Genomic DNA, 57538 nt, shown 5'->3' on the forward strand with positions numbered 1-57538 from the left:
TAGAGCGCCCGCGCGCGGGGGGAGCCGTGCTCCCGCTCCAGGCGGTCGAGCACCGGCCCGCCGGTGAAGGACAGGTAGAGGTCGTAGGCCCGGATCAGCGCGGGGGTGAGGTATTCGTGATCGCCCCGGGCGAGCTTGGCCAGGGTCACGGGCGTGTCGATGTCGTAGAAGGCGGCGACCCCGCCCGCCTCGCGCATCGCCGCGACGGCCCAGTGCCCGACCGCGACGCCCTCCGGCACGTAGGAGCCGACGATCGCCGCGTCCGCCCGCATCAGCAGCGGGCGCAGGTCCCTGAGGGCCGCGAGGTCGGGATAGAGGATCAGCTCGCAGTAACCCGGATCGGCGAGGTCGCGATGCGCGGCGTACCAGGGCACGTCGCGCTCGAGGAACGTCACCCGGTGGCCCCGCGCCGCGAAGGCCTTCAGCAGCGCCCGGTAGGTGGTGGCGTGGCCGTTGCCCCAGGACGAGGACAGGCTGAGGCCCAGCACCACGAGGTGGAGGGGGCGGCTCATGCGCGGCGCCCCGCGCGCTTCTCCGCCAGTTCCGCCCGCAGGAGGGCGTCCACCTGCGCGCCGCGCCGGGCATAGGTGTGCTCGGCCAGGATGCGGCGGCGCCCGGCGGCCCCGATGGCGGCGGCCCGCTCCGGCGTGAGCGCGGCCACGTGCGCGGCCACGTCGGCCCCGTCGCGGGCGACCAGCACCTCCTCGTCGGGGGTCAGGAACATGTCGAGGCCGGTCCAGGCGTCGGTGATCAGGCAGGCTCCCGCGCCGGCGGCCTCGAAGACGCGGGTGGCGGGCGACCAGCCGGTCGCGGCCATGGAGTCGCGGGCGATGTTCAGCACTGCCCGCGGCGTGACGTTGAAGGCGTTGTGGTCGCGGGTCGAGACGTGGCCGAGGTGGCGGACGTTGCCCGGCAGCGCCCGCGAATCCCAGCCGTTGCCGCCGATCAGGAAGGCGCGGTCGGCCAAGCGCTCGGCGGGGCGCAGGAAGAATTCCTCCACCCGCGCCTCCCGGTCCGGCAGGCGGTTGCCGAGGAAGGAGAGGTCCGCGGCAAAGCGCGGATCCGGCGGCACCGGGTGATGGGTGTCGGGATCGACGGCGTTGTAGATCGGGATGCAGCGCCGCGCGCCGAAGGCCTCGTAGGCCTCGATCACCGGCGGCCCGCCGCCGTAGGTGAGAACCAGATCGAGGGCGGGCAGGGTGCGGCGCAGCGGATGGTCGGGCGCGCTGCGCAGGTCCGCCAGGGTCGCGGGGGCGTCCACGTCCCAGAACAGCCGCAGGGCATCGGGCCGCGCCGCGGCGGCGAGTCCTTCGAGCAGCAGGTCGTCGAACACGCCGACCCCGGAGGCCTTCACCACCACGTCCGCCCGTGCCGCCTCGGCGATGACGGCCCGCGCGGCCTCCTCGGTCGCCGGATAGACCGTGACGGCGGCCCAGTCGGGCGGGTCGATGTCCCGGTGCTGCTGGCGGTCGAAGGCGTCGGGCTCGTAGAAGGTCGTGTGCCAGCCCCGCCCCGCGAGGTCGCGGATCAGGCCCCGGTAATAGGTGGCCGCGCCGTTCCAGTAGGAGGACAGGAGGCTGGAGCCGTAGAAGGCGATGGTGCTCATCGGATGGGCGACTCCTGGGCAGGCGACCCTTGAGCAGGCGAGCGGGGGTGGGTCATCCGGCCGTCTTCAGCCGCGGCGGTCCGGCGAGGCGCTCGGCCACCGCGATCAGCTCCGCGGCCCGGTGCGCACAGGTGTGCCGGGCGCGGATCGTGGCGAGGCCGTGCGCCGCCAGCTCCGCCCGCAGGCCGGGATCGTCGCGCAGGGCCCGCAGATGGCGGGTCATGGCGGCCTCGTCCTCGGCCATCAGGAAATCCCGGCCGGGCGTGAACAGCCCCTCGCTGTCGCGCCAGGGCGCGCAGACGAGCGGGATGCCGCAGGCCAGGGCCTCGAAGACCCGGATCGTCGGGATGCCGGGCAGCGCCGCGACGTAGAAGCGCCGCGGCACGTGCACCGTGGCGAGGTGCTGGGCGAAGACCTCCGGCGCCCTGGCGTTCGGCAGCCAGCCCCGGTAGCGGGCGCCGGAACGGTCGAGGGCGGCCAGCGCCTCGGCCGGGTAGCGCACGCCCCAGACGTCGAGGGAGAGGTCCGCCGCCCGGGCCGGGCGGAACAGGAAGGCGTCGAGTTCCGCGCTGCGCTCCCCGTCGCCCCAGTTGCCGATCCAGACGAGGCCCTGCCGCTCCGTCTCCCGCGCGGGCGGGCGGAACAGGCGGGTATCGGCGGCCTCGTGCCAGACGAAGACCCGCTCCCCCCAGCCCCAGTCGCGATAGACCGCAGCCAGCGTCTCGCCGAAGGCCAGCACCCCGTCGTAGCCGGAGAGATCGTAGGCCCGCATGGCGGCGGGCTCGCTCACCGCCCGGTGATGAGTGTCGTGGAACAGGAGCGTGAAGCGCCCGCCGGCCTTGCGGAGCGCCCCGAGGCGCGCGACCAGGGCCGGCTCGTTCCACTCGTGCACCAGCACGAGGTCCGCCCCGTCGACGGCTTGCGCCGGGTCGGAGCCCTCGGGGTCGATGCGGGAGGACAGGTCCGGATAGGGGGCGAGGGAGGCGGCGGCCCCCGCCTCGCCGTGATCGGCGACGAGGTTCGCGAGGCTCCAGGCGCCCGCCGGCTCGTGCACCGTCACGTCGTGGCCGAGCGCCCGCAATTCGCGCAGGACGCCGCGCAGGAAATGCGCGTTGCCGTGGTTCCAGCAGGAGCGCAGGGAATGGGTGAAGACGGTGATCCTCACGCGGGCGCTCCGGCGCGCCGGGGCTGGTCGCCGAGCACGGCCTCGTAGGCCGCGACGACGCCCGCTCCCATGGCCTCGACGGTGAGACGGTCCGCCCTCGCCTTGGCCTCGGCGCCGAGCCGGGCGCGGATCGCCGGGTCCGCCGTGACCAGCTCGATCGCGGCGGCGAAGCCCGCATCGTCGTCCGGCTCGATGAAGATGGCGGCCTCGTCCCAGAGTTCGCGGAAGGTCGGGATGTCGGACAGGACGAGGGCGCAGCCGGCGCTCGCGGCCTCCAGCACGCCGAGGCCGAAGGGCTCGTAGCGGGCGGCCGAGACGTAGATCGGGGCGCCGGCGAGCCAGCGCGCCATGTCCTGGTCGGTGAGGCGCCCGAGGCAGCGCAGGTGGCGCGGCGCGACGCAGGCGGCGTTGGGGCCGTCGAGGGGGCCGGCGGCCAGGAAGGGCCGGGGGGCGAGGCGGGCGGCGATCCGGTCGAGGGTCGCGGCGTTCTTGCCCTCGTCCCACAGCCGCCCGGCCGTGAAGGCGAAGGGCGAGGCGGTGGCGCCCAGCGGCGTGCGGTGGCCGCGCTCGGCCGGGCTGCGCCGCCCGTTCGGCACCACCCGGGGCAGGGTGGGCAGGCCGTAGGTGGCCGCGGTGACCTCCGCGAAGGCCCGGGTGGGGCTGAGCACCGCGGCGGCGCGCCGGTAGCCGTCCCCCGCGAGCGCCGCCCGCCACGCGAGATCGGACGGCAGCGGGCCCCCCCGCATCGCCGCCCACCACGTGGCGACGCAGGAATGCGCCACCGCCACGACGGGGGCCGGGAAGGGGGCGATGCCGGCGAGCGCCGGGCTGTTGAGGTGGATGAGGTCGGCCCCCGCCCGCTCGGCCGCCCGGGCGACGCGCCAGGCGGCGGTCTCCACCTCGCCGCGGGTGAGCGCCGTCCAGTCGAGAGGCACGTCCATCACCCGCAGGTCGAGCCCGCGGATGGTGCGGGCGGCCCGCAGCTGGTCGACGCTGGGCTCCGGCCCCAGCACCGCCAGGGTGAGGCCGAAGCCGCGCCGCTCCAGGTCGAGGCAGAGGTCGAGGGCGTATTGCCAGACGCCCCCCACGGCATCCGCCGTCATGAACAGGTTGAGGGCGGGAGCGCGCGAGCGCGCGGCGGTCAGGCCGGGCAGCATGCGGATTCCAGTTCGGTCAACGGAGCCGGCCGCTCGTCCTGGATGTCGCTGAAGCGGTCGAACTCGGCGAGGTAATGGGCGTGAGCCCGCTCCCAGGCGCGGCCGTCCGGCTCGCCCCACAGGCGGCGGTAATCCGGCGAGGAGGGGTAGGGGTAGAGGGGCACCGGGTCGTTGGCCCAGACGCCGGCCGCGCGCAGGCGCTCGCGCCACGCATCGACCAGCGCGGGATCGTCCCCGGCGAGCTTGATCAGGTTCGCCTGCACGAAGGGCACCGAGCGCCGGGCATGGATCAGCCGCTCGGCGAGATCGTCGGTGGAGACGCGGCAGTTCTTGTCGAGGAGGGCGCGGCCCGCCTCGGTCAGGCTCTCGACGCCCGCCTCGATGGAGACGCAGCCCGCTTGTCCGAGGAGATCGAGCATGTCGGGCTTCCACAGGTCGATCCGGGTCTGCACCCCGAAGGACAGGTTCCGGCGGACCAGGGCTTCGAGGAGCGGCTTCTGCGGCAGGAAGATCTCGTCGATGAAGTAGACGTAGGTGACGCCCTGCGCGATCAGCCGGTCGATCTCGTCGAGAACCAGGGCGAGGTCGCGGCGGCGGTACTTGTCGCGAAAATCGATCTTGGCGCAGAACGTGCAGCTGTAGGGGCAGCCCCGGGACGCCTCCACCTCCGCGCCCGGTCCGTCCGGAGCCCGGTCGAAGCGGTGATGGTGGTGATGGTGGCGGGCGATCCAGGCCTCGGGCCAGGCGAGCGCCGGCAGGTCGGTGAAGCGCGTCGCCGCCGGCCCGCCGGTGACGCGGATGCCGTCCCCGTCCCGGTAGGCCAGGGAGGGCACGCCCGCCGGCCGCGCCAGGCCGCCACCCGCCAGGGCGGCGACGATCTCCTCGCACTCGCCCCGGATCACGATGTCGCAGCCGAGCTTGGCGAGCGTCGTCCCGGGCGTCACCGAGCCGTGCGGGCCGACCGCGACGGTCCGGCCCCCGCGTCCCGCCAGCGCGTCGAGGAAGGCCCGCGGCACCCGCAGCTCCGGCTGCGCGCAGCGCCAGAACAGGTAGGTCGGCGCCGTCGTCACCACGGTCATGGCCGGGCGGAACGCCGCCACGCGCTCCGCCAGTTCCTCCAGCGACAGCTCGTCGAGGGCCCCGTCCAGCATCAGCACCTCGTGGCCCCCCGCCTCCGCGAGCACCTTGCAGGCGCCGAGCTCGATCGGCAGATGCGCCTCCCGGCAGCCGAAATAGATGCTCTGCGTGAAGGTCCAGGTCGGATTGACGAGGGCTATTCTCACCGATGGGGGTCCTGACGCCTGTTGAATACTGCGGGGTGAGGATCCGATGGGATCTGGCGGAGGCGGTTTCGGCGACAAGGGCTTGTCGCCCCATCCTGGTTAAGCGGAGGATACCGCGGCGGCGATCCGGCGCCGGGGCTGCTCTGTCGCCGGCGCAAGGCCGCGTGCCTCCCCGAGCCACCGTGCGAGGTCGCCGAGCCCGGTCCGCCAGGGGATCGGGGGGGCCAAGCCGAGATCGGCTGCGGCGGCGCGGGTGTCCGACACGTAGTAGCGCTGGTCCCCCGCCCGCCAGTCGTGGAAGCTGAGGTCGAGGGGATGCGCGACGAGGTCGCGGATGGCGTCGAGCACCTGCCGCAGGCTGACCGCGTTGGCCGGCCCGCCGCCGAGATTGTAGGCCCGGCCGCTCACCCGATCGATGCGGGCGAGCGCCGCCCGGTAGGCCGCGACCGCGTCGGCGACGTGCAGGATGTCGCGGACCTGATAGCCGTCGCCGTAGATGGCGATGGGCTCGCCGGCCAGCGCGCGGATCAGGAAATGCGCCACCCAGCCCTGGTCCTCGGTGCCCATCTGGCGCGGGCCGTAGATGCAGCTCATGCGCAGCACGCAGGTCGGCACCCCGAAGCTGCGGGCGTAGTCGAGCACGTACTGGTCGGCGCCGCCCTTCGAGCAGCCATAGGGCGTGTGGAAGTCGAGGCGGCGGTCCTCGCCGATCCCGTGGCGGTGGAGCCGCTCGTCCACGGGCCGGTAGGCCTCGCCCTCGCGCCGGAATTCGAGATCGGCGAGGTCGCCATAGACCTTGTTGGTGGAGGCGAAGACGAGCGGGGCGGGATCGGGCCGGCGGCGCAGGGCCTCCAGCAGGTGCAGCGTCGCCCCGAGATTGACCTCGAAATCCGTGGTCGGCTCGACGAGGCTCGTGGTCACGGCGACCTGGGCGGCGAAGTGGAACACCGCCGCCGCCTCGCCCGCCGCGGCGGCGAGCGAGGCGGTGTCGCGCACATCCGCCACCACCGCCGAGACCCGGGCCGGATGGCGGCGCCGCAGCCAGTCGAGATTCGCCTCGACCCCCGGCCGCAGCAGGGCGTCGTAGACGAGGACGTCCCGCCCCTCCGCGGCGAGCGCGTCCGCGAGGTTCGTGCCGATGAAGCCGGCCCCGCCGGTGATCAGGATGGGCCGCTGGGAGCGTGCGCGCATCATGCGACGAGCCCGTGCTTCTCGAGTTCGCGGCGCGCCTCGGCGACGCGGTCCTGCGCGTCGACCTGGGCCGCGACCCAGTCGGCGAGTTCGGACAGGCCGTCCACGAAGTCGCGCCGGGGCGCGTAGCCGAGTTCCGCCCGCGCCTTGCCGATATCCGGGATGCAGTGGCGGATGTCGCCCGCCCGCATCTGGGCCGAGATCTCCGGGACGATCCCGGTCCGGCCCATGGCGCGGGCGAGCAGGGTCGCGACCTCGCGCACCGAGCGGACCTCGCCCGAGCCGATGTTGTAGACCTGACCCGCCGCCTCGCGCCGGTCGAGGGCGAGCAGGAAGGCCTGCGCCACGTCGTCCACCTGCACGAAGTCGCGCAGCTGGTGCCCGTCCTCGAAGATCACCGGCGCCGCCCCGTTGTGGAGCCGCGAGGCGAAGATCGCCAGCACCCCCGTATAGGGGTTCGAGAGCGCCTGCCCGGGCCCGTAGACGTTCCACAGCCGCAGCGCCACGCCCTCCATGCCGTAGGCGGGGGCGAGCATCAGGGTCAGCCGCTCCTGGGCGTATTTCGACAGGGCGTAGACCGAGGCGAGGGCCGGGCGCTTCCATTCCGGCGTCGGGACGGGGGTGAGCGGGCGCCCCCGCGCGTCCAGCGGATCCCAGGGGGCATCCGGGCCGGAGCGGGGCTGGCGCACCACCTCCTCGGCGAGCGCGCCCTCCGCGTCGCGGTAGAGCCCCTCGCCGTAGATGCTCATGGAGGAGGCGACCACCACCCGCTGCACGGGCCGCTCGATCAGCGCCTGGAACAGGACCGCCGTGCCGAGATCGTTGACCGAGACGTAGCGCTCCACCGCGTACATGCTCTGGCCGACGCCAACCTCGGCGGCGAGATGGATGACCTTGTCGATGCCGATGAGCGACTGCGCCATGGCGGCCGGGTCGCGCACGTCACCGCGGCGCAGGTCCACCGCGTCCGGCAGGTCGTCGGGCCGCCCGAGGCCCCCGTGAACCTGATCGATCAGGCTGTCGAGGACACGAACCCGGTCGCCCCGTGCGACCAGCGCCCGGGCGATGGCCCGGCCGATGAAACCGGCTCCGCCGGTGATCAGGATGGTCTGCGGCACACACACGCCCTTCGGCTGCCGATCCCCCCACGGGGATCGAGAGACATACATCCCGGAGGTATGTAAGTTCCTTTGGCAGGCCGAACAGTCCCTCCGTGACGGCCTTTATGGCCTCCATGCCGGGGGTTGCGCTCCGGCGGGATGCCGCCAGGGCCGGGTCATGACCCATTCCCCTTCAGTCGATCGTTCCTGATGCCGACCGCCGATCCGCGTTGATCCGAACCAATTGCCAGCAGGACTAACCCATTCGTCTGGAGCCTCGCTACGGCCCTGGCGGAGCGGTCGCCGCCATGGCCGCGCTCTCCGCCGGCATCGCCACGCCCATCTCTCCGGTGCGGCTCCGCTCGCAGCGATGCGCCGGCACAACAGGCCGGGCGCATCACTCGCCTCAGGGGTTTGGACAACGATCCGTACAGGGTCCGGCTGTAGCCTTGGCCGCCGGAGCGGCTAAGTAATGGCGGCGAAAGGGCGGTTTGCTCGGTTGCTGCCCCCTGGAGGGAGTATTCGATGACCAAGCGTGGATACGGCAGGCCCTGGGTCGCGGCCGGTCTCGCGGCCGTCGTGGTCACGGGCGGTGCGGCGCAGGCCGCGCAATGCGGCAACGGCCCGGCCGGATACGAGGCCTGGAAGCGGGAATTCGCCGAGGAGGCGCGGGGGCGGGCGAGTGCGGCGAGCCTCGCGGCGCTCATGGGCACGTCCTATTCCTCCGCGACCATCGCGGCGGACCGGGGCCAGAAGAGCTTTCGCCTCTCGCTCGAGCAGTTCCTCGCCAAGCGCGGCGGGCCGACCATCGTCTCGCGCGGGCGGGCGCTCAAGCAGTCCAACGCGGCGCTCTTCGCCTCGATCGAGCAGCGCTACGGGGTGCCGCCGGGACCGCTCCTGGCGATCTGGGGAATGGAGACGGGCTTCGGCGCGGTGCGCGGCAACGTCAACACCCTGTCGGCCGTGGCGACCCTGGCCTATGATTGCCGCCGCTCGGCCTATTTCACCGACCAGCTCTACGCGGCCCTGACCCTGGTCGACCGGGGCGTGCTGACGGCGAGCACCCGCGGCGCGGCCCATGGCGAGGTCGGCCATACGCAGTTCCTGCCGAAGAGCATCCTGAACTACGGCACTGGCGGCAGCCTCGACAGCCTGCCGAACGCCCTCAACTCCACCGCGAACTTCCTGCGCGCCCATGGCTGGCAGCGCGGAGCCGGCTACCAGCCGGGAGAGCCGAACTTCGCGGCGATCCAGGGCTGGAACGCGGCCTCGGTCTATCAGCGGGCGATCGCATTGCTCGGCAAGCGCATCGACGGCGAGTGATACGCAATCCGCTTGATCGAAGCGGATTGCGTATCAGCAAGCCCGCGCGGCGCTTGAGCGAAGCCGATTTCCGCATTGCGAAGCAATCAACCGGAAATCGTATGAGGCTGCGGGATCCCGGAGAGGCGCTCTCCGGGATCCCGCTCATGCCGACGGTCAGTGACACTGACCATTGATATCAGGCTGATATCAGGCCCCGTTGCCGCCCGCGGAGCGGTCGGACAGGCCGATGCGGCGGTCGCCGGGCGGCCCGTCCTGGCCGCGTCCGGCCACGACGACGAGGCGCTGGACCTCGCCGCGCAGGAAGGCCTGGAGGAACCGCTCGTAATCCTTGAAGGACACGCAGCCGTTCGAGGCACCGCTCGGGCCGAGCATGTAGGTGTGGGCCAGGAGCCCGACCCGGCCGTGCACGGCGCCGCTGCCGCCGACCGGGTTGAGGCGGATCGCCCGCACGCCGTGGAACAGGGCCTCGCGCTCGCTGAGATCGTAGGTGCCGGGCGGCGTCGCGCCGCGCATGCGCACATGCACGAAGCGCGGATCGTCCATGTGCGGGCCGAGACCGGAATGGGCCTCCAGCCGCTCGCCGTTCGGCAGCGTCACCGTGCGGGCGCTGATGTCGTAGATGGCGGTCAGCCGCGCCGCGTCGGGCGAGGGAGTGGGGATGAGCCGCCGGATCGGGGGCGGAGCGACGGGGTTCGGGTCGAGCGCCGCGTAGGCGAGACCGGGGCTCGGTGCCGAGGCCGGCAAGCCGAACAGCTTCTCGACGAAGCTGCGGTTATCCTCGGCCGGGGCGGGCGGAGCGGCGACGGCGGCGCGGCGCGCCGCGCTCCGGCTCCGCAGCGGCTCCGCGACTCGCGGGCCCCGCAGTTCCGGCGGGCGCGGCACCGGCAGCGGCACCGGTCGGGCGAGGGGCGCGGGCGGCTGGACCGGGTCCGCCGCATCCGCGTCCACGGGCGCCTCGGCGGGATCCGAGGGCGCCACCGGGACGGCGTCCAGCAGGGAATCGAGGAGCGCGCTCTGCCACGGCACCGGGGTGGGAGCCGACCAATCCGGGGCCGGAGGGGGCGCGGCGGCCAGGATCTCCGCTGGCGGCTCGGCGGGAGCGGCGGCCCCGGCGGGAGGCTCCCGGGTCTCGGCCGTGATCGCCGGCGCTGCCGCCGGAACGGTCTCGCTCCAGCGTCGCTCCGGGTGCCAGTCGCCGCCGACGACGAGGCTCAGCAGGGCGGCGAGCGAGACGGCAAGGGGTCCGGAGCCGGAGCGGCGGGGGCCGGGCGCCGCTGCGGCGTCGGGCGAAGGGGCATCGAGGACCATCTGCAAGCCGACCACCGCGCGCGTCTCCCCAGGCAGGTTCCGCGTCACGAACCTGCGGCACATCAAAAGCCTGAGCGGACGCAGCGCCGGCACGCCGGCGCCGATCCGCCGAGAGCGTCTCCGTGACGCCCGGGGTCGGCCCGCGCCGCGCGCCCGAAGGTCCGACGCCGCGGCGGAGCCCATCCGCCGCGCGGAAGAAAGCTCAGCTCGATCGGCTTTTTCGCGGCGGGACTATGGTTAATCGAAGATCGATCGCGCGCACGAGAGATGGTGCGCCTTACGGATGGCGAATTCGCAAGCTGAGTGACCGATTTGGATGGATAAGCTTGGCTATAAGGGCGATCGGATAGCCTGTGGCGTCGGGTTTATGCTCAAGCTGTCCCGGAGGCCGCCGGTCCTGATCGTGCGCGGGCGGCCGCCCGGCTGCTGCCGGTGCGCCGGTGCCCGTCCGGCCACCGCTCACCGGTCCTTGCGGCGCAGATAGTCGCTGAGGCGCGTGACGTCGGGCGGCAGCGGCTCGATGAGGACATCACCCGCGATCGGCTGCGCGCGGGGCGTCCCGAACAGCGCGCCCTGCGCGAAATCGCAGCCCGCGGCGCGCAGCGCGTCCCATTGCTCGCGGGTCTCCACCCCCTCGGCCACCGTGACCCGGCCGAGATGGTGCAGGAGATCGATCAGCGCCTCGACCACGGCGCGGGCCTCGCGGCCCTCCTCCAGCCCGCGGATGAGCGAGACGTCGAGCTTCACCGCGTCGAAGGGGATGTCGCGCGGCAGTTGCAGGGAGGAGAGCCCCCGGCCGAAATCGTCCAGCGCGATCCGCACGCCCCGGGCCCGCAGCGTGTTCAGGCGCTGCGCCCCCCGGTGGCGGTCGTCGATGAGGATCGTCTCGGTGACCTCGATCTGGAGCCGCTCGGGCGGCAGGCCGGTCTCGGCGAGCACCCCGTCCACGAGGTCGATGAACGCGTCCGTCTGGAGCTGGAGGCCCGAGACGTTCACCGACGCGACCGCTTCCGTCGTCCAGGTCGCCGCCTCGCGGCAGGCCTCGGTGAGCACGAGGCGGCCGAGATCGATGATCGCGCCGCATTCCTCGGCGAGCGGGATGAAGCGGCTCGGCGGGATCTCGCCCCGCTGCGGGTGGTGCCAGCGCAGCAGCGCCTCGTGGCCGACGATGCGCCGGGAGGCGAAGGACACGATCGGCAGGTAGACGACCCCGAAGGCGCCGTCGCGCAGGCCCGCCGCGAGATCCTCCTGCAACTGGCGCCGGGTCTCGATGGCGGCGACCAGGGAGGCGTCGTAGCGGCAATGGCGGCCGCCGCCGTCGCGTTTGGCCCGATCGAGGGCGAGCCCCGAGCGCTTGAGCAGCGTCTCGCCCCCCGACCCGTCCTCGGGCCAGACCGCGACCCCGACGCTGACGCGGACCTGCATCTGCCGGTCCGCCACCACGACCGGGGCGGCGAGGTGCTCGACGATCTGGCGGGCGACCGTCTCCGGCGGGCGGGCGCGCTCGGCGTCGATCTGCAGGACCGCGAACTCGTCGTCGCCGAGGCGGAAGACCCGGTCCAGGGTCCCGGTCTCCACGAACTGCGCGAGGCGCCGGGCGAGGCTCGCGAGCACTTGGTCGGCGACCGCGTGCCCGAAGGTGATGTTGATCTCCTTGAAGCGGTCGAGATCGACGCGGTGGAGGGAGAAGGTGGTGTTGTTGCGCACGCAGGCGGTGATCTGCGCCCGCAGCGCCTCATCGAAGGCGGCGCGGTTCGGCAGGCGGGTCGCTTGGTCCCGGTAGGCGAGCAGGCGGATGCGCCGGTCGGCCTCCTGGCGCTCGCGCAGGCTGCGCACGGTGATCGCGTGGGTGCCCGCGCCCGTGGGCCAGGGCCGCGCCCGCACCTCCACCGGGATGGTGCCGCCGTCGGCGCAGAGCAGGCGCGTCTCGTGCGCGCCTGCGCCCCCGTCACCCTCGAGGAGCGGCGGGGCGTTCGGTTCGGTGAGCGCGGAGAGGGATTGCCCCCGCAGGGCCTCGGCCGGCCGGCCGGCCAGGGTGCAGAAGCTCGGATTGACGTCGAGCACGCGCCCCTCGCGGGCGATCACGATCCCCTCGAACGAGGCCTCGGTGAGGATCCGCAGGCGCGCGACGGCACCGCGCAGGGCCGCGGCCCGGGCATCGGCGACGAGGCCCAAGGCCGTCATCGCGAGGAGCAGCGCGCTCAAGCCCGCGACCATCCCGGCCACGGCGTCCCGCGACAGCAGCGGGGTCAGCGGGGGAGGGGTTCCCTCCGGCACCACCGTCGCGGCGGCGAGCGCCATGATGTGCAGGCTGCAGATGCCGAGGCCGAGAAGGAGGCTCGCGGCGAGGCGCGCCGGCAGGCCCGATCGCCCGGCCGCGAGGCGGATCGCCCCGGCCGCGAGCAGGGTGCCGGACAGGATGGCGGCGATGGCGAGGCCGGGATCCCAGACGATCCGGCCCGGCACGACGGTGCCTTCGAGGCCCAGGATGTGGAGGGCCGCGAAGCCGCCCGCGAAGACGGCCCCCGCGAGGCCGTCGGTCCCGCAGCCGTGCCGCCGGGCCAGGGCGAGCGTGCCCCAGGCGATCAGCGCGCCGAGGATCAGGGCGGCGATGGCGATCCGGGCGTCGACGCCGAGGGTGAGCCCGGCCGGATCGTAGGCCAGCATGCCGAGCGCGTGGGTGCTCCACATCCCGCCGCCCACCGCGATCCCGGCGAGTCCCTGCCGGAGCGGCGTCCAGGCCGTCGTCCCATTCCGGCCCGACCCCAGCAGCGACAGCATCGCATAGGCCGTCACCGCTGCGAGAAGCGCATTCAGGGCTAGAAGATGCGGAATATGGTCGTTCGTAAGGCATGAAATAAGGCGAAACATTGCCTACATCCCTACGTGTTATCGATCGTTTGCTATGTGATAAAATCGTTATCAAATAATTAATTTACCTTATCTGATAAATCCCGCCAAGCGAGATCGGTATTCGGATGCGGGATGATTGGGCCGTGCCCTTAGGGAAGAGGCCGGCTCGCCCGGTGGAGGCGGAATCAGCGCGGCTCCGGGCCGCCGGGGTCGGTTCGGGCCTCGTCCGTGCCGACCCGCTCTCCCGCCCCGGACATCGCATCCGCCCGGAACCATGAAAGCGGCCACAGACGACGGCGTTCTCCAGCGCAATCCTGTCCCGGCCCGGGCCGGGACCGACGCGATCCCCGCGAGAGCATCGGGGCCGGCCCAGCCGCGATCTCGGCTCTCGGGACCGCAGGAGACCCGATCGACGGCCGTCGCGCGGGTCGCGGGCCGATCGCCGTGGGCAAGGCCGGTCTTCCGACACCGGGAGAGGCCGTGGCGCAACACGCCGAATATCTGAACCGGCGGCCATATCCGGCCCGCCACCATGCGCTACATGACGACGTTCCTCTCTCGGGAAGCCGCCCCTGACAACCGCGCCGCAATGACCGATTCCGCGACAGTTCCGGACAGGACCACCGAGACGGCCCGCTTCGACATCGGCCATGCCGGCCGCCTCGCGGCCCTTCGCAGCTACGCCATCCTCGATACGCCGCGCGAGCCGGAATTCGACGACATCGCCCAGATGGCCGCCCAGGCCTGCGCGACGCCGATGGCCCATATCAACTTCATCGATGACCGCCGGCAGTGGATCAAGGCGGCGGTCGGGCACGAGGTCCGGGAGATGCCCCTCGATCTCGGCTTCTGCACGGAGGTGCTCGGCACGGCGGACCTCCTGCACCTGTCCGACCTCGACACGGATGCGGAGCGCCGCGGGAACGCGCTCGTCACGGGGGTCCCGCATCTGCGCTTCTACGCCGGCGCGCCCCTGATCACGCCGGACGGATGCACCATCGGCACGCTGTGCGTCCTCGATCGCGTGCCCCGCACCCTGACCGAGCCGCAGCGCTTCATCCTCAAGACGCTCGCCCGGACCGTGATGGCGCAGCTGGAGATGCGCCGGTCGGACGCGGCCCTGCGCGCCAGCGAGGAGCGCTACCGCTCGCTGTTCAACTCGATCGATGCCGGGTTCTGCGTGATCGAGGTGCTGTTCGACGCCGAGGGCAGAGCGGACGATTACCGCTTCCTGGAGGTCAATCCGGCCTTCGAGGCGCAGACCGGCCTCGCCGATCCGACGGGCCGGCGGATCCGCGACCTCGCTCCCGAGCACGAGCGGCACTGGTTCGACATCTACGGCCAAGTGGCGCGGACGCGGCGGCCGGTGCGCTTCGAGAACGCCGCCACGGCCCTGCGGCGCTGGTACGACGTCCATGCCTATCCGGTGGACGATCCTTCCCTGAACCGCGTCGCGGTCCTGTTCAACGACATCACGCGGCGGCGCGAGAACGAGCTGGCCCTGCGCGACCGCGAGGCCGAGCTGCGGCTGGTGGCGGACGCGATGCCGGTGCTGATCGGCGTCATCGACCGGAACTTCACCTACCGGTTCGTGAACGCCGCCTACGAGACGTGGTTCGGGCATCCGAGCGCCGCCGTTCCGGGCCGCCGGATGAGCGACCTGATCGGCGAGAAGGAGTTCGCCTTCCGCCTGCCCTTCGTGGAGCGGGCGCTCGCCGGGGAGGAGGTGCGCCTCGAACGCAGCTGGCCCTGGCCGGACGGCCGGCCGCGCGTCGCCGACATCCGCTACATGCCCCGCCGCCCGCCCGAGGGCGGGATCGACGGGGTCTACGTCTTCGTCCACGACATCACCGACCGCAAGCGCGTCGAGGAACTCCTGGAGGCGAAGACGCAGTCGCTCGAAGCGCAGATCGTCGCCCAGGCCCGCGACCGCGAGCGCATCTGGAGCCTGTCGCCAGTGCTCAAGGTCGTGGCGACCGCCCGCGGCGAGATCCTGTCGGTGAATCCCTCCTGGGTGCGGACCCTCGGCTGGTCGGAGGCCGAGAGCATCGGCCGGCCGCTCCTCGATTTCGTGGTTCCGGAGGAGCGCGAGGCGATGGCGGAGGAGCTGGAGCGGCGCCTGTCGGGCCTGCCGGGCGTCGACACCGAGATCGGGATCCGCACGCCGAAGGGCGAGCCGCGGCGCATCCTCTGGACCATCGTGCCGGAGGATGGGACGCTCTACGGCTTCGGCCGCGACGTCTCGGAGCAGCGGCGGGCCGAGGAGGCGTTGCGCCAGTCGCAGAAGCTCGAGGCGGTGGGCCAGCTCACCGGGGGCGTGGCGCACGATTTCAACAACCTGCTCACCATCGTCCGCTCCTCCGTCGACTTCCTGCGCCGGCCCGACCTGCCCGAGGAGCGGCGGCGCCGCTACCTCGACGCGGTGTCGGACACCGTGGACCGTGCGGCCAAGCTCACCGGCCAGCTCCTCGCCTTCGCGCGGCGCCAAGCCCTCAAGCTCGAGGTGATCGATGTCGGGGCCCGCCTGCGTGCCGTCGGCGAGATGCTCGACGCGGTCACCGGCGCGCGCATCCGGGTCGTCACGCAGGTGCCCGACACCTCCTGCTTCGTGCGCACCGACCAGAGCCAGTTCGAGACGGCGCTCGTGAACATGGCGGTCAATGCCCGCGACGCGATGAACGGCGAGGGCACGCTGACGCTGCGCCTCGAATGTAGCTGCGCGCTGCCGCCCATCCGCGGCCATGCGGGGGCGCCCGGCCCCTTCGCCTCCGTGTCCCTGACCGATACCGGTGCGGGCATCCCGCCGGACCTGGTCGGGCGCATCTTCGAGCCCTTCTTCACCACCAAGGACGTGGGCAAGGGGACTGGGCTCGGCCTGTCGCAGGTCTTCGGCTTCGCCAAGCAGTCGGGCGGCGACATCGCGGTCGAGAGCACGCTCGGCCAGGGCACGACCTTCACGCTCTACCTGCCGCAGGTCGAGGTGGAGGGCGGGATCGGCGGCGGCGACCCGGAGGCCCGCTCGCTCTCCCCCGCGGGCAACGGCCGGCGGGTGCTGGTGGTGGAGGACAACGTCGAGGTCGGGCGCTTCGCCTGCCAGATCCTGCAGGATCTCGGCTTCGAGACCACCTGGGCGGCGAATGCCGAGGAGGCGCTGGAGCGGCTGGACCCGGACGGGGCCGGCTTCGACGCGGTGTTCTCCGACGTGGTGATGCCGGGCATGGGCGGGATCGCGCTCGCCCGCGAACTCCGGCACCGGATGCCGCACCTGCCGGTGGTGCTGGCCTCCGGCTACAGCCACGTGCTGGCGCAGGAGGGGGCGCACGGCTTCGAGCTGCTGCACAAGCCCTATTCGGGGGAGGAACTGGGCCGCATCCTCCACCGGGTGACCGCGCGGTCACCCGGGCTGCGGCGGTAACCGCACGCCGCCGCAAGCGTGGCTGTTTGATCCGGATCAAGGACAGGGAACCTGCCGTAGGGACAGATCCCTCTCCGGCGCCTCCTCGCGCGCCGGCCGACCTCGATCAGGAAATCACCGTCCCATGTCCCAGCGGATCGTCCTCCTCGCCGCGGCCGCGGCCGTGTCCCTCGCCCTCGGCCCCCTGGCGGCCCGCTCCGCCGACCTCCCCGTCGCGAAGCCGGCTCCGGCCCCGGACCTCGCCCTCTGGTCGCCCTGGATGCTGCGGCTGCGCGCCCTCGCCGTGGTGCCGGAGCCGGGCGCGCGCCTCTCGGCGGGCGGGACTCCGCTCACGGGGGCCGGGATCGCCATCACCGATTCGGCGATCCCCGAACTCGACATCTCCTACTTCTTCACCCGGAACATCGCCGCCGAGCTGATCCTGGGCGTCACCCGGCACGGCATCCGGGGCGCAGGCGCTCTCGCCGGCACCCGGATCGGCAGCACTTGGATCCTGCCCCCGACCCTGACGCTCCAGTACCACTTCACCGATTTCGGACCCTTCAAGCCCTATATCGGTGCGGGCGTGAACTACTCGGTGTTCTTCGGCGAGCAGGAGCGCGCCGGCTTCACCGGCTTCCGTCTCTCGAACAGCGTCGCGCCGGCCGTCCAGTTCGGCTTCGACTACATGCTCGACGCGCATTGGGGCGTGAACGTCGACGTGAAGAAGGTCTTCCTCGACACGACCGTGAAGCTCAACGCCGGGGCGATCCGCGGCCGGGTCGACATCGATCCCTGGATCGTGGGCGCGGGCATCACCTACAAGTTCTGAGCGCCGCCGCCCGGCCGGTGTCCGTCCTTGCGCTGGATCAAGGACCGGCCGGGCCTCCCGGGGCTGAATGGGTCAGCCGGCCGCGAGGGCCTCCAGGCGGGCGGGGTCGAGCAGCCGCACGCCGCCGGGCACGATCAGGATGGTGCGCTCCCGGTCGAGCCGGGTCAGCATCCGGCTCACGGTCTCGATGGTGAGGCCGAGATAGTCCGCCATGTCCTGGCGGCCCATCGGCAGCTCGACGGTGACGGAGCCGTGCCCCGTGCGGGCATAGCGCTCCCGCAGCCCGACGAGGAAATGCGCCACCCGCTCCTCCGCCGTGCGCCGGCCGAGGAGGAGCATCTGATCCTGCGCGAGCGTCAGCGCGGAGGCGGTCCGCTCGCGCAGGCTCATCAGCAGGTGGGGCTTGTCCGCGGTGAGCGCGCCGAAGGCCCGGCGCTCGAACCGGCAGACCTTCGCGGGGCTGAGCACCTCGGCGGAGGCCGACCACCGGTCCTCGAGGGCGAGCCCGAGGAAGTCGCCGGGCAGCGCGAAGCCCATCACCTGCCGCCGCCCATCGGCGAGCAGGCGCGACAGCCGCAGCGCCCCCGCGATGACGGTGAACACGGCGTCGGCCGGCTCGTCCTGGCCGTACAGGATCTGCCGCCTGCCGAGGGTCAGATGCTGGCCGAGGGCCTCCAGGACGGAGAGTTCCTCGCGGCCGAGCACCGAGCAGACGCTGATCGGCCGCACCGCGCAATCGGCGCAGCTGCTGCGGGGCCGCCGATGGCCGCAGGCAGCCCCGGATGCCTCGCACGAGCCCGAATCCACCAGCATCGCGGTCTCCCCTCGGGAGACCCGCTCCCGCTCCGCGGAGGATGCATCGCGCCCCCGGGCGCGCCTTGATCCAGCGCAAATCTGCCGAGCGCCGGACGGATTGCGGGGCCGGATCGGGCGTGCTTCAAGCCGCGGGTTGGCCGGCCGGCGCTCAGAACGGGCCTTCCGAGGTGGACCGGGACCGTCGCGCGGGCGCCTCGCCGTCATAGAGTTCGCCGCGTGATCAGACCTCTCGTTCTCGCCTCCCTCCCCGCCGCCCTGCTGGCCGCCGCGCTGCCGGCCCGCGCGGACGATCCCCCGGCCGGGCCGGTCCTGCAGACGATCGACGCGGCGAACACGCGCTACGTCCCGCTCGACCGGATCGATGCCGGCAATGTCGGCCGGCTGCGGGTGGCCTGGACCTTCTCGACGGGCGTGCTGCGCGGCCACGAGGGGGCGCCCCTCGTGATCGGCAGCGTGATGGTGGTGCACACGCCCTTCCCGAACATCGTCACCGCCCTCGATCTCGACCATGACGGCCGGGTGCTCTGGCGCTACGCGCCGCGCCAGGCGGCGGACGTGATCCCGGTGATGTGCTGCGACACGGTCTGGCGCGGCCCGGCCTATGCCGACGGCCGGCTGTTCCTGCAGACCGCCGACACCACGGTGGTGGCCCTCGACCTCGCGAGCGGCCGCGAGCTGTGGGCGGTCAAGAACGGCGATCCCGCCCGCGGCGAGACCAACACCGCGACGGTGCTGCCGGTGAAGGACAAGCTGATCGTGGGGATCTCGGGGGGCGAATACGGCGCCCGCTGCCACGTCACCGCCTACGACCAGGCGACGGGCCGGCAGGTCTGGCGCGCCTACGCGACGGGCCCCGATGCCGAGATGCTGGTCGATCCGGACCGGACCACGGAACTCGGGCGCCCGATCGGCCGGGATTCCTCCCTGCGCAGCTGGGAGGGCGACCAGTGGCGCATCGGCGGGGGCTGCAGCTGGGGCTGGTTCTCCACCGATCCCGACCTCAGCCTCGTCTATTACGGCACCGGCAACCCCTCGACCTGGAATCCGGCGCAGCGCCCCGGCGACAACCGCTGGGCCATGGCGATCGTCGCCCGCGACATCGACACCGGCATGGCGCGCTGGGTCTACCAGATGACGCCTCACGACCAGTGGGACTACGACGGCGTCAACGAGATGATCCTGACCGATCAGGACATCGACGGGCGGCCGCGCAAGCTGCTCACCCATTTCGACCGCAACGGCTTCGGCTACACCCTCGACCGGGCGACCGGCGACTTGCTGGTGGCGGAGAAGTTCGATCCGAGCGTGAACTGGGCCCGCCGGATCGTGATGGATCCGGGCTCGCCCGCCTATGGCCGGCCGGAGGTCGATCCGCGCTTCGCCCCCGAGACGGCCGGCGAGGACGAGACCACGACGGGCATCTGCCCCGGGGCTCTCGGCGCCAAGAACCAGCAGCCCGCGGCCTACTCGCCGCAGACGCGCCTGTTCTACGTGCCGACGAACCACATGTGCATGGATTACGAGCCCTTCCACGTCTCCTACGTGCCGGGCCAGCCCTATGTCGGCGCGACGCTGACCCTGCGCCCGCCCGCGGGCAGCGACCGCACCGGCGCCTTCATCGCCTGGGACGGGACGAAGGGGCGGATCGCGTGGTCGATCCCGGAGCCGTTCTCGGTCTGGTCGGGGGCGCTCGCGACGGCGGGCGGGATCGTGTTCTACGGCACCCTCGAGGGCTACCTGAAGGCGGTGGACGCCCGGACCGGCCGGGAACTCTACCGCTTCAAGACGCCGTCGGGCATCGTCGGCAACGTCACCACCTACCTGCATCGCGGGCGGCAATACGTGGCGGTGCTGTCCGGGATCGGCGGCTGGGCCGGCATCGGGCTGGCGGCGGGGCTCACGGACCCGCAGGACGGCTCGGGCGCGGTCGGCGGCTACGCGGCCCTGTCGCACTACACGGCACCGGGCGGAACGCTCACGGTCTTCGCGCTGCCGGAGTGAGGTCGGGCTCCGCGGCCGGAACGGGGGCCGGCCGCGGAGCCCGACGGATCATACGGTTTCCGGATGATCGCTTCGCGATGCGGAAACCGGCCTCGCTCAGGCGCCGCGCGGGCTCGTGATACGGTTTCCGAAAGTGATCTTCCGGAAACCGTATCAGTCCACCGCCACCATCACGTCGGACGACTTCACCACCGCGTAGGCGTCGCCGCCCACCGTCAGCTTCAGGCCGTCGACGGATTCGTTGGTGATCGAGGCGGTCACGATCTGGCCCGGAGCGATCTCGATCTTCACGTGCGCCGTGGTGGCGCCCTTCTCGACCGAGACCACCTTGCCCCTGAGGACGTTGCGCGCGCTGATCTTCATGATGATTCGTCGTCCTGCTCGTCGGATGATCGGTGATCACCCTGCGTTTCACCGGGGTCTTCGGAAAGGCCCGGCCCGCGGCCCCGAACGATGAGCGACCGGGCCGGTCCAAGTGATCCGGCAAGTGATCCCGCAAGTCATCCCGCAAGTCGGCCGAAAAGCCCGCGGGAGATGCGGGCCTCGTCAGGTCGCCTGGCCCTGCATCGCGACGAGCCGCAGGCCGGGGGCCGGCTGGGCCGCCATCCCGGCGACCTTCCGCTCGAGCTCGCCGTCGCGGAACGGCTTCTGCACGATGCGATCCTCGCCGATCCGGCCCAGAGTCTTCAGGGCCTCGGTATCCGCGAAGCCGGTGACGAACAGGATCGGCAGGCCGGGCCAGCGGCGGCGGATCTCGGCGGCCACCTCGGCGCCGTTCATCCCCGGCATGGCGAAGTCGAGGATCACCCCGTCGATGGTCGCGTCGCGCTCCAGGTGCTGGAGGGCGGACAGGCCCGAGCCGGCCTCGCGGATCCCGTAGCCCGCCGCGGCGAGCTTGGCGGCGGTGACCTCCCGCACGGCGCTGTCGTCGTCGACGACGAGCAGGACCGGCCGGCGCCCGGCCCGGTGGATCTCCGGTTCGGGCAAGGGCGCGGCGCTCGTGTCGGCGAGGCCCAGAGCCGCCGCCCGCGGCAGATACACCTTCACCGAGGTGCCCTCGCCGAGCCGGGTGTCGATCCGCACGCCGCCGCCCGACTGCTTGGCGAAGCCGTAGACCTGGGCGAGCCCGAGGCCGGAGCCCTTGCCGACCTCCTTCGTGGTGAAGAAGGGCTCGAACACGCGGGCGAGCACCTCCGGCGGGATGCCCGAGCCGGTGTCGCAGACCGCGACCATCACGTAGTCGCCCGGCGGCGGCTCCTCGGGGCGAACCGGCTCGTCCAGCAGCCGCACATTCGCCGTCTCGATGGTGAGACCCCCGCCCACCGGCATCGCGTCGCGCGCGTTGATGCACAGGTTCAGGATCACGAGTTCGATCTGGGTGGCATCGACCAGCGCCGGCCACAGGTCGGGTTGCAGCGTCATCTCGATGCGCACCGCGCCGCCGATCGAACTCTGCAGGAGGTCGCGCATCGCCGCGACCGTGAGGTTGAGCTGCACCGGAGTCGGTTCGAGCCGCTGGCGGCGCGAGAAGGCGAGGAGCTGCGAGGTGAGCCGCGCCCCGCGCTCGGCGGCTCCCCGCATCATCGTGAGGCGGCGCCGGTTGCGCTCGTCGGTGATGGCCGGCTCCATGAGCTCGATGTTGCCGGCGATCACCGTGAGGAGGTTGTTGAAGTCGTGGGCGACCCCGCTGGTGAGCTGGCCGATCGCTTCCAGCCGCTGGGCCTGCCGCAGGGCCTCCTCGGCCCGCACGCGCTCGGCGATCTGGCTCGTGAGCGCCGCGTTGGTCTCGGCGAGTTCGCGCGTGCGCGCGGCGACGCGCGCCTCCAGCGTCTCGTTGAGTTCGCGCAGGGCCTGCTCGGCGGTGCGCCGCTGGGCCTGGGCGCGCATCTCCGAGAAGGCCCGCACCAGCACCCGGGGCAACCGGTCGAGGCGCTGCTTGGTGACGTAGTCGGTGGCGCCGTTCTTGAGCGCCTCGACGGCCACCTCCTCGCCCAGCGTGCCGGAGACGAACACGAAGGGCGTGTCGGGGCAGGCCTCGCGGGCGATGGCAAGCGCGCTCAGGCCGTCGAAGGCCGGCAGCACGTAGTCCGCGAGGATCAGGTCGCTCGCCCGCCGGGCCGCGGCCGCCGCGAAGCCGTCGCGCGTCATCACCCGCTCGATCGCGTAGGGGATGCCGGCATCGTCCAGAACGACGCCGAGAAGTTCGGCGTCGAGGTCGCTGTCCTCCAGGAGGAGGATCCGCAGCGGCGGGCCGCCGCGGTGGGCCGGATCGTCCATCAGGCGTTCGATGGCCAGCCTCCTTTGTGCGGCGGGGGCTCGTTGAGCACGGCCCAGAACACGCCGAGATCCTGGATCGCGTCGAAGAATTCCTTGAAACCCACGGGCTTGACCACGAAGGCGTTCACCCCGAGTTCGTAGGAACGCACGAGGTCCGTCTCTTCCCGGGACGAGGTCAGCATCACGATGGGCACGAGCCGCAGGTTCGGATCCCCCTTCACGGCGGCCAGCACCTCCAGCCCGTCCACCTTCGGCAGCTTCAAGTCGAGGAGCACCACCGCCGGGTCGCGGGAATCCCGGTCCTCGTAGCGGCCGCGCCGGCGGAGATAGTCGAGGGCCTCGGCCCCGTCGCGGCAAATCACGATCTCGTTGGCGAGCTGACTCTTCTCCAGCGCGGCGAGGGTGAGTTCGATGTCGTTCGGATTGTCCTCCACGAGGAGGATCGGCTTCAGGTCAGCCACGGTGCCGGGTCTCCGCGCGGGTGGGGAGCGTGAAATGGAAGGTGGCGCCCTCGTTCAGGACGCCGTTGGCCCAGGTGCGCCCGCCGTGCCGCTCGACGATGCGCCGGACATTCGCGAGGCCGATCCCGGTTCCCTCGAACTCCTCGACGCGGTGCAGGCGCTGGAACACCCCGAACAGCTTGTTCACGTAAGCCATGTCGAAGCCCACGCCGTTGTCGCGGACGAAGAAGACCGCCTCGCCGTCCTGATCGGGCTCGCGGCCCACCTCGATCACGGCCTCGGTCCGGTCGCGCGTGTACTTCACGGCGTTCGACAGCAGGTTCTCCACCACGAGCCGCAGCATCACCGGGTCGCCGTGGATCCGGCCGAGCGACCCCACCTGCCAGCGGATCGTGCGCTCGGGCGGCACGTCGCGCATCACCTTGCGGCGCACCTCCTCGACGAGGAGGTTCATGTCGCCCGAGACGCGGTTGAGGGCGTTGCGGCCCATCTGCGAGAAGGTGAGCAGGTTGTCGACCAGGGTGCCGGCCGAGAAGGCCGCCTCGATGATGGTGTCGACGTAGCGGCGCCCCTTCTCGGACAGGCGGTCGCCCTCCCGCGAGCGCAGCAGCTCCGAGTAGCCGACGATGTGCCGGAAGGGGGCGCGCAGGTCGTGGCTCACCGAGTAGGAGAAGGCTTCGAGCTCCTTGTTGGAGCGCCGCAGCTCCTCGTTCATGGCGGCGAGTTCCTCAGCCCGCCGCAGCACGATGCCGAGCACGGCCGCCCGCAGGTCCTTGGCCGCATCCGCCTCCGGCCCGCTCCAGGGCAGCGCGCGGCCCGCCACCGTCTCCTTCCAGGTCTCGAAGGAGCGGCGCGGATGGAGCCGCACGGTGCCGTCCCCGGCATCCCGGGTGGCGGTCTTGGTGGGGTCGCCGCCCCAGCGCACGGTCTCCACCACCTCCGGCCTGAACCACATCAGGTAGCTCGCGTATGTCTGCGAGATCGAGACCGCCAGGACGCCGCTCGCCCGGTCCGCGAAGGCCTGCCCGGGCGGGTAGAGTTCGCCGAGCGCCTCCGTGGCGAAGAGGTCCCGGCTGCCGCCCTGCGCGCCGAGCCACCCGTAGAGGCCGCGGACCTCCGCCTCGCTCGGCGTCCGGCCGACGAGGTGGCACTGCTCCTCCGTGACGAAGGCCGCGCCGTCCGCCCCGGTGAGCGCCAGCACGTCGTCGGGGTTGCCCACGAGCCCGTCGGGGAAGCCCGCCTCCGTCATCGCGGCGAGCAGGCGCGCGCCCACCGCGCCGAGGCGCAGGCGCTGCTCGGCCGCCGCGCCGCGCTCCTTGGCGGCGAGCTGGAGGGCGAAGATGCGCGTGAGGAAGTCGCAGGCGTTCCGGGCCTGGAGCGGCACCCGGCGCGGCGTCTTGTTGTGGCAGGAGATCAGGCCCCAGAGCGCCCCGTCGACCAGGATCGACACCGACATCGAGGCCATGGTGCCCATGTTGCGCATGTACTCGACATGGACCGGCGAGACGCTGCGCAGGATCGACTGGCTGAGATCGAGGGGCCGCCCGCTTGCGGGGGTGAGGGCCGGGCGGATCGGGACCGGGGTGTAGCCCGCATCCGGGATGATGCGCAGGCGGTTGCGCCGGTAGAGTTCGCGGGCCTGGGCCGGGATGTCGGAGGCGGGAAAGCGCAGGTCGAGATAGGAGGGCAGGACGCCGTTGCCGTCCTCCGCCACGACCGTGCCGTTCCAGTCCCGGTCGAACCGGTAGACGAGGGCGCGGTCGAATGCGGTGATGTGACGGATGTCGCGGGCGAGGAGCCGGCACAGCTCCGCCACCGAACCGGCTCCGTGCAGGCCCTCCACGAAGGCGGTGAGGCGGGGATGCAGCGCGTCGAGGCTGGCATTCATGCCGGCCGCGTCCGTCACCTCCTCCAGTTCGAGCACCGTGAGCCCGTCCGAGCGGTGCAGGGCGAGGTCGTAGGTCGCGCGTCCCGCCGCCGTGTCGAGGGTCAGCGTGCGCAGGTAGCGGGCGCCATCCCGGTCGGGATGCGCCGCGAGGCCCGCCGCCACCGGCTCGATCAGCTCCGGGAACGCGGCGCCGAGGGGCTGGCCCGGAAGGTCGGCGGCCGTCCATCCGGATCGGCCGGGCACGTTCGCGCTCGCCTGCACGATGCGCAGGTCCGGCCCCTGCGCGGCCAGGAGGAAGCCGTGCGGCTGGATCGAGCCGAGGATGTGGATCGGCTCCCGGTCACAGGCGGTCAATGCGGATTGGTTCGACAGACCTGCGGCCGAGCTCAACGCCTCGCCTCCTTGTCGATCACGGACTGGCCGGACCATACAGAGATTGCCGCCGGCCCGCGACCCACGACTTAAATCCCCCGCACTTTCGTCCAAAACGCGGCCGTAAGGGAACGATGAGACCGAACATCGCATAGTCCACCACTCGCGGTGTCGCATCCCGGCGGGGCTTGCCCGGCCATTGTCGCTGCGGAAGATGACGGTTCATCGTTCGGCTGGTCTTTTCGCGGGGCCGAGTCATTCGGCGGGTTGCGGGGCGGGGGCCGGCTCCCGCCGCCTCCAGCCCAGCCGCTCGGCCGCGACGTAGAAGACCGGCGTGACGAACAGGGTGAGGATCGTCGCCACCACGAGCCCGCCGATCACCACCGTGCCGATGGAGATGCGGGCATTCGCCCCCGCCCCGCTCGCGACGGCGAGCGGCACCGCCCCGAGGATGAAGGCGAAGGAGGTCATCAGGATCGGCCGGATGCGCAGCCGCACCGCGTCCTGCGCCGCCTGGAGCGCGTCCTCGCCCGCCGCGCGCTTCTCCTGGGCGAAGGCGACGAGGAGGATGGCGTTCTTGGCCGCCAGCCCGACGAGGAGAAGGAGGCCGATCTGCCCGAACACGTCGAGGGGCAGGTCGCGCAGGGCGAGGCCCCCCACCGCCCCGAACACCGCCAGCGGCGTGCCGAGCACCACCACGAAGGGCAGCGTCAGGCTCTCGTACTGACCGGCGAGGAGCAGCACGATCATCACCACGCCGAGCCCGAAGATCAGCGGCGCGTAGCCGCCCGCGATCTTCTCCTGATAGGCGACCTCGGTCCATTCCACGGCGTAGTCGGTGGGCAGGGCCTCGCCCGCGAGCCGCTCCACCGCCGCGATGGCCGCGCCCGAACTCGCCGATTCGGCGGTGTCCACCGCGATCTCGATCGCCGGGTAGGTGTTGTAGGACAGGACCGCGGTCGGCCCGCTCACGAAATGCGCGGTGACGAGCGAGCCGACCTGCACCGGCTCGCCGCGGCTGTTCGGCACGGTGAGGCGCGACAGGTCGTCGAGGGTGCGCCGCCCCTGCGACTCGCTCTGCACGTAGACCTGGTAGACGAAGCCGAACTTGTTGAAGAGGTTGACGAAGGACGAGCCCACATAGGTGCCGAGCGCGTCGAACAGGCTCTGGAGGCTCACGCCGAGCTGCTCGGCCTTGGCCCGGTCGATGTCGAGTCGCAGCTGCGGCACGCCGTAGCTCGTCGTCGCGGTGGCGTCGCCGATCTCGGGCAGGCCCTTCAGCTTCTCGATGAAGGCGTCCGCGGCGCGGGCGAGGCGCAGGCCGCCCTCGCCGCTGCGGTCCTGCAATTCGAGGGTGAGGCCGCCGCGGGTGCCGAGGCCGGGCAGCGGCGAGGGATCGACGATGCGCAGCACCCCGTCCGGGTGGTTCCTGAACCGGGCGCGCAGGCGGGCGACCACGTCGGTCACCGTGTCCTCGCGCGCCTCCCACGGCTTCAGGGTCGGGATCTGGAAGCCGTAGAAGGGCGCGGTCACGTCGGCGAGGATGCCGCGCCCGGCGACGCCGATCGTGTTGGAGACGGCGGGCTGCTCCAGGGCCGCCTCGCCGACCTTGCGCACGAGATCGGCGGTGCGCGAGACCGAGGCGCCCTTCGGCATGGCGATATCCGCGAAGAAGTAGCCCTGATCCTCCTGCGGCACGAAGCCGGTCGGGCGCTGCACCATCATCCAGGCGGTGAGGCCGGCGAAGCCGAGGAAGACGAGGCCGGTGACCACGAGGTGCCGCGACAGGCGCCCGGTCGAGCGGGCGGTGGCCTCCGCGGCGCGTCCCAGCCCGCGGTTGAACCAGCGCAGGGGCGCGCGCCAGCGGCTCGCATCCTCCCCGTGCCCGGGCTTCAGCAGCAGCGCGCAGAGGGCCGGCGTCAGGGTGAGCGACACCACGGCCGAGATCAGCACCGAGATCGCGATGGTGAGCGCGAACTGGTTGTAGAGCTGCCCCGTCAGCCCCGGGATGAAGGCCACCGGCACGAACAGGGCGGCGAGCACGAGCGTGGTGGCGATGACCGGCCCGGCCACCTCGTTCACCGCCTCCCGGGCGGCCTCGCGCGGCGCGCGCCCCTCCTGCATCAGGCGCTCGGTGTTCTCGACCACGATGATGGCGTCGTCCACGACGAGGCCCACCGCGAGGACGAGGCCGAGCAGGCTCAGCGTGTTGAGCGAGAAGCCCAAAGCCGCCATCGGGCCGAAGGTGCCCACCAGCGCCACCGGCACCGCGATGGCCGGGATCAGCGTCGCGCGCCAGTTCTGGAGGAAGACGTAGGTGACCACGATGACGAGGATCACCGCCTCGAACAGCGTCTTGTAGACCTCGCGGATCGCCGCGCGCACGAAGTCGGTGCGGTCGAGGGCGATGCGGGACTTCAGGCCCGGGGGGAAGCGCTTGGCGAGGTCGGCCATGGTGGCGTGGACGCCCTGCATCACCTCGACGGCGTTGGCCTCCGGGCTCTGGTAGAGGCCGAGCGAGGCGGCGGGCTTGTTGTCGAAGGTCGAGCGGCTGCCGTACTGCTCGGAGCCGAGTTCGACCCGGCCGACGTCGCGGATGCGCACCACCGAGCCGTCCGGGTTCGCCCGCAGCACGATGTCGGCGAATTCCTTCGGCTCGGTGAGCCGGCCCTTGGTGACGATCTGCAATTCGAAGGCGGGGGACTTCTCCACCGGCTCCTTGCCGAGGGAGCCGACCGTGATCTGCGCGTTCTGGGCCTCGATCGCCGCCGTGACGGCGCTCGGGCTCAGGGCCAGGGCCTCCATCCGGGCCGGATCGAGCCAGATGCGCATCGCGTAGCGCATGTTCGAGAAGTTGACGATGCGCCCCATGCCCTTGACCCGGCGCAAAGGCTTGATGACCTGGGTCTCGGCCCAGTTCGACAGGAAGAGTTCGTCGTAGGTGCCGGTCTCGCTGTAGAGCACCACGTTGCCGAGCCGCTGGCGCGAGCTTTTCGTGATCTCCAGCCCCTGGGCGCGCACCGCCTCGGGCAGGCGGGCCTCGGCGCGCTGGGCCCGGGTCAGCACCTCGGCGGCGGCCGCGTTGAGGTCGGAGCCGACCTCGAAGGTGGCATCGAGGTTGACGCTGCCATCCGCGTTGCTGGTCGAGTTGATGTAGATGAGCTGCTGGGCGCCGTTGATCTCCTGCTCCAGCGGGATCGCGATCGCCTCGTAGGCCTGCTGGGCGGTGGCGCCCGGATAGGTCGCCTGCACGTTGATGATCGGCGGCGCGATCTCGGGGAACTGCGCGATCGGCAGCGCCAGCCCCGCGACGGCCCCGATCAGCGTGATCAGCACGGAGATCACGCCGGCGAGAACCGGACGGTCGACGAAGAAGGCGAACATCCGGATCCCGGCTCGGCGGCTATGGTTCGCGCACAATTGACGTGACGGCGAAACGTTCGGTGCAACGCTTTCGCCGATCGAGAGTTCCCCTGGGGTCGGATCCGGGCGCCCGGCGCGGCGCCGGAGCCTCAATTCTCCTCGGGGAGTCCTCTCTTGCGTGCATGGCTTCGTGCCGGGCTGGTCGTGCTCGGCCTCGGGGCGGCGGGGACCGGCCTCTGGGTCTGGTCGGGCCGTCCCTTGCCGGGTGGCGCGCTCCTGCCGGAGCGGGTGCGGGCAGCCCTGCCGGATTCCCTCGCCCGCTGGGCGGGCGTCCCGGCGCCGGCTTCCCGCGCGGAGGGCAAGCCCGCCTTCGCCGTGCGCCCTGCCACCGCCGAGACCGAGCGGGTGCCGATCGCCTTCAGCTACACGGGCGTGATCGTCTCGAACAACGACGCGGCGCTCCAGCCCCGCGTCACCGGCGTGGTGGTGGAGCGGCCCTTCGAGCCGGGCGGCCACGTCAAGGCCGGGCAGGTGCTGTTCCGGATCGACCCGCGGCCCTTCGAGGTGGCGTTGCGCACCGCCGAGGCGCAGCGCGCCCAGGCCAGGGCCCAGCTCTCCTTCGCGGAGGCCGAGGTGCAGCGCACCGAGCCCTTGGCCGAGAAGGGCTTCGCCTCAGAGCAGCGCTTCCAGCAGCTGGAGAGCAACCGCGCCGTGGCCGAGAGCCGGGTGCAGGAGGCGGAGGCCGCGATCGCACGCCAGAAGCTCAACCTCGAATTCGCGGTGATCCGGGCCCCCTTCGACGGGCGTTCCAGCCTGTCGGACGTCAATGTCGGCGATCTCGTCACCGAGAACACGACGCAGCTCGTGAGCGTGGTGCAGGTCGACCCGATCGAGGTGCAGGTCGCGCTCTCGGCCGAGGATTCGGAGGCGGTGCGCACGGCCTTGTCGAAGGGCCGCGCCTCCCTCTCGGTCCTCGACGGCCAGACGGCGCGCCGGGCGGAGATCGATCGCCTCGACAACCGCTTCGACCCGCGCACCGCCCGCCGGCTGGTCCGGGCCCGGCTGGCCAATGCCGACGAGCGCTACCTGCCGGGCGAGTTCGTGCGCACGCGGGTCGAGATCGGCGACGCGGAGACGCTCCTGGTTCCGACCGTCGCGCTCTCGGCGCAGCTCGATCAGCGCATCGTCTGGGCCCTGCGCGAGGACGGCACGGTGGCCATGACCCCCGTCGAGACCGGCGAGCCCTTCGGCGAGCGCACGGCGATCCTCAAGGGGCTGAAGCCCGGGACCCGGATCGCGGCCTCGCATATCGAGCTGCTGCGCCAGGGGCAGCGGGTCGGGATCCGCCGGGACGAGCCCGAGCGGCAGGCGGCCTCGGAGACGGGGACGGTGGCGCGGTAGCTCCGTTCGCGGCGCGCCGCGTCAGAACAGGAAGTACCGCTGCGCCATCGGCACGACCTCGGCCGGCTCGCAGACCAGCAGCTCGCCATCCGCCCGCACGTCGTAGGTCTCGGGATCGACCTCGATCACCGGCGTCGCGTCGTTGAGGATCATGCTGCGCTTGCCGATGCCGCCGCGCACGTTCTCGACGGCGACGAGGTCCTTCTGCACCCGCAACTGCTGGGCGAGCCCCGCCTCGATCGCCGCCTTCGACACGAAGGTGACGGAGGTGCTGGCGGGCACCCGCCCGAAGGCGCCGAACATCGGCCGGTAATGCACCGGCTGCGGCGTCGGGATCGAGGCGTTGGGATCGCCCATCGGGGCCGTCGCGATGGCGCCGCCCTTGATCACGAGATCCGGCTTCACGCCGAAGAAGGCGGGCGACCACAGCACCAGATCCGCGAGCTTGCCCGGCTCGATCGAGCCGATGTGCCGCGACACGCCGTGCGCGATCGCCGGGTTGATCGTGTACTTGGCCACGTAGCGCCGGGCGCGCAGGTTGTCGTTGCCGCTCGCGTCCCCCGGCAGGGCCCCGCGCTGGCGCTTCATCTTGTCGGCGGTCTGCCACGTGCGGATCACCACCTCGCCGACCCGGCCCATCGCCTGGCTGTCCGAGGACATGATCGAGAGCGCGCCGAGATCGTGCAGGATGTCCTCGGCGGCGATCGTCTCCTTGCGGATGCGGCTCTCCGCGAAGGCGAGATCCTCGGGGATCGACGGCGACAGGTGATGGCACACCATCAGCATGTCGAGATGCTCGTCGATGGTGTTCTTCGTGTAGGGCCGGGTCGGGTTGGTGGAGGAGGGCAGCACGTTCGGCAGCCCCGCCACCTTGATGATGTCCGGCGCGTGCCCGCCGCCCGCCCCCTCGGTGTGGAAGGCGTGGATGGTGCGGCCCTTGAAGGCCGCGATCGTGTCCTCGACGAAGCCCGATTCGTTGAGCGTGTCGGTGTGGATCATCACCTGCACGTCGTGGGCGTCCGCCACGGAGAGGCAGCAATCGATGGCGGCGGGGGTGGTGCCCCAATCCTCGTGCAGCTTGAGCGCGCAGGCGCCGGCCCGGACCATCTCCTCCAGGCTCTCCGGCCGCGAGGCGTTGCCCTTGCCCGCGAAGGCGAGGTTCATCGGGAAGGCATCCGCCGCCTCGATCATCCGGGCGATGTGCCAGGGGCCGGGGGTGCAGGTGGTGGCGAAGGTGCCGTGGGCCGGGCCGGTGCCGCCGCCCAGCATGGTGGTGACGCCGGAATTCAGCGCCTCGTCGATCTGCTGCGGGCAGATGTAGTGGATGTGGCTGTCGAAGCCGCCGGCGGTGAGGATCTTGCCCTCGCCCGCGATCACCTCGGTGCCGGGCCCGACCACGATGCTGACGCCGTCCTGGATGTCCGGGTTGCCGGCCTTGCCGAGCGCCGCGATGCGCCCGCCCTTGAGGCCGACGTCGCATTTCACGATGCCCCAATGGTCCAGCACGACCGCGTTGGTGATCACCGTGTCGACGGCGCCGGCGGCGTTGCTGGCCTGCGCCTGGCCCATGCCGTCGCGGATGACCTTGCCGCCGCCGAACTTCACCTCCTCGCCGTAGCGGGTGTGGTCCTGCTCGACCTCGATCACCAGGCAGGTATCGGCGAGCCGGATGCGGTCGCCCTTGGTCGGGCCGAACATGCCCGCATAGGCGGTGCGGGACAGGCTCGCGGGCTTGGGCGTGTTGGACACCTTGGGCGTGTTGGACACGAAGAAATCCTCAAAGCTGTCAGAGCTGACCCATCACGTCGCCGCGGAAGCCGTACACGGCCCGCGCGCCGCCGAGCGGCACCAGCGCCACCTCGCGGGTCGAGCCCGGCTCGAAGCGCACCGCGGTGCCGGGTGCGATGTCGAGGCGCTGGCCGCGCGCCTGGTCGCGGTCGAAGCGCAAGGCCGGGTTCACTTCGAAGAAGTGGTAGTGCGAGCCGACCTGGATCGGCCGGTCGCCGGTATTGGCCACCTCGATCACCGTGCGCGGGGCGCCCGCGTTGAACACGATCTCGCCCGGGGGCGTCGTCACCGCGCCCGGCACCTCCACCGAGGGGGTGCCGCGGATCGGGCTGTGCACCGTCACCAGCTTGGTGCCGTCCGGGAAGGTCGCCTCGACCTGGATGTCGTGGATCATCTCCGGCACGCCCTCCATCACCTGGGAGGCGTCGAGCACATGCGCGCCGGCCTGCATCAGCTCGGCCACCGAGCGCCCGTCGCGGGCACCCTCGACCACGAAATCGGTGATCAGCGCCACCGCCTCGGGGAAGTTGAGCTTCACGCCCCGGGCCAGACGGTTGCGGGCCACCTGGGCCGCCATGGCGACGAGGAGCTTGTCCTTCTCGCGGGGGGTCAACAGCACGGGTGCGTCCTCAAGATTCGGGCCTCCGGCATCCTTCACGAGGCGTGAGCGTCAGGCAAGAACTGAGCCGGGCGGGTCAGGTCCGCCAGACGCGGGGCAGGGGAACCCTGCGGAATCCTTCGAGGATCCGCGTGGCCGCCCGCCGCAGCGGGTCGATCTCGCGGGCGAGGAGCCGCACCGCCAGGAGGCCGTTCCAGGCGCTCGCCCCGGCCTCGACGCCGAGCGCCGCACATCCTGCCGCGTCGATCAGGTCGCGCATCGCCTCGGTCCGCGCTTCGGCGTCGGGGGCGATATGGATCAGCGTCGCGAGCGCCCGCGCGCCGTTCGCGACGGCCGGGCGGGCGAGGAGGGCGGCGACCGGGCCGTCGAGGTGGAGCGTGTCGGCATAGACGAGCCGGCCCGCCCGCGACAGACGCCACGCGTCCCGCAGCAGGCCCTCCCGCACGGTCTCGCCCCGGGCGGAGCGGCCGAAGACCAGGGCCTCGAACAGGGTCAGGGTCGCGTCCGCGGCGAGATCCGCGTCGAGCCGGCGGTGCAGCCGCGCCCCGTCGTAGAGGATGGTCTCCTGCGGCAGCCACGCGAGCCGGGCTCCGGCCGCGACGCGCAGATCCGCCGCGATCTCGGTGACCGGCCCGTCCGAGCGGTAGATCTTCTCCGCCGCCGTGGTGGTGAGGACGAGGTCCGCCCCCGCGCCGAGATCCGCCGCGATGCGGAAGCGGTCGCCGCAGGCGATGCCCCCCGCGCTGTTGAGGAAGACGCCTTCGAGCGCTGCGCCCTCCACCCGCGGCAGGCGCAGGCGCAAGGGGCCGCTCTCGGCGAGATCGGTGAGCCGGGTCGCCCCGCCCGGCATCCGGCCGGCGGCGAGCGCGACGCGGCCGTCCGAGCGCTGGCGCTGCGGCCAGGAGGGAGGAGGGAGGGGGGAGGCCATCGCCGCCCGTTTAAGCGTGGCCGCGGCGTCCCGCGCAAGTCATCGTGATCGGTGACCCCCGGCCCGTCGCCGGCGCGGGCCCGGGGGAGTAGACTCGCGGCCTTCCGGTTTCGCGGAGCGAGCCATGTCCGACGTCATCGATTCTCCCAGCTGCCGCGTCGTCCGCGCGGGCGAGGCTTTCGTGGGCAAGCAGGCCCTGACCTACGCGCCGGGAATCTCGGCGGAGGCGGTCGGGTCGCGCGGGATCCATCTCCAGACCGTGACCATCCCGCCCGGCGCCCGGGCGCGGGCGCACCTGCACGAGGGGCACGAAACCGCCCTGCACGTGCTGAGCGGCGTCGCCGGGATGTGGTACGGCCCGCGCCTGGAGCACCATATGTGGAACCGGGCCGGCGACTACGTCTACATCCCGGCCGGAACCCCGCACCTGCCCTACAATGCGAGCCGCACCGAGACCTGCGTGGCGATCATCGCCCGCACCGATCCGAACGAGCAGGAGAGCGTGGTGCTGAGGCCGGACCTGGACGCGCTGCGGCCGGCGGGCGAGGACCCGATGGCGTGACGCATCGTGCCCGTTTCGCAGTCGGGGGCGGGGCTATCGGACCCGCATGAACGCCGCTCTGCGCCACTCCATGGAGGCGCAGACCGGAAAAGCGGGTTGATGCGGGGGCTCCGCGCGTCCCCGGTGGTCCGGGGCGGCGCCGTCTCCTCTCATACGGTTTCCGGATGATCGCTTCGCGATGCGGAAACCGGCCTCGCTCAGGCGCCGCGCGGGCTCGTGATACGGTTTCCGAAAGTGATCGTCCGGAAACCGTATCAGATCTCGGTCGGGCGGCCGGCGGCGACCACCAGCAATTGGCCGTCGCCGAGGGTGCGCGTCGCGGCCCGACGGATGTCCTCCTGGGTCACCGCGGCGATCAGACCGTTGCGGCGGCCGATATAGTCGATGCCGAGCCCCTCGAAGGACACCTGCACGAGCTGGTGGGCGATCTTCGTCGAGGTGTCGAAGCCCAGCGCGTAGGAGCCGGTCAGGTAGTCCTTGGCCTTCTGCAGCTCCTCGTCCGAGGGGCCGTCGCGGGTGAGTCGGGCGATCTCGTCCGAGATCACCGACAGGGCCTCGGCCACGCGCTCGTTCTTGGTGGCGGTGTAGCCCCAGGTCATCGAGGCGGCCCGGTGGCTCACCAGCGAGGTGCCCACCGAATAGGCGAGGCCGCGCTTCTCGCGCACCTCCTGGAACAGCCGCGACGTGAACGCGCCGCCGCCGAGCACGTGATTGAGCACGTAGGCCGGGATGAAGTCCGGATCGCGCCACGGCACGCCGCCGGTGCCGAAGCGGATCACCGATTGCGGCACGTCGAGATCGACCACGATGCGCCGGCCCACGCCCGCGATGCGGGCCGCCGGCACCTCCGCGAGCGCCCCGCCCTCGGACAGCCGCCCGAAGGCCGCGTCGAGGGCGCGCTGCAGCGGCGCCTCGCCGATGGCGCCCACCGCCGCGACCTTCACCCGCGCGCGGCTGATCAGGCGCCGGTGCAGCGCCACGAGGTCGTCGCGGGTGATGCCCGCCACGCTCTCCAGCGTGCCGCCCGAGGGCCGGCCGTAGGGATGGCCCGGATAGGCCTCGGAGAAGAAGCGGCGGGAGGCCATCACGCCCGGATCGTTCTGCTGGTAGCGGATGCCCGCCAGCATCTGGGCGCGCACGCGCTCGATTGCCGTCTCGTCGAGGCGAGGCTCGGCCAGAGCCAGGGCGAGCAGCTCGATCGCCTCGTCCGCGTGCTTGACCAGCATCTTGAGCGAGCCGCCGATCGCGTCGGGGCCCGCGTGGAAGTTGAGCTCGATCGCCCGCGCCGCCAGCCGCTCCTGGAAGGCGTCGGAGCCGTAGGGGCCCGCGCCCTCGTCGAGGAGGCGCGCGAGCATCTGCACCGCGCCCGACTTGCCCTCCGGATCCTGGGCGGCGCCGCCCTCGAAGGTGAAGGCGAGGGCGATCAGCGGCACGACGGGGGACTCGACGTGCCACGCCTCGACGCCGCTCGCGGCAGTCACGGACCGGGCCTGGGCGGGGGAGGAGGCGGGGCTGAGGGCGGCGGTCCGGGAGGCGGCGTCGGCCAGGGTCATGGGGACCTCTTCTTCGTGGGGGCGGGGCAGGCGGGCGGGCGGCTCAACCGTCAGGCGACGGTCGCCTCGGCCTCGCGGGCCTTGGTCAGGTAGCCGGTCACGGAGCGGGCCGGGACGAGGTAGCGCTCCGCCACCGCCGCGAGCCGGTCCGCCTCCACCGCCTCGATGTCGGTGGGCCAGCGGCGCACCTCCTCGATGCTCTCGCCGATGGCGAGCGCCGAGCCGTAGATGCGCGCGAGCGAGGACTGGCTGTCGGACGAGTAGACCGTCTCGGCGACGAGGCGGGTCTTGGCGCGCTCCACCGCCTCGGGGGCGAGGGCCTCGGCGGGCAGGCGCCGCAGGGCCGCGTCCACCGCCTCCTCCAGCTTCTCCAGGGAGACGCCCTCGGCCGGCACCGCGTAGACCGAGAAGCGGGTGTCGTCCATGGCCGAGCCCATGTACCAGGCGCCGGCATTCACCGCGATGCCCTGCTCCATGACGAGGGAGCGGTAGAGATACGAGGTCGGCCCGCCGCCCATCACCTCGGCGAGGAGTTCGAGGGCATGGCCTTCGCCGTCCCTGGCGGTGATGCTGGAGGGGGTGAGGTAGAGGCGCTGGAGCGTCGGCTGCTCGACCTTGGGATCCGCCACGCTGAGGCGCCGGGCGGCCCGGGGCTCGGGCTCGCGGGGGCGCAGGCGCACCGGCCGCTCGCCGCGCGGCGCGACCTGCCCGTAGGTGGCCTCGGCGAGGCGGCGCACCTCGTCGCCGGTCACGTCGCCGGCCACCACCAGGATGGCGTTCTCCGGGGTGTAGAAGCGCTGGTAGTAGGCGAGCGCGTGGCCGCGGTTCAGGTCCTCGATCTCGTGCATCCAGCCGATGATCGGGATCCCGTAGGGGTGATGCACGAACAGCGAGGCGGCCATGGCCTCGGAGAGCTGCGCGCTCGGGTCGGTCTCGACCCGCATGCGGCGCTCCTCCAGCACCACGTCGCGCTCGGGCGCCACCACGGCGTCGTCGAGGACGAGGCCGGTCATCCGGTCCGCCTCGAACTCCATCATGGTCTTCAGGTTGTCGCGGGCGACGCGCTGGAAATAGGCCGTGTAGTCGAAGGACGTGAAGGCGTTCTCCTGGCCGCCCAGGCTCGACACCGCCTTCGAGAAGGCGCCCACCGGGTGCTTCTCGGTGCCCTTGAACATCAGGTGCTCGAGGAAGTGCGCGATGCCCGACTGGCCGAGCGGATCATCCGCCGAACCGTTGCGGTACCAGATCATGTGGGTGGCGACCGGCGCGCGGTGGTCGGGGATCACCACCACGTCGAGGCCGTTGTCGAGGGTGAAGGACGCGACCTCCGGCCCGCCCGCCTCGGCCCGCCCGTACGGCGCCGCGTCGAGGCGCAGGGCAGGGCCGGGTCGGCCGGTCGGCCGGAGGAGAGGGCGCGTCCTGGAATGCATGCTGATTTCCCTCGAAGCGGGGCCGCCGGAGCGGACTGCGCTGATGGTGAACCGCCCCCGTTAACGGAAGCCCGCAGGGCCCGCGCGCCGCGCCGGCCCGATTCGGATGTGGTGCGGTTGAACAGGGGTTTCTAGAACATTTTAAGGCGGAGGAGGTCCTCCGCCCGTGTTCAGGCAAACTTTTCTTCAAGCCGCCAAGGTTGAGCGCGGGTCTAAAGCTTGACCCCCGCCAGTCTTGGCCGTCGCGGCGCGCCGCGTCACTGCTGCCGCGAGCGCAGGTAGGCCAGCGGATCGGCCTCCTCGCGGTCGCTGATCGGCATGCCCTTCGGGGCGCTGTCCGACCGGGCGAGCCGGCCGCCGGGCGGGGCGCGGTAGCCCGTGGGCGGATCGGTCAGCATGTCGCGGCTCGGCTCCGTGACGGAGGGCTGCGCATCCTCGTCCTTGCGGCCCTTGAACAAGTCGAGCGGGTTCATCCACGTCGCCTCGCGCACGTTGTCGCCGGGCTTGTAGACCGGCTCCTTCGTGATGCCGGCGCCCTCGCGGCGGCCGCCCCGCATCTCGTAGATCGAGAGCGTGGTGTTGTTGTCGTTCATGCGGCCCTGCTCGCCGCGCATGCCGCGCGGCTTGCCATCGTCCGCGGCCCGGCGGGCCCGGGCGACGGCCTCCGGATCGGTCGGCCACTGGGGCGCCTCGTCGCGCACGGCGCTGCGCGCCACGGGCGCCGGCAGGGCGCCGGTCTTGTCCATCTTCGGGGGCAGGACCAGGGGAGCCCGCTCGCGATAGGTGATCGACGGCCGGTCCGGCTCGATCAGCCCGATCGACGAGAGCGCCTTCTTCATGAACACGCCGTCCTCCGCGCGGACGCCGGGCGCCACGCCGCACAGGACCGCCGTGAGGGCGAGGATCGTGCGCTGGTGTCTCATGCTGTCTCCCCGATTCCCGCCGGCTCGACGGTCGATCCGGCCTGGGCGCGGTTTCGGGCGAAGGTATGGCGCCGGTCGTGGGCGGCGCAACGCGCGGGCGGCCTGTGTCGGGAGAAACACACACGCATTCGCGCACGGAAGGGCCGCTCGTTCTCATACGGTTTCCGGATGATCGCTTCGCGATGCGGAAACCGGCCTCGCTCAGGCGCAGCGCGGGCTCGTGATCCGGTTTCCGAAAGTGATCGTCCGGAAACCGTATCAGGCGTCCGAGCCTGCCTCGCGCGCGGTCCGCCGCTCGGCCCAGAGGGCGTCGTAGAGCAGGCCGACGACGCCCAGCACGATGCCCGCATCCGCGACGTTGAACACGTACCAGGACCAGCCGCCCGCATGCAGGTGGACGAAATCGAACACCGCCCCGTAGGCGATGCGGTCGATGGCGTTGCCGATCGCCCCGCCCACGATCAGCCCGAGCGAGCCCGAGAGGAGCCGCGTGCCCGCGCGCGCCATCCAGCCCGTCAGCGCCGCCGCCGCGAGGATCGAGACCGCCACGAGCAGCCAGCGGCCGATCTCGGTATGCTGCTGGAACAGCCCGTAGGACACGCCGCGATTCCAGACGACGACGAGCTGCGCGAAGGGCGCGAGCACGATCGGCTGGCTCAGGGGCAGATCGCTGAGGAACAGGAGGCCGAGCTTCGTCGCCTGGTCGAGGACCAGGGTCACGACGGCGACGAGGAGGCCGAAGGGGAGGGGACGCATTCAGGCACGGCCGGGATGCCCGGCCGGGCCGCGCTCCCGGAGGAGGCGGCCCGGCCGGAGGGCGATCATCATTCGGCGGCCTCGGCGTGGAGGGCGTCCCACTCCCGCAGGGCCTGGGCGTCGCGGGGCGTCACCTCCGGATAATCCGGATCGGCTCCGACGCTCGGCAGCACCTTCCACGAGCGGGCGCATTTGCGGCCCTCGGCCAGGGCCGGGACCACGGCCACGCCGCGCACGTCCTCGAGCCGGAAGGCGTCCTGCGGCCCCTCGCCGGCCTCGATCCGGATGCCCGAGGTGATGCAGATCTCCGCGAAGTCGATGCCGTCGAGGGCCGCCCGCAGCTCGGGATCGGCGACCGACACGACGGGCGCCGCCTCCAGGCTCGCGCCGATGTGCTTCTTCGCGCGCTCGATCTCCAGCGCGCCCGTCACGACCCGGCGCACGCGCCGGATCTTCGCCCAGCGCGCGGCGAGCGCGTCGTCGCGCCACGCCGCCGGGGTGTCGGGCAGGGTCTGCAGGTGGACCGAGCCGTCCTCGGAGGGATAGCGCGCCAGCCACGCCTCCTCGGCCGTGAAGGCCAGCACGGGGGCGAGCCACACCACCACCCGCCGGAAGGTCTCGTCCACCACGGTGAGCGAGGCCCGCCGCACGCTGCTGGAGAGCGGGTCGCAGTAGAGCGCGTCCTTGCGCACGTCGAAGTAGAAGGACGAGAGATCGCCCGTCATGAAGCCGTTGAGGAGCGCCACGACCCGCTTGAAGTCGTAGGTCCGGTAGGCCTCGCGGATCTCGCCGTCGAGCTCGGCGAGCCGGTGCAGGATGAAGCGCTCCAGCTCCGGCATCTCCTGCACGGGGACGCGGTCCTCCGGCCGGTGATGGGCGAGGGTGCCGAGCATCCAGCGCAGGGAGTTGCGCAGCTTCCGGTAGGTCTCCGAGAAGGTCTTGATGATCGGCGGGCCGATGCGCAGGTCGTCCGTGTAGTCGGAGGCCGCCACCCACAGGCGCAGGATGTCGGCGCCCGAGGCCGCGATCACGTCCTGCGGGGCGACGACGTTGCCGCGCGACTTCGACATCTTCTCCCCCTTGGGGTCGAGGACGAAGCCGTGGGTGAGCACCACGTCGTAGGGGGCCCGGCCGCGGGTGCCGCAGGATTCGAGCAGCGAGGAGTGGAACCAGCCGCGGTGCTGGTCCGAGCCCTCCAGGTACATCACCGTGTCGTCACCGCCCTCGCGGCGGCGGCGGATGCCCGCGAGCCCCGGGAAGGCGACCGGATCCTCGAGCGTGAAGGCGTGGGTCGAGCCCGAATCGAACCAGACGTCGAGGACGTCCGTGACCTTCTCGTAATCGGCCGGGTCGTGGTCGGGGGCGAGGAAGCGGGCGCCGTCCGCATCGCTGAACCACGCATCCGCGCCCTCGGCCGCGAAGGCCTCGGCGATGCGGGCATTGACCCGCTCGTCGCGCAGGATCTCGCTGGTGCCCTTCTTCACGAAGACCGTGATCGGCACGCCCCAGGCGCGCTGGCGCGACACCACCCAGTCCGGGCGGTTGGCGATCATGCCGGTGATGCGGTTCTGGCCCTGCGGCGGCACCCACTCGGTGGCGGCGATCTCGCGCAGGGCCACGTCGCGCAGGGTCCGGCCCTGGAGCGAGGCCACCGGCGCGTCGAGGGCGATGAACCATTGCGGCGTGTTGCGGAAGATGACCGGCTTCTTCGAGCGCCAGGAATGCGGGTAGCTGTGCTTGAGCGTGCCGCGCGCCATCAGCGTGCCGGCCTCGGCGAGGGCCGCGATCACCGCCTTGTTGGCGTCGCCCTTCTCGCCCTTCTCGGTCAGCACCCGCCGGCCCGTGAGGCCGGGCGCCTCCGCGGTCAGCACGCCGTCCGCATCCACCGTGTAGGGGATCGCCACGTCGATGCCGCGCGCGCGCAGCGCACGGCCGTTCGCCGTCCAGACCTCGAAGTCCTCGCGGCCGTGGCTTGGCGCCGTGTGGACGAAGCCGGTGCCGGCCTCGTCGGTGACGTGCTCGCCCTCCAGCATCGGCACGGCGAAGCGGTAGCCCTCGTTCCAGCCCGCCAGGGGATGGGCGAGCGTCAGTCCCGCCAGAGCCTCGGGCGCAACCTCGGCCACGCGCTCATAAGCATCGACCCGAGCGGCCTTGAAGACGTCGCCCGCGAGTTCGTCAGCAACAATGCAACGAAAATCAGGTTGTACCCAGTTCTCTTCAGGAGCGGCGGTAACACGATAGAGCCCGTAACTGACTTTTCTTGAATAGGCCACGGCCCGGTTGGCCGGGATGGTCCAGGGAGTGGTGGTCCAGATGACGACGTGGGCGCCGGTGAGCGCCGGATCGGCGGAGGCGACGACCGGGAAGGCGGCCCAGATCGTGTCGCTGACGTGGTCCTCGTACTCGACCTCGGCCTCGGCGAGGGCGGTCTTCTCGACCACCGACCACATCACGGGCTTGGAGCCGCGATAGAGCTGGCCGGTCATCGCGAAGACCATCAGCTCGCGGGCGATCTGCGCCTCGGCCGGATAGGCCATGGTCGCGTAGGGATGGTCCCAGTCGCCGGTGACGCCGAGGCGCTTGAACTCCCCGCGCTGCACCGAGAGCCAGTGCTCCGCGAAGGCGCGGCACTCGCGCCGGAACTCGACGACCGGCACCTCGTCCTTGTTGCGGCCCTTGGCCCTGTACTGCTCCTCGATCTTCCACTCGATCGGCAGGCCGTGGCAGTCCCAGCCCGGCACGTAGTTGGCGTCCTGGCCGAGCACGCCCGCGGCGCGCACCACCACGTCCTTGAGGATCTTGTTGAGCGCCGTGCCGATATGGATGTGGCCGTTGGCGTAGGGCGGTCCGTCGTGCAGGACGAATTTCGGCCGGCCCGCCGCCGCGGCGCGGATGCGGCCGTAGAGGTCGATGGCCGCCCAGCGCTTCAGGATCTCCGGCTCGCGCTCGGGCAGGCCGGCCCGCATCGGGAAATCCGTGCGCGGCAGGAACAGCGTCTCGGAATAGTCGCGCCCGGAGGCGGGCTTGGTCTCGGTCATGGTCGCGGGCTCGTGTGGCGGGCGCCGCGGCGGAAGGCCGGGGCCCTTGTCGTGCAATCGCTCGGCGAACGGCATCCCGGCCTCCGCAGGGCCGCCGCCGCGGCCCTCAGGCGGAAACCGGGCTCGTAATTCGCCGCGGAGGGCTCAGCCGGTGATGCGATTCGGACATTCGGCCCTCATAGCAGGGGTGGGAGCGCGGGGGAAGCCGGGCGGTCCGCCGCGCCGCCCTGCGCGGCACGCGCGGGAACGCCGGCCGCCCTGGCGACTTGACGCAGAGGATCTCCGTCCCGACAGGAGGCCGCGATGCGCCCGCTTCTCGCCGTTCTCGCCCTCGCCGTCTCGCTCGGCGCCCCGGCCCTCGCCGCCGAGGCCAGGGGCCCGGCCGCCCGGCCCCCGCAGGCCGGCATGCCCCAGGTCGGCACGCCCTACGACGAGATCGACGCCACCGGCAGTCTCGCTCCGGCCAGGCCGATGCTGGCGCCGGATTACGACGGGCCGGAGATCGACGTCGATGCGCCGCGCCTGGACGAGCGGGACCGCAGCCTGCGCGAATTCGCCCCCGAATAGGGCTTTGCCCCCGAATAGGGCTTTGCCCCCGAATAGGGCTTTGCCCCCGAATAGGGCTTTGCCCTGAGGAGGGCCGGTCAGCCCAGCATCGAGGGCACCGCGTCGCGCGCCAGCAGGGCGCGGGCCTGCTCCGCGTCCCGGTGCATCTGCGCGACCAGCGCCTCGGCGCTGTCGAAGCGGGCCTCGCCGCGCAGGAACCCGACGAACTCGACGGCGATCGTCTGCCCGTAGAGGTCCCCCGAGAAGTCGAACAGGGTGGTTTCGAGGAGCGGCGCGCCGTTGTCGAAGGTCGGGCGGCGCCCGTAGCTCGCCACGCCCTCCCGCAGGGAGCCGTCGGCGAGGCGGACCCGCACCGCATAGATGCCGTGGGCGAGGCCGCAGGCCGGCAGGGCGACGTTGGCGGTGGGGAAGCCGAGGGTGCGCCCCCGCTTGTCCCCGTGGCGCACCGCGCCCTGCACGAACCAGCGGAAGCCGAGCAGGCGGTTCGCCCCCGCCACGTCGCCCTCCTCCAGGGCGGCCCGGATGGCGCTCGACGAGACCGGCGACTCCTCGCTCTCCGCCGTCACCGGCGCGATCACCCGGCAGGAGAGCCCGTTCTCCGCGCAGAGGGCCTGGAGCATGGCGGGGGTGCCCTCGCGGCCGCGGCCGAAATGGAAGTCGTGGCCGATCACCACGCCCGACAGGCCGAGTTCCTGCTTGAGGAGCCGGCCCACGAAGGCGCTCGCTCCCGTGGCCGCGAGATCCGCGTCGAAGCGGCGCACGAACACGCCGTCGATGCCGAGCCGGGCCAGCACGGCGAGCTTGGCGCCCTCGGCGGTGAGGCGGAACATGCCGCGCTCGGGCGCGAAGAATTCGCGCGGATGGGGCTCGAAGGTCAGCACCGCGCTCGGGTGGCCGGTGATGCGGGCGATCTCGCGCACCGCCGCGATGAGGGCGCGGTGCCCCTGATGCAGTCCGTCGAAGTTGCCGATCGCCGCGACCGCGCCGCGCAGACCCTCCGGCACGGCCTCGCCATCGCGGTTGATGATCAGGGGGCGAGGCGGCGGGGCGGACGCCGCGGAATCGGTCGCGGCGGTCTCGTCGCTCGGCGGCATGGGGATCCGATCGTGTCAGCGCGGCGGTTGCGGTCTCTCCGCGGCCGCAAGGCCGGTGAAGCCTGGGCCGGGCGGCGCGACCCTGTCGAAAAGCGCCCGGTGGGTCAAGCCGCCGGCCCCGGGGCGCATCGCACCCTTGCGCCCGGGGCGCCGGCTTCGCGAGGGATATCGGCCGCCGCGACCGTGCCGCGCGCAGCACAGGGGCGGGGCTTCGCAGAGTCAATCGCGGCCAGAGCCGGACACTCGTCGTCACCAGCCGCCCACCGCACTGGGCGGACGATGGTTTTGCACAAGGGCAGGCCGGTCGTGCACAGGGCTGGATTGCACGCGTGGCCGATTAACCGCTTCGCAACGCGCCGGGACTACCTATTGCGGTCAGAAGCGCCGCCCGGTGCTTCCCCTCATCATCGCTGCGGGCACCAGCGCGCGCCGAATGCGCCTTGCCCGCGAATGGAGCCCGGACTGATGGCCCTCGACCTCAGCATGCCGATCCTCGTGGTGGACGACTACCAGACGATGGTCCGCATCATCCGCAACCTGCTCAAGCAGCTCGGCTTCGAGGATGTCGACGACGCGTCCGACGGCACCGGCGCGCTCGCCAAGCTCAAGCAGAAGAAGTACGGCCTCGTGATCTCCGACTGGAACATGGAGCCGATGACGGGCTACGAGCTGCTGCGTCACGTGCGGGCCGACGACGTGCTGCGCACCACGCCCTTCATCATGGTGACGGCCGAGTCGAAGACCGAGAACGTCATCGCCGCCAAGAAGGCCGGCGTGAACAACTACATCGTCAAGCCGTTCAACGCGCAGACGCTCAAGACCAAGATCGAGGCGGTCTGCGGCGCCTGACCGGCGCCGCACGGCCCCGGCAGGGGCCGGGACCGCCCACCTCGCGCCCCAGATCGGCATGGCGGCCGGCCCCGGCCGCCCGACTCCGCCCCGCTCCCGACGCGGAGCGCGGCCGGCCGACAACGGAGCCGAGCCTTGCGCAGTATTCGAACGGTCCGGCTGGTCAGCATGCTGATGCGTAAGAGGGCCCGCAGGCCGTCTCCTGCGGAGGGTGCGATCGACGCCGGCACGATCGTGCAGGATCTCGTCGAGATCGCGGATTACATCAAGCGGCTCAAGCAGGCGATCGCCCATCTGCGGGCCAACGAACTGCGCCGCGATCGCCTGCCCATGGCGCATGACGAGCTGGGCGGCGTCGTCACGGCGACGGCGAGCGCGACGAACCGCATCATGGGGGTCGCGGAGGGCATCCTGGCGATCGAGGACGACACGCTCGAAGGCTACCGCGCCAAGGTCGAGGCGGAGGTCTTCCAGATCTTCGAGGCCTGCGCCTTCCAGGACATCACCGGGCAGCGCATTGCCAAGGTCGTCGACGCCCTGGGCCAAGTCGAGAAGCGCCTGGAGCACTTCGCGACCGTCGTGAAGGTGAGCGACGGCGAGATCGACCAGGAGGAGGCACGCCGCAAGGCGCGGAACGAGGAGCTCCTCCTCAACGGTCCCCAGCTCAAGGGGCCGGAGACGCCGCAGGACGCGATCGACGCCCTATTCGCGTGATCAGCGCGGCCCGATCACCAGCGCAGGACCTCGACGACCGCGTCCGGATGCACCGGCTGGGCCTCCAGCCAATGCGCCACCTCGCCGAGCGGCGCCCCCGCCGCGCAGCCGAGTTCCTCCGCGTGGATGCCCCGGGCCACCAGCACGGAGGCGATGCCGAAGCCGTGCGCGCCGGCGACGTCGGTGCGGATCGCGTCGCCGATGGCGAGGATGCGGTCGGCCGGCGCCGGGGGCAGGCCGTCGATCGCGGCAGCGGCCTGCACGGCCGCCTCGTAGACCGGCCGGTGCGGCTTGCCGGCATAGATGACCTCTCCGCCCAACGCCTCGTAGAGGCTCGCCAGCGCCCCCGCGCAGGGGATCAGCTGCGCGCCGCGCTCGACCACGAGGTCCGGGTTGGCGCAGATCATCGGCAGCCCGCGCTCCTTCAGCGGCGTCAGGACGGGGCGGTAATCCTCCGCCGTCTCGACCTCGTCGTCGAACAGCCCGGTGCAGACCACGTGCTCGGCCGCCTCCGGTGCCACGCGCGGGGCGGGCAGCCCCTCGAAGATCGGCAGGTCGCGGTCGGGGCCGAGATGGTAGAGGGGGGCGGTGCCCTTCGCGGCAATCAGGGCGCGGGTGAGGTCGCCCGAGGTCACGATGGCGTCGTAGGCCGAGCGCGGCAGGCCGAACCCGTCGAGCTGCGCCTGGACCGACGCGCCGGGCCGTGGCGCGTTCGAGACCAGCACCACCCGCCGCGGGCGCTCGCCGGGCAGGGCGCGGAACCGCGTCAGCGCCTCGCCCGCGGCCCCATGGGCGCGCACCCCGTCATGCAGCACGCCCCAGACGTCGCACAGGATCACGTCGAAGCGCGGCGCGAGATCGGCGATGCCGCCGAGCACGGGAATCTCGTCGGCTCTCCGCTTCGCGCGTGGTTCCGCCATCGCCATCCCCTCCGTTGCTGCGCCGCAGCATGCCAAGCCGCCCCGAGTTAGGAGGGCCGGCGGCAAAAGGCAACGGGCGCCGCATCATTCGCCCGAGGCAGCCGCCGGTTCGGCGAGAGCGATGCGGCGAGAACGAGGATCCGCGCAGAGATGCGCGATGCGGTCCCGCCCGGCCCTCAGGGGAGGAGCGCCATGCGGTCCACGTCCACGAGGCCGCGGTCGGTGATCTTGAGGTGCGGGATCACCGGGAGCGGCAGGAAGGCTACCTGAAGGAACGGCTCCGGCAGGGTGCAGCCGAGGGAGCGGGCGGCCTCGCGCAGAGGGTGGAGAGCGTCGCGCACCGCCTCGAAGGGCTGGTCGCTCATCAGGCCGGCGATGGGCAGCGGCAATTCGGCGAGAACCCGACCGCCCGCCGCCACCACGAAGCCTCCCTGGAGGTCGATCAGCCGGTTGATCGCCAGCGCCATGTCGGCGTCGTCCACCCCGACCACGCAGAGATTGTGGCTGTCATGGCCGACCGAGGAGGCGATGGCGCCGCGTTCGAGCCCGAACCCCTGCACGAAGGCGCGTCCCATTCCGGGCGTGCCGTGCCGGGCGATCACCGCGACCTTCACCGCGTCCTGGCCGCGGTCGCAGAGGGCGAGGCCGTCCGCGGCGGGCAGGGTCAGGCGGCGGTGCTCCGTGATGATGCGCCCCGGCACCACGCCGATCACCGAGGTCTCGGGGCCGGGGGAAGCCGGGATCCGGAAATCCTCGGCCGTCACCGGCGCGGCCTTCACGCTGCCGCGCCCCGGCGCCGGGATGCGGGCGCGGCCGGCGAAGAGCGCCTCCTCCACGAGCCGGCCGCCCACGATCACCTGCGCCACCGCGCAGGCGTCGAGATCGTCGAGGAGCACGATGTCGGCCCGCCGCCCGGGGGCGATCATGCCCCGGTCGTGGAGGCCGAAGGCGGCGGCGGCGCTGAGCGAGGCCGCCCGGTAGGCCGCGAGCGGCGGCACGCCGAGGCCGATCGCCGTGCGGATCAGGTGGTCGAGATGGCCCTCCTCGGCGATGTCGAGCGGGTTGCGGTCGTCGGTGCAGAAGGCGAGGAAGGGGGAGGTGGCGACCGTGAGCAGGGGGGCGAGCGCCCGCAGGTCCTTGGAGACGGAGCCCTCGCGGATCAGCACGGTCATGCCCTTGCGGATCTTCTCCAGGGCCTCCGCGGCACCGGTGGCCTCGTGGTCGGTGCGGATGCCGGACGCCGCGTAGGCGTTGAGGCCGGCACCGGAGAGCAGCGGCGCGTGCCCGTCGATGTGGCGGCCGGCGAAGGCCGCGAGCTTGGCGAGGCAGCCCGGATCGGCCTGGACGACGCCGGGGAAGTTCATGAACTCGGCAAGGCCCAGCGAGCGCGGATGATCCCGGTAGGGGAGGAGGTCCGCGGCCTCGATGCGGGCGCCCGCGCGCTCGAGATCGGTGGCGGGCACGCAGGAGGAGAGCTGCACCCGGATGTCCATGGCCGTCTCGCTGGAGGCCTGGAGGGCGTAGGCGAAGGCCGCGGTGCCGAGCACGTTGGCGAGTTCGTGCGGATCCCAGATCGCCGTGGTGACCCCGTGCGGCAGCACGCAGCGGTCGAATTCGTGCGGGGTGATGAGCGAGGATTCGATGTGGAGATGGGTGTCGATGAAGCCCGGCACCGCGATCCGGCCCGCGGCCTCGATCACGCGCGTGCCCTCGTAGGCGCCGTAGGTGCCCACGATGGTGTCGCCGCACAGGGCGATGTCGGTGAGGACGAGGTCGCCGGTGACGAGGTCGAGAAGCCGCGCGCCGCGGATCACGAGGTCGGCCGGCGCGCGGCCGGACCCTTGTGCGATCCGGCGGGCGATCTCATCGGTCATGGGCGGCTCCTGATGCGGAGGCACCAGCTTCGCAGAGCCGCCGGGGCGGCGCCAGATCCGATCCGGGCGGCCGCTTTCAGTCGCCGACGACGCCGGCGTCGTCCTGCGCCTTCAGCACCGACGGGCGCGGCATCGCGATGGTGCTGAAGCCGCAATCCACGAAGTGGATCTCGCCGGTCACGGCGCTCGACAGGTCGGAGAGCAGGTAGAGGGCCGCGCCGCCGATCTCCTCGATCGTCGCGTTGCGGCGCAAGGGGGCGTGGGCCTTCTGATGGCTGAACATCAGGCGCGCATCGGAGATGCCGGCCCCCGCGAGCGTGCGCACCGGACCCGCCGAGATCGCGTTCACCCGGATGCCGTCCGGGCCGAGATCGGAGGCGAGGTAGCGCACGGAGGCTTCCAGCGCCGCCTTGGCGAGACCCATCACGTTGTAGTTCGGCATCACGCGGGTCGCGCCGCCGAAGGTCAGGGTGAGGAGCGCCCCGCCGGGCCGCAGGCGCTTGGCCGCCCGCTGCGCCACCTCCGTGAAGGAGAAGCAGGAGATCACCATGGTGCGCGAGAAGTTCTCGCGCGTGGTGGCGTCCACGTAGCGGCCCTTGAGCTGCGTCTTGTCCGAGAAGCCGATGGCGTGGACGACGAAGTCGAAGCCCTCGGGCCACGCATCGCCGAGCGCCGTGAAGACCGCGTCGACGCTGGCCGGATCCTCCACGTCGCAGGGCAGCACGATCGTCGAGCCGAGAGTGCCCGCGAGCGGCGTCACCCGGCGGCCGAGCGCCTCGCCCTGGTAGGTGAAGGCGAGATCCGCCCCCTGTGCTGCGAGAGCCTTGGCGATGCCCCAGGCGATGGAATGGTCGTTCGCGACCCCCATGATGAGGCCGCGCTTGCCTGCCATCAAACCCGTCACGCCCGCTCTCCCCGTGGATGTCCGTGTCCGCCCCGAGCCGTCAGGCGTCGACGTGCTTCAGGACCAGTGTCGCGTTGGTGCCCCCGAATCCGAACGAGTTCGACAGCACGTGGCCGAGCCGGGCGTCGTCCACCCGCTGGCGCAGGATCGGCATGTCGGCGAAGGCCGGATCGAGCTCGTCGATATGGGCGCTCTCGCAGATGAAGCCGTTGTTCATCATCAGGAGCGAGTAGATCGCCTCCTGCACGCCGGTCGCGCCGAGCGAATGGCCCGTGAGCGACTTGGTGGCGGCGATCGGCGGGCAGGCCTCGCCCGCGCCGAACACCTCGCGGATCGCCTCGATCTCCTTGTCGTCGCCGACCGGCGTCGAGGTGGCGTGCGGATTGATGTAGTCGATCTTGACGCCCTTGAGGCCCGACAGCGCCTGGCGCATGCAGCGCACCGCGCCCTCGCCCGAGGGGGCCACCATGTCGTGGCCGTCCGAGGTGGCGCCGTAGCCGGCGACCTCGCCGTAGATCCGCGCGCCGCGGGCCTTGGCGTGCTCCAGCTCCTCCAGCACCAGCACGCCCGCGCCGCCCGCGATCACGAAGCCGTCGCGGCCCGCATCGTAGGCGCGGGAGGCCCGGGCCGGGGTGTCGTTGTACTTCGCCGACATGGCGCCCATCGCGTCGAACAGGACCGAGAGGGTCCAGTCGAGCTCCTCGCAGCCGCCCGCGAAGATGATGTCCTGCCGGCCGGCCTGGATGATCTCGGCGGCGTTGCCGATGCAGTGGTTCGAGGTCGCGCAGGCGGAGGAGATCGAGTAGTTCACGCCCTTGATCTTGAACCACGTGGCGAGCGTGGCCGAGGCGGTGGAGGACATCGCCTTCGGCACCGCGAAGGGGCCCACGCGCTTCGGGCCCTTGGCCCGGGCGATGTCGGCGGCCTCGACGATGGCGTGGGTCGAGGGACCGCCCGAGCCCATGATGATGCCGGTGCGATCGTGCGAGACCTCGTTCGCCTCGAGTCCCGCGTCGCGGATCGCCTGCTCCATCGCCACGTGGTTCCAGGCGGTGCCGCCGCCGTGGAAGCGCATGGCGCGCCGGTCGACCACGCTCTCGGCATCGAGGGTCGGGGCGCCCTGAACCTGGCAGCGGAAGCCGTGCGCGGCGAAGGGCTCGGCCCGGGTGATGCCGGATCGGGCCTCGCGCAAGCTCGCCAGCACTTCCTGCGTGTTGTTGCCGATGGATGAGACGATGCCCATTCCGGTGATCGCGACGCGCCTCATGACGATCGCAGCCCTCCTTCGCGGCGTGTGTGGCGCCGTCTCGTTGTCACCTAGGACCGTCGCGGCCCGAACTCAACCGCCTGCCCGCGCATCATTCGCCTGCCCGGCGGCGAAAATGATGCAGAAACAGGAATCTAAGCAGAATTGCCCCGCGCGGCTCCGCTGCGGGCGCCCCCTCAGCCGCCCGCCGGGGCGGCCGCCTGGAACAGGCCGACCCGCAGGTCCTGCGCCTCGTAGATGCGGCGGCCATCCGCTTCGAGCCAGCCATCGGCGATGCCGAGCACGAGGCGGCCCTGGCGCACGCGCTTGAGGTCGACGCCGTAGACGACCTGCTTGACGGTCGGCAGCACCTGATCGGCGAACTTCACCTCGCCGACGCCGAGCGCCCGGCCGCGACCCGGCGAACCGAGCCAGCCGAGGAAGAAGCCGACCATCTGCCAGAGGGCGTCGAGTCCGAGGCAGCCCGGCATCACGGGGTCGCCCTGGAAGTGGCAGGGGAAGAACCAGAGGTCGTGCCGCACGTCGAGTTCCGCCCGCACGTGGCCCTTGCCGTAGGCGCCGCCATCTTTCCCGACCGAGACGATGCGGTCGAACATCAGCATCGGCGGGAGCGGCAGCTGCGCGTTCCCGGCGCCGAACATCTCGCCGCGCCCGCAGGCGAGCAGGTCCTCATAGGAGAACTGCGAGGGCCGGGGCCGGGCGTCGGTGGCGGGAGTGTCGGCGGACATGGAGACGGCGCGATCCTCGTTGGCTGGGGCGGGGCGCGGCCCGCAGAGCGGCGCCTGTAGCATAGGGTGCCGGGCGTTCAAAGCCACCGAAGGGACCGAGGGTTCCCCCGCCGACGCGGCGGGCAGGCGGGGCGAGCGGAGGCGGGCGATCGTCGGCGGCGGTCCGGCAACCGGAGCGAGACGAATATGTCAAATTGTCGCAACTCTTGAAGAGAATCCAATCGTTGCAACAAGTTGGATGAAAATTCCGTCTGGCAGCCCATGCGGACCCGGCTGCGGCAGGATGTGATCAGACCGTTCCGATGCGCTGCCGTTTCATCTTCGGCCGGGCACCGCACGCATTCGCGCGGGATGCGGCAGGAGTTGATCACGCCCGCTCGAGGCGCTCGGCTTGGCCATCTCCGCGCCTATGGTCCGAATTGAGCTTCGGATTTGTGTTCATATCCTCGGCGTCATGGTCGCCGGAATGGGCATCCGAACTCGAGACGATGGGATTTCGTCGGGAGGCGACATCCCTTTCCCGACGGATGAGGAGACCGATCGTGTCGAACCATCATCGGAGCATGCGCGAGCCCGGCGAGATCGATGCCGCCGCAGGTGGTTTCCCGGCGCTCGGCTTCGGCGTTGCGGGGCCATCGACCTTCGAGGCCCAGACCCTCCGCAAGGGTGGCGTGATCGCCGGGCCGCTGACCACCTCTCGATCCGTCACCACCGGCTGTCTCTCGTTCGGCCTCACCGTCTGACGGCGTGATCCGGTTTCCGGAAGATCACTTTCGGAAACCGTATCACGAGCCCGCGCGGCGCCTGAGCGAGGCCGGTTTCCGCATCGCGAAGCGATCATCCGGAAACCGTATGACCGGGCCGAGACTCCACCGGGCCGTCGCGGCGGCTCCCTGGCCCGGACCGGCGCGCGATCATCGGGAGCCGACGGGGTGCTGCGCGCTGCTGTCGGAAGCGCGCCGCCGTTTCGGCATGTCGGGAGCGCCGTGCGGCCGGTCTGTTGCCGAAACTTCATCGTCAATTGCGAATTAGACGATTTCTGATCTACGGGCCGAGAGCGCCGCTCGGGTTGCGGCCCCGCAGGGCAATCCCTATAACGGGAACCGGAAAGCCTTGCTTCTTCTCACGCTGAACAGTCTGGCCGATGAACGACCTGTCGCCTTTGCATGCCGTGCTCAACGCACGTGCCCCGGCCATCCAGGCCGAGGGTGCGGCGGGGCAGCGCCGCGGCTGCCCGCTGTCGGAGCTGCGGGATCGGCTGCGCCGCGCGGGGCTGCGCCCGACCCGTCAGCGGCTCTCCCTCGGCTGGCTGCTGTTCGGCAAGGGGGACCGGCACCTCACCGCCGAGATGCTCTACGACGAGGCGATGCGGGCCAAGGTCCCGGTCTCCCTCGCCACGGTCTACAACACGCTGCACCAGTTCACCGAGGCCGGGCTGCTGCGCCAGCTCGCCCTCGACGGCTCCAAGGCCTATTTCGACACCAACCCGAGCGAGCACCATCACTTCTTCCTGGAGGAGGAGGGCCAGGTGCTCGACATGCCCGATTGCGGCATCACGGTCGATTCGCTGCCGCAGCCGCCCGAGGGGATGGAGATCGCGGGCGTCGAGGTGATCGTGCGGCTCCGCCGCCGGGGCTGACGGCACCGTCGCGGTATCGGGAACAAGGCCGCCGCTTCGGCGGCCTTTTCTGTTGGACGATGGGCGTGGCCGCCGACCGGCGCATTGGGGCGAATGATACGGTTTCCGGACGATCACTTTCGGAAACCGTATCACGAGCCCGCGCGGCGCCTGAGCGAGGCCGGTTTCCGCATCGCGAAGCGATCATCCGGAAACCGTATGACGCCTCGAGTAGCACCCGATCAGGTTGCAATCGGGCGCTGCTCCAGGTTTTTGATGCTGCCGCATTGTCTGCGACGAACCGGGATCCACTTCGTCGGACAAGGCTCTAGCGGGCCGGCGCGGGACGGACCTGCGCTCCGCCGTCCCGATATTCCGCCCAGGCCTGCGCCAGGATCTGGCCCGACGAGGTGAGGAAGATTCCGGCCATGACCGCGGCCACGGCGAGGTCGGGCCAGGCCGTGGACGTGCCCCACACGCCCAGCGCCGCCATCATGACGATGACGTTGCCGATCGCGTCGTTGCGCGAGCAGAGCCAGACCGAGCGCACATTGGCGTCGCCGTCCTTGTAGGGCCGCAGCAGGAGCACCGAGGCGAGATTGGCGGCGAGCGCGAGCATGCCGATCACCCCCATCACCTCCGCCCGGGGCAGGCCGAGGACGAGGGTGTGGTAGACCGTCGAGCCGAACACCCACAGCGCCATGAGCGAGAGGGACAGGCCCTTGAACAGGGCCGCCGTGGCGCGCACGCGCAGGCTCGCGCCGATCACCGCGAGGCTCAGGCCGTAGGTCACCGTATCGGCCAGGAAGTCGAGGGCGTCGGCCTTGAGCGCCTGCGATCCGGCGAGCTGGCCCGCGAACATCTCGGTCAGGAACAGCGTGCCGTTGAGGGCGATCACGGCCCAGAGGACGCGCTTGTAGCGCGGGTCCACGCCGTCGAAGACCGGCACGCCGCCCGAGCAGCAGGAGGCTTGCGCATGGCTGCCATGCACGGCCGGAGCCGCGGGCTCGGGGGGATGCAGCGGGGGTGGCGTGCAGCCCGTGTCCGAGTGGGCGCGAGAGCGGGAGCGGCAGCAGGCATCCGCCATGGTGGTTCTCCTTTCCAGCGGTCGGGAAGGAGCGTACGATCTCTAGTGACTAGAGGTTCAAGCGGAAAATGGATGTTCCGATCGGCGAGCTGTCGCGGCGCACCGGCGTCAAGGTGCCGACGATCCGCTACTACGAGGGCGTGGGGCTGATGCCCGCTCCGGCCCGCACCGAGGGGAAGCAGCGCCGCTACACGGCGGCCGAGGTGTCCCGGCTCGACTTCATCCGCCATGCCCGCGAACTCGGCTTCGAGGTGGACGCGATCCGCGAGCTTCTCGCGCTGGCGGCCCAGCCCGACCGGTCCTGCGCCGAGGTGGACGAGATCGCCCGCCGCCACATGGCCGCGGTCGAGCGCCGGATCGCGCAGCTCGAGACGCTCCGGGCCGAGCTGCGGCGCATGGTGGAGGCGTGCAGCCATGGCCGGGTGGGCGATTGCCGGGTGATCGAGTCGCTGGCCGACCACGGCCGGTGCAGCCACGACCACGGCCGCATCGCCTGATCCAGGCCCGTCCGCGGCACGCCTATTCCACCTTCTCGTTCGGGTAGACGCCCCACAGGCGGTCCTGGCGCAGGTAGCCGTCCACGTCGCCGCGCTTCTGCGGCAGCATGACGATCAGGCGGCACCACGCGCCGGTGCAGGACTTGACGCTGCCGATCACCCCCGCCTGGAGCTGGGCCACGACGCCGCCGCGGCCCTCCGGCTCCGCGTAGAGCGGGACCGAGGCCGACTTGTCGGCCTGCGCCAGCACCACGGCCGTGCGTCGGCCCGAGAGGAGCGAGTGCAGCACCCAGCCCTCGGTGCCCTCCGAATCGCGGATCCGCCGCCAGTTCTCGAATTCCGCGATGATCTCGACCGGGAGCCCCGCCCGCTGGAACACCCAGAGCGTGCGGTGGTCCTTGGAGGGGCCCTCGCGCAGGTTCACGCGGTCGGTCTTGAGGCTGACGTAGCGGGGCACCGGCAGGCCGCTGCGGGGGCCGACGCTCGCCTCCGGCAGCTTCCCCGGGGCGGCGGGGGCGGCCAGGGCCGAGGGCAGCACCGCCATCAGCGCGATCAGGAGGGCACCGGCGCGCGCGAGGGGCATCGGATCTCGTCTCCGTCATCCAGGGGCTTTGGCGCATCATTGTCGCGCGGCAGGGCGGTAGCCACTGCCGCGATTGATGCGTAGAGAAGCCGGCGGACGCCGCTCGGCTCGGGCGCCCGGCCCGGCTCCTCACCCTCGTGTGTGGCCCAAAGAGGGTTAACGGAGGGTGGAGTCCCGGTCCGAGGTGGGGCTTCCCGCCGGGGCGCGCCATCGCCTATCGTAAGGCTTGAGCAGGCTGGGACAAGGCCGGCCGAGCGCCGCCGACACGAGTCGGGGAGGGGAAGAGTTCATGTCGTCGTTGAAGCGCAAGCCGCTCGTGGTGGTGACCCGGCGCCTGCCGGACGTGGTGGAGACGCGCATGCGCGAACTCTTCGACACGCGCCTCAACCACGACGACAAGCCATTGTCCTCCGCCGCCCTCGCCCAGGCGATGCAGGAGGCGGACGTGCTCGTCCCCACCGTCACGGACGAGATCGACGCCTCGGTGCTGGCCCAGGCCGGGCCGAATCTCCGGCTGATCGCCAATTTCGGCAACGGCGTCGACCACATCGACGTGGAGAGCGCCCTCCAGCGCGGGATCACGGTCACCAACACGCCGGGCGTGCTGACCGAGGACACCGCCGACATGACCATGGCGCTGATCCTCGCCGTGGCCCGCCGGGTCACCGAGGGCGCGCGGATCATCCCGGACGATGCCTGGACCTCCGGCTGGTCGCCGACCTGGATGCTGGGCCGGCGCATCACCGGCAAGCGCCTCGGCATCGTCGGCATGGGGCGCATCGGCCAGGCGCTGGCGCGCCGCGCCAAGGCCTTCGGCCTCTCCATCCACTACCACAACCGCCGCCGCGTCTCGGCCCGCACCGAGGCGGAGCTGGAGGCGACGTACTGGGAATCCCTCGACCAGATGCTGGCGCGGGTCGACATCGTGTCGGTGAACTGCCCGCACACGCCCGCGACCTATCACCTGCTCTCGGCGCGCCGCCTCAAGCTCCTCAAGCCCGAGGCGGTGGTGGTGAACACCGCCCGCGGCGAGGTGATCGACGAGACCGCGCTGGCGCGACTGATCGAGGTCGGCGACATCGCGGGGGCGGGTCTCGACGTGTTCGAGCAGGAGCCGGCGGTGAGCCCGCGCCTCGTCAAGCTCGCCAAGGCCGGCAAGGTGGTGCTGCTGCCGCATATGGGTTCGGCCACGCAGGAGAGCCGCGTCGACATGGGCGAGAAGGTCATCATCAACATCAAGACCTTCCTCGACGGGCACCGCCCGCCGGACCGCGTCCTGCCGAGCATGCTCTGAGCCCGGCCCAGCCCTCCCCTGGGCGCGTGACGCGAGAGCGGATCGCGAATCCGGGGGCGCCGCCGAGGATTCGGATCGGCGGTCACGGGGCGAGGCCTGCTTCGTCGGCACCGCACCATGAGGGCGACGTGCCGCCCTCATCCGCAAGCAGCCGTGCCGAACGGATCGGTCGCGCTCCGCCTCAGCCGAGCGCCGCCGTGATAGCCTCGGCCGCCCGCTCGCCCTCCTCGTAGGCGCCGCCCGCCGTGCCCCATTGCAGGCGCGAGAGGGCCTCGCCCGCGAACCAGATCCGGTCCCCCACCGGCGCCTTCAGCGTCTCGCGCGCCGGCGCGTGGCCCGGCGGCACCACCGCCCAGGAACCGCGCGACCAGGGATCGTGCCGCCACTCGCTCACCACCGGGATGGCGAGATCGTGCAGGCGGCCGCTGCCGACATGGTCGGCGAGCACCGCGCGGGCGAGGCGGCGCGCGCCGTCCGGCCCCAGCCCGGCCCCGTCGAGGGCGGCGGCCATCGGCCGGTCGAGCTCGAAATAGTGGAAGGCGGTGCCGTCGACCCGAGTCAGCAGGCCCGGCGGCTGGCGCCGGCTGCCCGTGAGGCCGGCGAGCCGGTCGCGCCCGCGGAACGGGGCCGAGGGCCAGTGCAGCACCACGTGCTCGTAGATGCCGGGCAGGAACCCGTCGATCGCCGCCCGTGCCGGTGCCGGCAGGGACGGGGAGAAGCGGAGGGAGGCCTCGTCCTGCAGCACCATCATCGGCGCGGTGACGAGGACGGCGCGCGCCCGGATCCGGCCGCCGTCGCCGGTCTCCACCGCGACGCCCGGACCCGACCAGTCGATGGCGCGCACGGGGGTGCCGAGGGCGATCGGCAGGTGGTGGGCGAGGCGCGCCAGATAGGCGCCGTAGCCTCCCGCCATGAAGAAGTTGTCCCCGTACTCCATGCTGGGGAAGTCGTGCAGGCTCACGTCGGTCAGCGGCCGGCCGGAGACGAGCCCGTGCACCAGGGCGACGCGCCGCCCCCAGGGGCCGAGCCCCGGCGGCAGGACCGAGGCGGCCGGGCGGTCGGGCCCGCCCCGCGCGGCGCCGCGCGTCATCGCCGCGTCCGCGACCGCGAAGGCCCGCCCGTAGGCCGCGTCCTCGTCGGGCCGGCCCTTGCGCCGCCCCACCATCAGGTGGCTCTCCTGGGCGGCGCGGCGCAGGGGCTCGCCGCGGGCGAAGCCGAGGGCGACGAGCGGGTTGATCGGCCCGGCATGCAGCCAATGGGCGCCGAGATCGACCGCGTGCCCGCGCAGGCGCGTGGTGACGGTGCGTCCGCCCACCCGGTCGCGGGCCTCCAGCACCGCGACCGAGAGGCCGCGCGCCGCGAGCCGCCGGGCGGCCGCGATGCCCGCCGCGCCCGCGCCCACCACCACCACGTCCGGGTCGCGCGGCAGCGGCGCCAGGGGCGGGATGCCGTCCGGGCGGAACCGCGCGTGATCCGGTATCCTCATCGCGTCGCCTCCTTCACCCCGTCGAGCCAGCGGGCGAGACGGGCGCGGTTGTCGCTGAACAGCCCGGCGCCGATCTGGCTGCGGGAATAGAGGGCCAGGGTGGAGGCGCCTTCGCCGCGCCCCACCACCTCGGCCGTGATCGTGTCGGGAAACCGCATCACCGGGGAGCGCGCCACGTAGCGGTCCTGCTCGCCCCAGCGGTCCGTGAAGACGAGGATGGTGTCCGGATCGGTCTCGGCGACGCGCCGCAGGATCTCGCGCAGCCGCGCCCCGGCCACCGGGAAGACCGGTGGCGCGAGATCGGCCGGGGCCGCGCGGCAGATGTCGGGCGGGCAGGCGAGCCCGTCGGCGCCGGAGCGCCGCAGCCGGGCGAAATCCACCGGTCCGAGATCGGGGGCGCCGTAGAGCAGCATCCACACCTCCTCGATCCCGCCCGGCTCCGCGCCCCGGCCCACCACGAGCCCGGCCCCCGCCGCGAGCGCGAGGCCGACCAGGCCTAAGCAGATTTGCGCTGGCGTGCCAACGCTTCGTCCGCTTAGGTTCCTGATATGTCGCAGGTTTTTATCGCAAAACCGGTGGCCGCCTTTGCGAAACCTGCTTCGGAGCCCGGCGATTCGCCGCCGCATCACGGCAGCGGGCGCAGGCGCCAGACCCTGAGGGGCGAA

General features: G+C 71.9%; 47 protein-coding genes and 1 pseudogene (2 of these 48 cut by a window edge). 14 read left to right on the forward strand and 34 right to left on the reverse strand.

What is annotated here, in order from left to right; genetic code table 11:
• The 7 genes from ACE101_RS17755 to ACE101_RS17785 all read right to left on the reverse strand — a co-directional run.
• Window positions 1–512: the 5' portion of a CgeB family protein gene (locus ACE101_RS17755; RefSeq protein ID WP_379132058.1), read on the reverse strand. The gene continues 583 nt to the left of window position 1, outside the view; only the first 512 of its 1095 coding nucleotides appear in the window; its start codon is at window positions 510–512; its stop codon lies off the left edge, out of view.
• Window positions 509–1606 (reverse strand): CgeB family protein, encoded by a 1098-nt coding sequence (locus tag ACE101_RS17760; protein WP_379132060.1) that lies wholly within the window; start codon window positions 1604–1606, stop codon window positions 509–511. Before ACE101_RS17760 ends, ACE101_RS17755 begins: the two co-directional genes overlap by 4 nt.
• 52 nt (window positions 1607–1658) lie before the next feature.
• Entirely contained in the window at window positions 1659–2771 is a 1113-nt protein-coding gene (locus tag ACE101_RS17765) for a CgeB family protein (RefSeq protein WP_379132063.1), read from the reverse strand.
• Complete coding sequence (locus ACE101_RS17770) at window positions 2768–3928, reverse strand: glycosyltransferase family 4 protein (protein WP_379132066.1); 1161 nt, start codon at window positions 3926–3928, stop codon at window positions 2768–2770. The genes ACE101_RS17765 and ACE101_RS17770 overlap by 4 nt, the downstream gene beginning before the upstream one ends.
• Complete coding sequence (locus tag ACE101_RS17775; RefSeq protein ID WP_379132068.1) at window positions 3913–5211, reverse strand: TIGR04295 family B12-binding domain-containing radical SAM protein; 1299 nt, start codon at window positions 5209–5211, stop codon at window positions 3913–3915. Before ACE101_RS17775 ends, ACE101_RS17770 begins: the two co-directional genes overlap by 16 nt.
• 99 nt (window positions 5212–5310) lie before the next feature.
• Entirely contained in the window at window positions 5311–6405 is a 1095-nt protein-coding gene (locus ACE101_RS17780; RefSeq protein ID WP_379132070.1) for an NAD-dependent epimerase/dehydratase family protein, read from the reverse strand.
• Window positions 6402–7520 (reverse strand): NAD-dependent epimerase/dehydratase family protein, encoded by a 1119-nt coding sequence (locus tag ACE101_RS17785; protein WP_379132073.1) that lies wholly within the window; start codon window positions 7518–7520, stop codon window positions 6402–6404. Before ACE101_RS17785 ends, ACE101_RS17780 begins: the two co-directional genes overlap by 4 nt.
• A gap of 507 nt (window positions 7521–8027) precedes the next feature.
• On the opposite strand from ACE101_RS17785, the gene ACE101_RS17790 reads away from it, so the two are divergent.
• The gene (locus ACE101_RS17790) at window positions 8028–8825 is read left to right on the forward strand and encodes a lytic murein transglycosylase (protein ID WP_379132076.1); all 798 of its coding nucleotides are present in this window, start codon (window positions 8028–8030) and stop codon (window positions 8823–8825) included.
• 189 nt (window positions 8826–9014) lie between these two features.
• On the opposite strand, the gene ACE101_RS17795 is transcribed toward ACE101_RS17790, so the two are convergent.
• Both ACE101_RS17795 and ACE101_RS17800 read right to left on the reverse strand, forming a co-directional pair.
• A complete protein-coding gene (locus tag ACE101_RS17795) occupies window positions 9015–10151 on the reverse strand; it encodes a DUF2778 domain-containing protein (protein ID WP_379132079.1) in 1137 nt (378 codons plus the stop codon).
• Window positions 10152–10595: 444 nt separating this feature from the next.
• Window positions 10596–12917, reverse strand: a complete 2322-nt coding sequence (locus tag ACE101_RS17800; RefSeq protein ID WP_379132082.1) for a putative bifunctional diguanylate cyclase/phosphodiesterase — start codon at window positions 12915–12917, stop codon at window positions 10596–10598.
• A gap of 661 nt (window positions 12918–13578) precedes the next feature.
• Between ACE101_RS17800 and ACE101_RS17805 the strand changes: the two genes are divergently transcribed.
• Both ACE101_RS17805 and ACE101_RS17810 read left to right on the forward strand, forming a co-directional pair.
• Complete coding sequence (locus ACE101_RS17805) at window positions 13579–16404, forward strand: PAS domain-containing hybrid sensor histidine kinase/response regulator (RefSeq protein ID WP_379132085.1); 2826 nt, start codon at window positions 13579–13581, stop codon at window positions 16402–16404.
• 124 nt (window positions 16405–16528) lie between these two features.
• Window positions 16529–17215, forward strand: coding sequence for an OmpW/AlkL family protein (locus ACE101_RS17810; RefSeq protein ID WP_379132087.1), 687 nt, complete (start codon window positions 16529–16531; stop codon window positions 17213–17215).
• A 72-nt stretch (window positions 17216–17287) separates the two neighbouring features.
• Here ACE101_RS17810 and ACE101_RS17815 read toward each other — a convergent pair whose 3' ends face one another.
• On the reverse strand, window positions 17288–18028 hold the full coding sequence (locus tag ACE101_RS17815) for a helix-turn-helix domain-containing protein (RefSeq protein WP_379132090.1): 741 nt from the start codon (window positions 18026–18028) through the stop codon (window positions 17288–17290).
• 222 nt (window positions 18029–18250) lie between these two features.
• Here ACE101_RS17815 and ACE101_RS17820 point away from each other — a divergent pair, with 222 nt between their 5' ends.
• Window positions 18251–20032 carry a methanol/ethanol family PQQ-dependent dehydrogenase gene (locus ACE101_RS17820; protein WP_379138768.1) on the forward strand — a complete coding sequence of 594 codons (1782 nt, stop codon included), beginning with the start codon at window positions 18251–18253 and terminating at the stop codon, window positions 20030–20032.
• A 153-nt stretch (window positions 20033–20185) separates the two neighbouring features.
• Here ACE101_RS17820 and ACE101_RS17825 read toward each other — a convergent pair whose 3' ends face one another.
• The 5 genes from ACE101_RS17825 to ACE101_RS17845 all read right to left on the reverse strand — a co-directional run bounded on the left by ACE101_RS17825 (window position 20186) and on the right by ACE101_RS17845 (window position 28414).
• Window positions 20186–20395, reverse strand: a complete 210-nt coding sequence (locus ACE101_RS17825; protein ID WP_379132093.1) for a TOBE domain-containing protein — start codon at window positions 20393–20395, stop codon at window positions 20186–20188.
• Between the two features lie 183 nt (window positions 20396–20578).
• A complete protein-coding gene (locus ACE101_RS17830; protein ID WP_379132096.1) occupies window positions 20579–22309 on the reverse strand; it encodes a response regulator in 1731 nt (576 codons plus the stop codon).
• On the reverse strand, window positions 22309–22770 hold the full coding sequence (locus ACE101_RS17835; RefSeq protein WP_379132099.1) for a response regulator: 462 nt from the start codon (window positions 22768–22770) through the stop codon (window positions 22309–22311). Before ACE101_RS17835 ends, ACE101_RS17830 begins: the two co-directional genes overlap by 1 nt.
• A complete protein-coding gene (locus ACE101_RS17840) occupies window positions 22763–25048 on the reverse strand; it encodes an ATP-binding protein (protein ID WP_379132101.1) in 2286 nt (761 codons plus the stop codon). The genes ACE101_RS17835 and ACE101_RS17840 overlap by 8 nt, the downstream gene beginning before the upstream one ends.
• Before the next feature lie 237 nt (window positions 25049–25285).
• Complete coding sequence (locus ACE101_RS17845) at window positions 25286–28414, reverse strand: efflux RND transporter permease subunit (RefSeq protein WP_379132104.1); 3129 nt, start codon at window positions 28412–28414, stop codon at window positions 25286–25288.
• 153 nt (window positions 28415–28567) lie between these two features.
• Between ACE101_RS17845 and ACE101_RS17850 the strand changes: the two genes are divergently transcribed.
• Window positions 28568–29794 (forward strand): efflux RND transporter periplasmic adaptor subunit, encoded by a 1227-nt coding sequence (locus ACE101_RS17850; protein ID WP_379132107.1) that lies wholly within the window; start codon window positions 28568–28570, stop codon window positions 29792–29794.
• A 21-nt stretch (window positions 29795–29815) separates the two neighbouring features.
• On the opposite strand, the gene ureC is transcribed toward ACE101_RS17850, so the two are convergent.
• The 3 genes from ureC to ACE101_RS17865 all read right to left on the reverse strand — a co-directional run bounded on the left by ureC (window position 29816) and on the right by ACE101_RS17865 (window position 33129).
• Complete coding sequence (gene ureC / locus ACE101_RS17855) at window positions 29816–31543, reverse strand: urease subunit alpha (protein WP_379138770.1); 1728 nt, start codon at window positions 31541–31543, stop codon at window positions 29816–29818.
• A gap of 37 nt (window positions 31544–31580) precedes the next feature.
• Window positions 31581–32201, reverse strand: a complete 621-nt coding sequence (locus ACE101_RS17860; RefSeq protein WP_379132109.1) for an urease subunit gamma — start codon at window positions 32199–32201, stop codon at window positions 31581–31583.
• Window positions 32202–32277: 76 nt separating this feature from the next.
• Window positions 32278–33129, reverse strand: a complete 852-nt coding sequence (locus ACE101_RS17865; RefSeq protein ID WP_379132112.1) for an urease accessory protein UreD — start codon at window positions 33127–33129, stop codon at window positions 32278–32280.
• Between the two features lie 124 nt (window positions 33130–33253).
• On the opposite strand from ACE101_RS17865, the gene ACE101_RS17870 reads away from it, so the two are divergent.
• Together ACE101_RS17870 and ACE101_RS17875 are read left to right on the forward strand one after the other, a co-directional pair.
• Window positions 33254–33691, forward strand: a complete 438-nt coding sequence (locus ACE101_RS17870) for a cupin domain-containing protein (RefSeq protein WP_379132114.1) — start codon at window positions 33254–33256, stop codon at window positions 33689–33691.
• A gap of 13 nt (window positions 33692–33704) precedes the next feature.
• Window positions 33705–33791, forward strand: a pseudogene (locus tag ACE101_RS17875) (BrnA antitoxin family protein); the annotation flags it as partial.
• Between the two features lie 154 nt (window positions 33792–33945).
• Here the strand turns inward: ACE101_RS17875 and ACE101_RS17880 are convergent.
• The 5 genes from ACE101_RS17880 to ileS form a co-directional block, all read right to left on the reverse strand.
• Entirely contained in the window at window positions 33946–35244 is a 1299-nt protein-coding gene (locus ACE101_RS17880) for a M16 family metallopeptidase (RefSeq protein ID WP_379132117.1), read from the reverse strand.
• Between the two features lie 50 nt (window positions 35245–35294).
• Entirely contained in the window at window positions 35295–36674 is a 1380-nt protein-coding gene (locus tag ACE101_RS17885; protein ID WP_379132120.1) for a M16 family metallopeptidase, read from the reverse strand.
• A gap of 257 nt (window positions 36675–36931) precedes the next feature.
• Entirely contained in the window at window positions 36932–37597 is a 666-nt protein-coding gene (locus ACE101_RS17890; RefSeq protein ID WP_379132122.1) for a hypothetical protein, read from the reverse strand.
• A gap of 258 nt (window positions 37598–37855) precedes the next feature.
• The gene (gene lspA / locus ACE101_RS17895) at window positions 37856–38353 is read right to left on the reverse strand and encodes a signal peptidase II (protein WP_379132125.1); all 498 of its coding nucleotides are present in this window, start codon (window positions 38351–38353) and stop codon (window positions 37856–37858) included.
• Between the two features lie 68 nt (window positions 38354–38421).
• Window positions 38422–41391 (reverse strand): isoleucine--tRNA ligase, encoded by a 2970-nt coding sequence (ileS, locus tag ACE101_RS17900; RefSeq protein ID WP_379132128.1) that lies wholly within the window; start codon window positions 41389–41391, stop codon window positions 38422–38424.
• A gap of 303 nt (window positions 41392–41694) precedes the next feature.
• Between ileS and ACE101_RS17905 the strand changes: the two genes are divergently transcribed.
• A complete protein-coding gene (locus ACE101_RS17905) occupies window positions 41695–41958 on the forward strand; it encodes a hypothetical protein (protein ID WP_379132131.1) in 264 nt (87 codons plus the stop codon).
• A 77-nt stretch (window positions 41959–42035) separates the two neighbouring features.
• Here ACE101_RS17905 and ACE101_RS17910 read toward each other — a convergent pair whose 3' ends face one another.
• Window positions 42036–43052, reverse strand: coding sequence for a bifunctional riboflavin kinase/FAD synthetase (locus ACE101_RS17910; protein ID WP_379132134.1), 1017 nt, complete (start codon window positions 43050–43052; stop codon window positions 42036–42038).
• 465 nt (window positions 43053–43517) lie between these two features.
• Between ACE101_RS17910 and ACE101_RS17915 the strand changes: the two genes are divergently transcribed.
• Window positions 43518–43901 carry a response regulator gene (locus tag ACE101_RS17915; protein ID WP_379132137.1) on the forward strand — a complete coding sequence of 128 codons (384 nt, stop codon included), beginning with the start codon at window positions 43518–43520 and terminating at the stop codon, window positions 43899–43901.
• Between the two features lie 174 nt (window positions 43902–44075).
• The gene (locus ACE101_RS17920) at window positions 44076–44615 is read left to right on the forward strand and encodes a protein phosphatase CheZ (RefSeq protein ID WP_379138772.1); all 540 of its coding nucleotides are present in this window, start codon (window positions 44076–44078) and stop codon (window positions 44613–44615) included.
• Between the two features lie 14 nt (window positions 44616–44629).
• Here ACE101_RS17920 and ACE101_RS17925 read toward each other — a convergent pair whose 3' ends face one another.
• The 5 genes from ACE101_RS17925 to fabA all read right to left on the reverse strand — a co-directional run bounded on the left by ACE101_RS17925 (window position 44630) and on the right by fabA (window position 50308).
• Window positions 44630–45535, reverse strand: coding sequence for a TIGR01459 family HAD-type hydrolase (locus ACE101_RS17925; RefSeq protein ID WP_379132140.1), 906 nt, complete (start codon window positions 45533–45535; stop codon window positions 44630–44632).
• A 176-nt stretch (window positions 45536–45711) separates the two neighbouring features.
• Window positions 45712–47409: an adenine deaminase gene (ade, locus tag ACE101_RS17930; RefSeq protein WP_379132143.1), complete on the reverse strand. Its 1698-nt coding sequence runs from the start codon at window positions 47407–47409 to the stop codon at window positions 45712–45714.
• A 76-nt stretch (window positions 47410–47485) separates the two neighbouring features.
• The gene (fabI, locus tag ACE101_RS17935) at window positions 47486–48313 is read right to left on the reverse strand and encodes an enoyl-ACP reductase FabI (protein WP_379132146.1); all 828 of its coding nucleotides are present in this window, start codon (window positions 48311–48313) and stop codon (window positions 47486–47488) included.
• Window positions 48314–48353: 40 nt separating this feature from the next.
• Complete coding sequence (gene fabB / locus ACE101_RS17940) at window positions 48354–49580, reverse strand: beta-ketoacyl-ACP synthase I (protein ID WP_379132149.1); 1227 nt, start codon at window positions 49578–49580, stop codon at window positions 48354–48356.
• Between the two features lie 176 nt (window positions 49581–49756).
• Window positions 49757–50308, reverse strand: a complete 552-nt coding sequence (fabA, locus tag ACE101_RS17945) for a 3-hydroxyacyl-[acyl-carrier-protein] dehydratase FabA (RefSeq protein ID WP_379132152.1) — start codon at window positions 50306–50308, stop codon at window positions 49757–49759.
• Window positions 50309–50850: 542 nt separating this feature from the next.
• On the opposite strand from fabA, the gene ACE101_RS17950 reads away from it, so the two are divergent.
• Both ACE101_RS17950 and irrA read left to right on the forward strand, forming a co-directional pair.
• Window positions 50851–51051, forward strand: coding sequence for a hypothetical protein (locus ACE101_RS17950; protein WP_379132155.1), 201 nt, complete (start codon window positions 50851–50853; stop codon window positions 51049–51051).
• A gap of 401 nt (window positions 51052–51452) precedes the next feature.
• A complete protein-coding gene (irrA, locus tag ACE101_RS17955; protein WP_379132158.1) occupies window positions 51453–51947 on the forward strand; it encodes an iron response transcriptional regulator IrrA in 495 nt (164 codons plus the stop codon).
• A gap of 307 nt (window positions 51948–52254) precedes the next feature.
• Here irrA and ACE101_RS17960 read toward each other — a convergent pair whose 3' ends face one another.
• Complete coding sequence (locus ACE101_RS17960; protein WP_379132161.1) at window positions 52255–53013, reverse strand: cation efflux transmembrane domain-containing protein; 759 nt, start codon at window positions 53011–53013, stop codon at window positions 52255–52257.
• 68 nt (window positions 53014–53081) lie between these two features.
• Here ACE101_RS17960 and ACE101_RS17965 point away from each other — a divergent pair, with 68 nt between their 5' ends.
• Window positions 53082–53510, forward strand: coding sequence for a MerR family transcriptional regulator (locus ACE101_RS17965; RefSeq protein WP_379132164.1), 429 nt, complete (start codon window positions 53082–53084; stop codon window positions 53508–53510).
• A gap of 22 nt (window positions 53511–53532) precedes the next feature.
• Here ACE101_RS17965 and ACE101_RS17970 read toward each other — a convergent pair whose 3' ends face one another.
• Window positions 53533–54093 carry an SH3 domain-containing protein gene (locus ACE101_RS17970; protein WP_379132167.1) on the reverse strand — a complete coding sequence of 187 codons (561 nt, stop codon included), beginning with the start codon at window positions 54091–54093 and terminating at the stop codon, window positions 53533–53535.
• 289 nt (window positions 54094–54382) lie between these two features.
• On the opposite strand from ACE101_RS17970, the gene ACE101_RS17975 reads away from it, so the two are divergent.
• On the forward strand, window positions 54383–55387 hold the full coding sequence (locus ACE101_RS17975; protein WP_379132170.1) for a 2-hydroxyacid dehydrogenase: 1005 nt from the start codon (window positions 54383–54385) through the stop codon (window positions 55385–55387).
• Between the two features lie 181 nt (window positions 55388–55568).
• On the opposite strand, the gene ACE101_RS17980 is transcribed toward ACE101_RS17975, so the two are convergent.
• The 3 genes from ACE101_RS17980 to ACE101_RS17990 form a co-directional block, all read right to left on the reverse strand.
• On the reverse strand, window positions 55569–56873 hold the full coding sequence (locus ACE101_RS17980; protein WP_379132173.1) for a flavin monoamine oxidase family protein: 1305 nt from the start codon (window positions 56871–56873) through the stop codon (window positions 55569–55571).
• The gene (locus ACE101_RS17985; RefSeq protein WP_379132176.1) at window positions 56870–57286 is read right to left on the reverse strand and encodes a DUF1499 domain-containing protein; all 417 of its coding nucleotides are present in this window, start codon (window positions 57284–57286) and stop codon (window positions 56870–56872) included. Before ACE101_RS17985 ends, ACE101_RS17980 begins: the two co-directional genes overlap by 4 nt.
• Window positions 57287–57498: 212 nt before the next feature.
• On the reverse strand, window positions 57499–57538 hold the 3' end of the coding sequence (locus tag ACE101_RS17990) for a hypothetical protein (protein WP_379132178.1). Its footprint extends 1763 nt past the window's final position; the window shows 40 of its 1803 coding nt (coding positions 1764–1803); the start codon falls outside the window, past its right edge; it ends in the stop codon at window positions 57499–57501.

The sequence above is a fragment of the Methylobacterium carpenticola genome (assembly GCF_042748905.1).
GTDB classification, from domain to species: domain Bacteria; phylum Pseudomonadota; class Alphaproteobacteria; order Rhizobiales; family Beijerinckiaceae; genus Methylobacterium; species Methylobacterium carpenticola.

Coding starts and splice junctions, on each gene's coding strand:
- ACE101_RS17760 (WP_379132060.1), bottom strand. CDS start 1,606: ATGAGCACCATCGCCTTCTACGGCTCCAGCCTCCTGTCCTCCTACTGG.
- ACE101_RS17770 (WP_379132066.1), bottom strand. CDS start 3,928: ATGCTGCCCGGCCTGACCGCCGCGCGCTCGCGCGCTCCCGCCCTCAAC.
- ACE101_RS17780 (WP_379132070.1), bottom strand. CDS start 6,405: ATGATGCGCGCACGCTCCCAGCGGCCCATCCTGATCACCGGCGGGGCC.
- ACE101_RS17790 (WP_379132076.1), top strand. CDS start 8,028: ATGACCAAGCGTGGATACGGCAGGCCCTGGGTCGCGGCCGGTCTCGCG.
- ACE101_RS17800 (WP_379132082.1), bottom strand. CDS start 12,917: ATGCTGTCGCTGCTGGGGTCGGGCCGGAATGGGACGACGGCCTGGACG.
- ACE101_RS17805 (WP_379132085.1), top strand. CDS start 13,579: ATGACCGATTCCGCGACAGTTCCGGACAGGACCACCGAGACGGCCCGC.
- ACE101_RS17810 (WP_379132087.1), top strand. CDS start 16,529: ATGTCCCAGCGGATCGTCCTCCTCGCCGCGGCCGCGGCCGTGTCCCTC.
- ACE101_RS17815 (WP_379132090.1), bottom strand. CDS start 18,028: ATGCTGGTGGATTCGGGCTCGTGCGAGGCATCCGGGGCTGCCTGCGGC.
- ACE101_RS17825 (WP_379132093.1), bottom strand. CDS start 20,395: ATGAAGATCAGCGCGCGCAACGTCCTCAGGGGCAAGGTGGTCTCGGTC.
- ACE101_RS17830 (WP_379132096.1), bottom strand. CDS start 22,309: ATGGACGATCCGGCCCACCGCGGCGGCCCGCCGCTGCGGATCCTCCTC.
- ACE101_RS17845 (WP_379132104.1), bottom strand. CDS start 28,414: ATGTTCGCCTTCTTCGTCGACCGTCCGGTTCTCGCCGGCGTGATCTCC.
- ACE101_RS17865 (WP_379132112.1), bottom strand. CDS start 33,129: ATGGCCTCCCCCCTCCCTCCTCCCTCCTGGCCGCAGCGCCAGCGCTCG.
- ACE101_RS17870 (WP_379132114.1), top strand. CDS start 33,254: ATGTCCGACGTCATCGATTCTCCCAGCTGCCGCGTCGTCCGCGCGGGC.
- ACE101_RS17880 (WP_379132117.1), bottom strand. CDS start 35,244: ATGACCCTGGCCGACGCCGCCTCCCGGACCGCCGCCCTCAGCCCCGCC.
- ACE101_RS17885 (WP_379132120.1), bottom strand. CDS start 36,674: ATGCATTCCAGGACGCGCCCTCTCCTCCGGCCGACCGGCCGACCCGGC.
- ACE101_RS17890 (WP_379132122.1), bottom strand. CDS start 37,597: ATGAGACACCAGCGCACGATCCTCGCCCTCACGGCGGTCCTGTGCGGC.
- lspA (WP_379132125.1), bottom strand. CDS start 38,353: ATGCGTCCCCTCCCCTTCGGCCTCCTCGTCGCCGTCGTGACCCTGGTC.
- ileS (WP_379132128.1), bottom strand. CDS start 41,391: ATGACCGAGACCAAGCCCGCCTCCGGGCGCGACTATTCCGAGACGCTG.
- ACE101_RS17905 (WP_379132131.1), top strand. CDS start 41,695: ATGCGCCCGCTTCTCGCCGTTCTCGCCCTCGCCGTCTCGCTCGGCGCC.
- ACE101_RS17910 (WP_379132134.1), bottom strand. CDS start 43,052: ATGCCGCCGAGCGACGAGACCGCCGCGACCGATTCCGCGGCGTCCGCC.
- ACE101_RS17915 (WP_379132137.1), top strand. CDS start 43,518: ATGGCCCTCGACCTCAGCATGCCGATCCTCGTGGTGGACGACTACCAG.
- ACE101_RS17920 (WP_379138772.1), top strand. CDS start 44,076: ATGCGTAAGAGGGCCCGCAGGCCGTCTCCTGCGGAGGGTGCGATCGAC.
- ACE101_RS17925 (WP_379132140.1), bottom strand. CDS start 45,535: ATGGCGGAACCACGCGCGAAGCGGAGAGCCGACGAGATTCCCGTGCTC.
- ade (WP_379132143.1), bottom strand. CDS start 47,409: ATGACCGATGAGATCGCCCGCCGGATCGCACAAGGGTCCGGCCGCGCG.
- fabB (WP_379132149.1), bottom strand. CDS start 49,580: ATGAGGCGCGTCGCGATCACCGGAATGGGCATCGTCTCATCCATCGGC.
- fabA (WP_379132152.1), bottom strand. CDS start 50,308: ATGTCCGCCGACACTCCCGCCACCGACGCCCGGCCCCGGCCCTCGCAG.
- irrA (WP_379132158.1), top strand. CDS start 51,453: ATGAACGACCTGTCGCCTTTGCATGCCGTGCTCAACGCACGTGCCCCG.
- ACE101_RS17960 (WP_379132161.1), bottom strand. CDS start 53,013: ATGGCGGATGCCTGCTGCCGCTCCCGCTCTCGCGCCCACTCGGACACG.
- ACE101_RS17965 (WP_379132164.1), top strand. CDS start 53,082: ATGGATGTTCCGATCGGCGAGCTGTCGCGGCGCACCGGCGTCAAGGTG.
- ACE101_RS17970 (WP_379132167.1), bottom strand. CDS start 54,093: ATGCCCCTCGCGCGCGCCGGTGCCCTCCTGATCGCGCTGATGGCGGTG.
- ACE101_RS17975 (WP_379132170.1), top strand. CDS start 54,383: ATGTCGTCGTTGAAGCGCAAGCCGCTCGTGGTGGTGACCCGGCGCCTG.
- ACE101_RS17980 (WP_379132173.1), bottom strand. CDS start 56,873: ATGAGGATACCGGATCACGCGCGGTTCCGCCCGGACGGCATCCCGCCC.
- ACE101_RS17985 (WP_379132176.1), bottom strand. CDS start 57,286: ATGCTGCTCTACGGCGCCCCCGATCTCGGACCGGTGGATTTCGCCCGG.